Origin of the sequence: Luteibacter sp. CQ10 (assembly GCF_040900725.1) — a bacterium.
Lineage (GTDB): Bacteria > Pseudomonadota > Gammaproteobacteria > Xanthomonadales > Rhodanobacteraceae > Luteibacter.
This window is the reverse complement of sequence record NZ_JAEUYM010000003.1, coordinates 114474-170634: the sequence shown is the minus strand read 5'-3', so window position 1 is coordinate 170634 and position 56161 is coordinate 114474. Positions and strand designations below refer to the sequence as shown.

The 56161-nt window shown below is 67.3% G+C and carries 50 protein-coding genes, 2 tRNA genes and 1 pseudogene (2 of these 53 only partly in view); 19 read left to right on the top strand and 34 right to left on the bottom strand.

Annotated features, from left to right (window positions below; all coding sequences use genetic code 11):
• A protein-coding gene (gene thrS / locus JNG39_RS13705; protein WP_368312166.1) for a threonine--tRNA ligase crosses the window boundary here: on the bottom strand, window positions 1–1563 show its 5' portion. 339 nt of this gene lie to the left of the window's left edge; the window shows 1563 of its 1902 coding nt (coding positions 1–1563); it begins with the start codon at window positions 1561–1563; its stop codon lies off the left edge, out of view.
• 232 nt (window positions 1564–1795) lie between these two features.
• On the opposite strand from thrS, the gene JNG39_RS13700 reads away from it, so the two are divergent.
• Window positions 1796–2806, top strand: coding sequence for an NAD-dependent epimerase (locus tag JNG39_RS13700; protein WP_368312164.1), 1011 nt, complete (start codon window positions 1796–1798; stop codon window positions 2804–2806).
• A 92-nt stretch (window positions 2807–2898) separates the two neighbouring features.
• Here JNG39_RS13700 and recD read toward each other — a convergent pair whose 3' ends face one another.
• The 4 genes from recD to JNG39_RS13680 form a co-directional block, all read right to left on the bottom strand.
• The gene (gene recD, locus JNG39_RS13695) at window positions 2899–4773 is read right to left on the bottom strand and encodes an exodeoxyribonuclease V subunit alpha (RefSeq protein ID WP_368312163.1); all 1875 of its coding nucleotides are present in this window, start codon (window positions 4771–4773) and stop codon (window positions 2899–2901) included.
• The gene (gene recB / locus JNG39_RS13690; RefSeq protein ID WP_368312162.1) at window positions 4770–8417 is read right to left on the bottom strand and encodes an exodeoxyribonuclease V subunit beta; all 3648 of its coding nucleotides are present in this window, start codon (window positions 8415–8417) and stop codon (window positions 4770–4772) included. Before recB ends, recD begins: the two co-directional genes overlap by 4 nt.
• On the bottom strand, window positions 8414–11836 hold the full coding sequence (gene recC, locus JNG39_RS13685; RefSeq protein WP_368312159.1) for an exodeoxyribonuclease V subunit gamma: 3423 nt from the start codon (window positions 11834–11836) through the stop codon (window positions 8414–8416). The genes recB and recC overlap by 4 nt, the downstream gene beginning before the upstream one ends.
• 67 nt (window positions 11837–11903) lie before the next feature.
• Window positions 11904–12326 carry a CopD family protein gene (locus JNG39_RS13680; RefSeq protein ID WP_368312157.1) on the bottom strand — a complete coding sequence of 141 codons (423 nt, stop codon included), beginning with the start codon at window positions 12324–12326 and terminating at the stop codon, window positions 11904–11906.
• A 241-nt stretch (window positions 12327–12567) separates the two neighbouring features.
• Between JNG39_RS13680 and JNG39_RS13675 the strand changes: the two genes are divergently transcribed.
• Window positions 12568–13137 (top strand): hypothetical protein, encoded by a 570-nt coding sequence (locus tag JNG39_RS13675; RefSeq protein WP_368312156.1) that lies wholly within the window; start codon window positions 12568–12570, stop codon window positions 13135–13137.
• A 111-nt stretch (window positions 13138–13248) separates the two neighbouring features.
• Here the strand turns inward: JNG39_RS13675 and JNG39_RS13670 are convergent.
• Together JNG39_RS13670 and uvrB are read right to left on the bottom strand one after the other, a co-directional pair.
• Window positions 13249–13323, bottom strand: a tRNA-Val gene (locus tag JNG39_RS13670).
• 57 nt (window positions 13324–13380) lie between these two features.
• A complete protein-coding gene (uvrB, locus tag JNG39_RS13665) occupies window positions 13381–15405 on the bottom strand; it encodes an excinuclease ABC subunit UvrB (protein WP_368312154.1) in 2025 nt (674 codons plus the stop codon).
• A 130-nt stretch (window positions 15406–15535) separates the two neighbouring features.
• Between uvrB and JNG39_RS13660 the strand changes: the two genes are divergently transcribed.
• The 3 genes from JNG39_RS13660 (at window position 15536) to JNG39_RS13650 (ending at window position 16604) form a co-directional block, all read left to right on the top strand.
• A complete protein-coding gene (locus tag JNG39_RS13660) occupies window positions 15536–16033 on the top strand; it encodes a GspH/FimT family pseudopilin (RefSeq protein ID WP_368312152.1) in 498 nt (165 codons plus the stop codon).
• A gap of 197 nt (window positions 16034–16230) precedes the next feature.
• Window positions 16231–16386, top strand: coding sequence for a hypothetical protein (locus tag JNG39_RS13655; RefSeq protein WP_368312151.1), 156 nt, complete (start codon window positions 16231–16233; stop codon window positions 16384–16386).
• Window positions 16362–16604 carry a hypothetical protein gene (locus JNG39_RS13650; protein WP_368312149.1) on the top strand — a complete coding sequence of 81 codons (243 nt, stop codon included), beginning with the start codon at window positions 16362–16364 and terminating at the stop codon, window positions 16602–16604. Before JNG39_RS13655 ends, JNG39_RS13650 begins: the two co-directional genes overlap by 25 nt.
• A 45-nt stretch (window positions 16605–16649) precedes the next feature.
• Here the strand turns inward: JNG39_RS13650 and JNG39_RS13645 are convergent.
• The 11 genes from JNG39_RS13645 to grxD all read right to left on the bottom strand — a co-directional run bounded on the left by JNG39_RS13645 (window position 16650) and on the right by grxD (window position 27353).
• Window positions 16650–16726: transfer RNA gene (locus tag JNG39_RS13645), tRNA-Asn, on the bottom strand.
• A gap of 55 nt (window positions 16727–16781) precedes the next feature.
• Window positions 16782–17387: a DNA-3-methyladenine glycosylase gene (locus JNG39_RS13640; protein ID WP_368312148.1), complete on the bottom strand. Its 606-nt coding sequence runs from the start codon at window positions 17385–17387 to the stop codon at window positions 16782–16784.
• Window positions 17384–17521, bottom strand: a complete 138-nt coding sequence (locus JNG39_RS13635; protein ID WP_247368483.1) for a hypothetical protein — start codon at window positions 17519–17521, stop codon at window positions 17384–17386. The genes JNG39_RS13640 and JNG39_RS13635 overlap by 4 nt, the downstream gene beginning before the upstream one ends.
• 15 nt (window positions 17522–17536) lie before the next feature.
• Entirely contained in the window at window positions 17537–18187 is a 651-nt protein-coding gene (locus tag JNG39_RS13630) for an SOS response-associated peptidase family protein (protein ID WP_368312146.1), read from the bottom strand.
• An 82-nt stretch (window positions 18188–18269) separates the two neighbouring features.
• Window positions 18270–18425 carry a DUF3309 family protein gene (locus tag JNG39_RS13625; RefSeq protein WP_368312145.1) on the bottom strand — a complete coding sequence of 52 codons (156 nt, stop codon included), beginning with the start codon at window positions 18423–18425 and terminating at the stop codon, window positions 18270–18272.
• A 111-nt stretch (window positions 18426–18536) separates the two neighbouring features.
• Complete coding sequence (ppnN, locus tag JNG39_RS13620) at window positions 18537–19934, bottom strand: nucleotide 5'-monophosphate nucleosidase PpnN (RefSeq protein ID WP_368312144.1); 1398 nt, start codon at window positions 19932–19934, stop codon at window positions 18537–18539.
• Between the two features lie 168 nt (window positions 19935–20102).
• Window positions 20103–23387 carry a carboxypeptidase regulatory-like domain-containing protein gene (locus JNG39_RS13615; protein ID WP_368312142.1) on the bottom strand — a complete coding sequence of 1095 codons (3285 nt, stop codon included), beginning with the start codon at window positions 23385–23387 and terminating at the stop codon, window positions 20103–20105.
• Window positions 23388–23658: 271 nt separating this feature from the next.
• Window positions 23659–25368: a lysophospholipid acyltransferase family protein gene (locus JNG39_RS13610; protein ID WP_368312141.1), complete on the bottom strand. Its 1710-nt coding sequence runs from the start codon at window positions 25366–25368 to the stop codon at window positions 23659–23661.
• A gap of 234 nt (window positions 25369–25602) precedes the next feature.
• Window positions 25603–26199 (bottom strand): YhgN family NAAT transporter, encoded by a 597-nt coding sequence (locus JNG39_RS13605; protein WP_368312826.1) that lies wholly within the window; start codon window positions 26197–26199, stop codon window positions 25603–25605.
• A 60-nt stretch (window positions 26200–26259) separates the two neighbouring features.
• Complete coding sequence (locus JNG39_RS13600) at window positions 26260–27033, bottom strand: SDR family NAD(P)-dependent oxidoreductase (RefSeq protein ID WP_368312139.1); 774 nt, start codon at window positions 27031–27033, stop codon at window positions 26260–26262.
• Window positions 27030–27353 (bottom strand): Grx4 family monothiol glutaredoxin, encoded by a 324-nt coding sequence (gene grxD / locus JNG39_RS13595; protein ID WP_368312138.1) that lies wholly within the window; start codon window positions 27351–27353, stop codon window positions 27030–27032. Before grxD ends, JNG39_RS13600 begins: the two co-directional genes overlap by 4 nt.
• Before the next feature lie 108 nt (window positions 27354–27461).
• Between grxD and JNG39_RS13590 the strand changes: the two genes are divergently transcribed.
• Window positions 27462–28043, top strand: a complete 582-nt coding sequence (locus tag JNG39_RS13590) for a Fe-Mn family superoxide dismutase (RefSeq protein WP_368312137.1) — start codon at window positions 27462–27464, stop codon at window positions 28041–28043.
• A gap of 38 nt (window positions 28044–28081) precedes the next feature.
• On the opposite strand, the gene JNG39_RS13585 is transcribed toward JNG39_RS13590, so the two are convergent.
• From JNG39_RS13585 to purE, 3 genes are all read right to left on the bottom strand, one after another.
• Complete coding sequence (locus JNG39_RS13585; protein ID WP_368312135.1) at window positions 28082–28678, bottom strand: hypothetical protein; 597 nt, start codon at window positions 28676–28678, stop codon at window positions 28082–28084.
• A 146-nt stretch (window positions 28679–28824) separates the two neighbouring features.
• A complete protein-coding gene (locus JNG39_RS13580) occupies window positions 28825–29979 on the bottom strand; it encodes a 5-(carboxyamino)imidazole ribonucleotide synthase (RefSeq protein WP_368312134.1) in 1155 nt (384 codons plus the stop codon).
• Window positions 29976–30485, bottom strand: coding sequence for a 5-(carboxyamino)imidazole ribonucleotide mutase (gene purE, locus JNG39_RS13575; protein ID WP_368312133.1), 510 nt, complete (start codon window positions 30483–30485; stop codon window positions 29976–29978). Before purE ends, JNG39_RS13580 begins: the two co-directional genes overlap by 4 nt.
• A 72-nt stretch (window positions 30486–30557) precedes the next feature.
• On the opposite strand from purE, the gene JNG39_RS13570 reads away from it, so the two are divergent.
• The 4 genes from JNG39_RS13570 to JNG39_RS13555 all read left to right on the top strand — a co-directional run bounded on the left by JNG39_RS13570 (window position 30558) and on the right by JNG39_RS13555 (window position 34567).
• A complete protein-coding gene (locus JNG39_RS13570; RefSeq protein WP_368312131.1) occupies window positions 30558–30848 on the top strand; it encodes a Trm112 family protein in 291 nt (96 codons plus the stop codon).
• Window positions 30849–30926: 78 nt separating this feature from the next.
• Window positions 30927–33176, top strand: a complete 2250-nt coding sequence (locus JNG39_RS13565; protein ID WP_368312130.1) for a DUF1631 domain-containing protein — start codon at window positions 30927–30929, stop codon at window positions 33174–33176.
• Window positions 33177–33191: 15 nt separating this feature from the next.
• Window positions 33192–34058 carry a carboxylating nicotinate-nucleotide diphosphorylase gene (nadC, locus tag JNG39_RS13560; protein ID WP_368312128.1) on the top strand — a complete coding sequence of 289 codons (867 nt, stop codon included), beginning with the start codon at window positions 33192–33194 and terminating at the stop codon, window positions 34056–34058.
• A 113-nt stretch (window positions 34059–34171) separates the two neighbouring features.
• The gene (locus tag JNG39_RS13555) at window positions 34172–34567 is read left to right on the top strand and encodes a DUF3301 domain-containing protein (RefSeq protein WP_368312127.1); all 396 of its coding nucleotides are present in this window, start codon (window positions 34172–34174) and stop codon (window positions 34565–34567) included.
• Window positions 34568–34681: 114 nt separating this feature from the next.
• On the opposite strand, the gene JNG39_RS13550 is transcribed toward JNG39_RS13555, so the two are convergent.
• From JNG39_RS13550 to petA, 5 genes are all read right to left on the bottom strand, one after another.
• A complete protein-coding gene (locus JNG39_RS13550; protein WP_368312126.1) occupies window positions 34682–35143 on the bottom strand; it encodes a ClpXP protease specificity-enhancing factor in 462 nt (153 codons plus the stop codon).
• A gap of 82 nt (window positions 35144–35225) precedes the next feature.
• The gene (locus JNG39_RS13545) at window positions 35226–35870 is read right to left on the bottom strand and encodes a glutathione S-transferase N-terminal domain-containing protein (protein ID WP_368312125.1); all 645 of its coding nucleotides are present in this window, start codon (window positions 35868–35870) and stop codon (window positions 35226–35228) included.
• Window positions 35871–35943: 73 nt separating this feature from the next.
• Window positions 35944–36696 carry a cytochrome c1 gene (locus tag JNG39_RS13540; RefSeq protein WP_368312124.1) on the bottom strand — a complete coding sequence of 251 codons (753 nt, stop codon included), beginning with the start codon at window positions 36694–36696 and terminating at the stop codon, window positions 35944–35946.
• Window positions 36689–37990 (bottom strand): cytochrome bc complex cytochrome b subunit, encoded by a 1302-nt coding sequence (locus JNG39_RS13535; protein WP_247368540.1) that lies wholly within the window; start codon window positions 37988–37990, stop codon window positions 36689–36691. The genes JNG39_RS13540 and JNG39_RS13535 overlap by 8 nt, the downstream gene beginning before the upstream one ends.
• On the bottom strand, window positions 37990–38589 hold the full coding sequence (gene petA, locus JNG39_RS13530) for a ubiquinol-cytochrome c reductase iron-sulfur subunit (RefSeq protein ID WP_144909729.1): 600 nt from the start codon (window positions 38587–38589) through the stop codon (window positions 37990–37992). The genes JNG39_RS13535 and petA overlap by 1 nt, the downstream gene beginning before the upstream one ends.
• Window positions 38590–38824: 235 nt before the next feature.
• Between petA and JNG39_RS13525 the strand changes: the two genes are divergently transcribed.
• The gene (locus tag JNG39_RS13525) at window positions 38825–40003 is read left to right on the top strand and encodes a S1C family serine protease (RefSeq protein WP_368312123.1); all 1179 of its coding nucleotides are present in this window, start codon (window positions 38825–38827) and stop codon (window positions 40001–40003) included.
• A 142-nt stretch (window positions 40004–40145) separates the two neighbouring features.
• Here the strand turns inward: JNG39_RS13525 and JNG39_RS13520 are convergent, their stop codons facing one another.
• A complete protein-coding gene (locus JNG39_RS13520) occupies window positions 40146–41198 on the bottom strand; it encodes a lytic transglycosylase domain-containing protein (protein WP_368312122.1) in 1053 nt (350 codons plus the stop codon).
• Window positions 41199–41357: 159 nt separating this feature from the next.
• Here JNG39_RS13520 and miaB point away from each other — a divergent pair, with 159 nt between their 5' ends.
• The 6 genes and pseudogenes from miaB to JNG39_RS13490 all read left to right on the top strand — a co-directional run.
• A complete protein-coding gene (gene miaB / locus JNG39_RS13515) occupies window positions 41358–42707 on the top strand; it encodes a tRNA (N6-isopentenyl adenosine(37)-C2)-methylthiotransferase MiaB (RefSeq protein ID WP_368312121.1) in 1350 nt (449 codons plus the stop codon).
• 5 nt (window positions 42708–42712) lie between these two features.
• Window positions 42713–43693: a PhoH family protein gene (locus JNG39_RS13510; RefSeq protein WP_368312119.1), complete on the top strand. Its 981-nt coding sequence runs from the start codon at window positions 42713–42715 to the stop codon at window positions 43691–43693.
• A complete protein-coding gene (gene ybeY / locus JNG39_RS13505; RefSeq protein WP_368312117.1) occupies window positions 43690–44151 on the top strand; it encodes an rRNA maturation RNase YbeY in 462 nt (153 codons plus the stop codon). Before JNG39_RS13510 ends, ybeY begins: the two co-directional genes overlap by 4 nt.
• A gap of 177 nt (window positions 44152–44328) precedes the next feature.
• The gene (locus JNG39_RS13500) at window positions 44329–45180 is read left to right on the top strand and encodes an HlyC/CorC family transporter (RefSeq protein WP_368312115.1); all 852 of its coding nucleotides are present in this window, start codon (window positions 44329–44331) and stop codon (window positions 45178–45180) included.
• Between the two features lie 101 nt (window positions 45181–45281).
• Window positions 45282–46487, top strand: a complete 1206-nt coding sequence (locus JNG39_RS13495; RefSeq protein ID WP_368312114.1) for a DUF4105 domain-containing protein — start codon at window positions 45282–45284, stop codon at window positions 46485–46487.
• An 85-nt stretch (window positions 46488–46572) separates the two neighbouring features.
• Window positions 46573–46815: pseudogene (locus JNG39_RS13490) on the top strand (LysR family transcriptional regulator); the annotation flags it as partial.
• Between the two features lie 120 nt (window positions 46816–46935).
• Here JNG39_RS13490 and tssC read toward each other — a convergent pair.
• Window positions 46936–48399, bottom strand: coding sequence for a type VI secretion system contractile sheath large subunit (gene tssC / locus JNG39_RS13485; RefSeq protein WP_368312111.1), 1464 nt, complete (start codon window positions 48397–48399; stop codon window positions 46936–46938).
• A 3-nt stretch (window positions 48400–48402) separates the two neighbouring features.
• On the bottom strand, window positions 48403–48900 hold the full coding sequence (tssB, locus tag JNG39_RS13480; RefSeq protein ID WP_368312110.1) for a type VI secretion system contractile sheath small subunit: 498 nt from the start codon (window positions 48898–48900) through the stop codon (window positions 48403–48405).
• A 457-nt stretch (window positions 48901–49357) separates the two neighbouring features.
• On the opposite strand from tssB, the gene JNG39_RS13475 reads away from it, so the two are divergent.
• Together JNG39_RS13475 and tssA are read left to right on the top strand one after the other, a co-directional pair.
• The gene (locus JNG39_RS13475) at window positions 49358–50335 is read left to right on the top strand and encodes a LysR family transcriptional regulator (protein WP_368312108.1); all 978 of its coding nucleotides are present in this window, start codon (window positions 49358–49360) and stop codon (window positions 50333–50335) included.
• Complete coding sequence (gene tssA, locus JNG39_RS13470) at window positions 50322–51341, top strand: type VI secretion system protein TssA (protein WP_368312105.1); 1020 nt, start codon at window positions 50322–50324, stop codon at window positions 51339–51341. Before JNG39_RS13475 ends, tssA begins: the two co-directional genes overlap by 14 nt.
• 18 nt (window positions 51342–51359) lie before the next feature.
• Here the strand turns inward: tssA and JNG39_RS13465 are convergent, their stop codons facing one another.
• The 5 genes in view from JNG39_RS13465 to tssM are tightly spaced (at most 2 nt apart) and all read right to left on the bottom strand, a layout consistent with a single transcriptional unit that may run on beyond the window.
• Window positions 51360–51668 carry a hypothetical protein gene (locus JNG39_RS13465; RefSeq protein WP_368312103.1) on the bottom strand — a complete coding sequence of 103 codons (309 nt, stop codon included), beginning with the start codon at window positions 51666–51668 and terminating at the stop codon, window positions 51360–51362.
• The gene (locus tag JNG39_RS13460) at window positions 51668–54517 is read right to left on the bottom strand and encodes a bifunctional serine/threonine-protein kinase/formylglycine-generating enzyme family protein (protein WP_368312102.1); all 2850 of its coding nucleotides are present in this window, start codon (window positions 54515–54517) and stop codon (window positions 51668–51670) included. Before JNG39_RS13460 ends, JNG39_RS13465 begins: the two co-directional genes overlap by 1 nt.
• Before the next feature lie 2 nt (window positions 54518–54519).
• Complete coding sequence (locus JNG39_RS13455) at window positions 54520–55245, bottom strand: PP2C family serine/threonine-protein phosphatase (RefSeq protein ID WP_368312101.1); 726 nt, start codon at window positions 55243–55245, stop codon at window positions 54520–54522.
• Complete coding sequence (gene tagF / locus JNG39_RS13450; protein WP_368312100.1) at window positions 55242–55799, bottom strand: type VI secretion system-associated protein TagF; 558 nt, start codon at window positions 55797–55799, stop codon at window positions 55242–55244. The genes JNG39_RS13455 and tagF overlap by 4 nt, the downstream gene beginning before the upstream one ends.
• Window positions 55796–56161: the end of a type VI secretion system membrane subunit TssM gene (gene tssM, locus JNG39_RS13445; protein ID WP_368312097.1), read on the bottom strand. 3168 nt of this gene lie beyond the right edge of the window; the window shows 366 of its 3534 coding nt (coding positions 3169–3534); its start codon lies beyond the right edge, outside the window; the stop codon is at window positions 55796–55798. Before tssM ends, tagF begins: the two co-directional genes overlap by 4 nt.

The window sequence follows — 56161 nt, the reverse complement described above, 5'->3', positions numbered from 1 at the left end:
GATGAAGCGCTCCATCGAGCCGACGATGGCCCGGTGAAGCATGACGGGGTGCTGACGCTGGCTGTTTTCGTCCACGTACTCGGCGCCGAGGCGCTCGGGCATCATGAAATCCACCTGCATCGTGCCGACCTGCCAGGTACGGCCGATCGAATCCTTCATATGATACTCGATCTTGGGGCCGTAGAAGGCACCCTCGCCCGGAAGCTCTTCCCACGTCACCCCGGCCGCGGACAGCGCCTTGCGCAGGGCGTCCTCCGCCTTGTCCCAGACGTCCTCGGCGCCGATGCGCTTTTCGGGGCGCAGGGCGATCTTCATGGCGATGTCCTCGAAACCGAAATCCGAGTACACCTGCATGGCCTGCTGGTGGAAAGCCGCCACCTCCTCCTCGATCTGCGCCGGGGTGCAGAAGATATGGCCGTCGTCCTGGGTGAAGGCGCGCACGCGCATGATGCCGTGCAGCGCGCCCGAGGGTTCGTTGCGATGGCAGCCGCCGAACTCGCCGTAGCGGATCGGCAGGTCGCGGTAGCTGTGCAGGTTGGCGTTGAAGATCTGCACGTGGCCCGGGCAATTCATCGGCTTGAGCGCGTAGGTGCGCTTTTCCGACTCGGTGAAGAACATGTTCTCGTGGTAGTTGTCCCAATGGCCGGACTTCTTCCACAGGCTCACGTCCATGATCTGCGGCCCGCGCACTTCCTGGTAGCCGCTCTTGCGATACACGCCGCGCACGTACTGCTCCACCACCTGCCAGATGGCCCAGCCCTTGGGGTGCCAGAAGACCATCCCCGGGGCTTCTTCCTGCTGGTGGAAGAGGTCGAGCTCCTTGGCGATGCGGCGGTGGTCGCGCTTCTCGGCTTCCTCGAGCTGGACGAGGTAGGCTTTCAGGTCCTTGTCGTTGAGCCACGACGTACCGTAGATGCGGCTGAGCATCTCGTTGTTGGAATCGCCACGCCAATAGGCGCCGGCCACCTTCATCAGCTTGAACGCGCGCAGCTTGCCGGTGTTGGACACATGGGGGCCGCGGCACAGGTCGGTGAACTCGCCCTGGGTATAGAGCGATAGCTCTTCGCCGGCCGGGATCGACTCGATGATCTGCGCCTTGTATTCCTCGCCCAGGTCACGGAAGAAACGGATCGCCTCGTCGCGGCTCTTCACCGAGCGCGTGACGGGAATCTGTTCCTTGACGATCTTCTCCATCTCGGCCTGGATGGCGGCCAGGTCGTCGGGCGTGAAGGGACGCTCGTAGGCGAAGTCGTAATAGAAGCCGTTGTCGATGACCGGACCGATGGTGACCTGCGCGCCGGGGAACAGGCGTTGCACGGCCTGGCCGAGCAGGTGCGCCGTGGAGTGGCGCAGGATGTCCAGGGCCTCGGGGCTCTTCTCCGTGACGATTTCCAGCGAGGCGTCGCGATCGATGGTGAAGCTCGCATCGACCAGCTTGCCGTCCACCTTGCCGGCGAGGGTGGCCTTGGCGAGGCCGGCGCCGATCGAGGCGGCGACGTCCTGCACGGACACGGGATGGTCGAAGGGGCGCTGGCTGCCGTCGGGGAGCGTGATCTGGATCATGGGAACGGATTTCCGGACAAACAAAAAGGGCGCCAGGCGCCCTTCGGATGGAGACGAAGACGTGGCGGTGGAGTCAGGTTGAGCAGGTCGTAGTCCGCATGTCGCACACTCGGCCGGCGTTGCCGCGGGCCACCCTCGTCTCGTGGATACCGGCAAAAACTAGTTCAGCCCTTGCGCCGTGTCAACGGCACGCTCCGTTACAATGGGGTTTCCCCCTCCTCGGGCAAGCCCCATGCGCATCCTGGTCACCGGCAGTGCCGGCTTCGTCGGCGCGGCCCTCACCGAACGCCTGCTGGCACGCGGCGATACGGTGCTGGGCCTCGACAACCACAACGACTACTACGACCCGGCCCTGAAAGAGGCCCGGCTCGCCCGCTTCGCGAGCCACCCCGCCTACACGCACCGGCGTGCCGATCTCGCCGAGCAGGCCGCCGTGGACAAGGCGTTCGCGGACTTCGTGCCCGAGCGCGTGGTCAACCTGGCCGCGCAGGCCGGCGTGCGCTATTCGCTCACCCATCCCCACGCCTACGTGCAGAGCAACCTGGTCGGTTTCGTGAACGTGCTCGAGGCCTGCCGGCGCCACGATGTGGGTCACCTGGTGTATGCGTCGTCCAGCTCGGTCTACGGCGCCAACCGGAAGATGCCCTTCGCCGTGGAAGACGCCGTGGATCATCCCGTGAGCCTCTACGCGGCCACCAAGAAGTCCAACGAGCTGATGGCGCATACGTACAGCCACCTGTTCGGCCTGCCGACCACGGGGCTACGCTTCTTCACGGTGTACGGGCCGTGGGGCCGTCCGGACATGTCGCCGATCCTGTTCGCCAGCCGCATCCTGCGCGGCGAGCCCATCGACGTGTTCAACCACGGACAGCACAGCCGCGACTTCACCTATATCGACGACATCGTCGAGGGCGTGATCCGTACGCTCGACCACCCCGCGCGCCCCGATCCGTCGTACGACCCGACGATGCCGAATCCCGGCACCTCGTCGGCGCCGTATCGCGTCTACAACATCGGCAACGACGAGCCGGTGCAGCTGCTCGATTTCATCGGCTTGCTCGAGAAGCACCTCGGACGCAGCGTCGAGAAGAACCTGCTGCCGATGCAGCCGGGCGACGTGCCGGACACGTGGGCCGACGTGTCGGCGTTGCGGCGCGATGTGGGGTATGCCCCGTCGACGCCGGTGGATGAGGGAGTGCGGCGGTTCGCGGAGTGGTACAAGGGGTTTTACAGGGCCGACTGAGGCGACCTGTATTCGCCGATACGATCGGCTCCCACCCTTCCAGTAGCAACGTTCCCAGCGAGCGGGGGGCCATCCGGCGACGGCGAATACCGTCAGAGCAGGCGGCGGAGCAACCCGGAGGCCCGCTTCGTTTTCCTGCCGATGGCATACGCCACGATGTCGCCTCCCGCCAGCAGCGTGAAATGCGTCCGCGCGCGGGTCACGCCCGTGTAGAGCAACTCCCGCGTCAAGACGGGTGAGGGCTCCGCCGGCAACGCCAGGGCGGTGTGCTCGAATTCGGAGCCCTGCGACTTGTGCACCGTCATCGCGTACACCGTGTCGACGGCGGCCAGTCGGCTGGGCACGACGAAGCGCACGCGCTCGCGACCGTGCTCGTCCATCACGCCGAAAGCCACGCGCAAAGCCATGCCGCCCTGCCCGTCGGGAATCCACAGCGTGACGCCGACGTCGCCGTTCATCAGTCCCAGCGCGTAGTCGTTACGGGTGACCATCACCGGGCGGCCTTCGTACCAGTCGCGCCCCGCATCGACGTAGCCGCGCTCGACCAGCCCCTGCGCGATGCGCTCGTTCTGTCCCACGACGCCGTGATCGCCGTGGCGGGACGCGCAGAGCAACTGGAAGCGCGCATGGGCACGCAATGCCCGGGATCCCCATGCCTCGAAGGAAGCGAAAGGCGCGTCGGCCGCGGGCCGTTCGCGTTCGATCCAGTCGAACCAGGCCCGATACCCCGGCGCCCCGTCCCGTCCTTCGATGGCGAGCGTCGCGATGGCCGCCGCCGAAGGCGCATGCATGGCGATGTCACCCGTGGACGACTCGAACGCGCGCCGGGCCGCCGCCGCGTCGCCACGATGGATCGCCGACGCGAGTTCGCCGATGCCGCTTTCCGCGCCGAAACGGTGGCTGTGCCGCAGCATCACCACGCGCTGGTCGAGAGCTCGGGCGTCCCCGTCGCTCCAGGGCGATACGTCCATGCCGCAGACGGCGGCGAGCCAGCGACAGGTGTCGGCGTCATAGTGACCCGCATCGGCACGGGCGCAGAGATCACCCAGCACGGCACCGGCCTCCACGGACGACAGCTGGTCCTTGTCGCCCAACAGCACCAGGCGCGCCCCGGCGGGCAAGGCGTCGAGCGTCGCGGCCATGAGTTCGAGGTCGATCATCGACGCTTCGTCGATCACGAGCACGTCGAGGTGGAGGGGGTCGTCGCGATCGTGACGGAACGCCCGGCTGTCGGGCCGGCTGCCGAGTAACCGATGCAAGGTGGCGACCTCGGCGGGGATCGCCTGCTTCACCGCCGGATCGACATCCAGTCGCTCGATCTGTCCCGCGATGGAGGCATTGAGACGGGCGGCCGCCTTGCCGGTCGGTGCCGCCAGGCGGATGCGCAGTCGCGGCTCGCCACGACGATGGGCCAGGGTCTGCCAGAGGCCGAGCAGTCGCACCACCGTGGTGGTCTTGCCCGTGCCGGGGCCGCCGGTGATCACGGTGAAGGTACCGCGAGCGGCGACGGCGCAGGCGATCTTCTGCCAATCGGGCGTGTCGCCGCCGCCGGGGAAAAGGCGCGACAGCTCGTCTTTCAGTTCGGCGGGCGTATCGGCCGGCGCCAGGCGGCCGACGATGGCCTCGGCCACGCGAACCTCGTCGCGCCAGAAGCGGCGCAGGTAAAGCAGCCCGCCCTCCAGCACCAGCGGCGCGGCGGGATCGCCCGCCGGACCCGCCACCAGGGGCGACCCCATGAGCCAGTCCGGCGCGTCGACGAGCCAGGGCTCCCTCTGCCCGAGCGCCTCGACATCGATGCAGATATGGCCGTCGCCCAATTCCCGGCTCGCAAGCGCGGCGGCCGCGAGTACGCGCGGCCCCGCCGACGCGTCGAGCGTCGCCAGGAAACGCGCGAAGGCGCGGTCGATCGGGCGCAGGCGCCCTTCGTCAACGGCGGCGTCGAGCCAGGTGTCGATGTCGAGGCTCATGCGCGCCCTCCGTCGAACAGCATGTCGAGCGCATCGATCATCGCTTTCGTCGGTCGCTCCACATGCACCCCGTGACCGTCGCCGTCGACGCCGCGCAGGTAGAGATACACGGAGCCGCCGACATGGCGATCGTAATCGTAATCGCGGCCCAACCGGGAACGAAGCAGGCGATGCAATGCGAGCAGGTAGAGCGCGTATTGCAGCTCGTAGCGGGATCCCAGGATCGAGCGGCGCATCGCCGCAGGTGTATAGGCACGTTCATCGGTACCCAGCCAGTTCGACTTGTAGTCGATCACGTACCAGCGCCCTTCGTGTTCCACGATGAGATCGATGAACCCCTTGAGCATGCCGTTCACGCGATCGGACGACAGGGCCATGCGAGGTTCACCGTCCAGGGTGTGCTCGCGCACGATGCGATCCAGCACCAGGGTATCCACGTGGCGCGCCTCGAAAAGGAATTCGAGCTCGGCACGGTAGCGCGACGGGTCATCCAGCGCGGCCAGCGCGAAAGCGTCTCCGCCGGGCAAGGCCAGCGGCGTGTGAAGCAGGGACTGCAGCCATGCATGGAGTACGTCGATCCAGTGCGTCCAGCCCTGGCGTTCGCAACGGCGCGCGATCATGTCGCGCAGCCGCGCGGGATCGGCGGCGATGGCGGAAAAGCCCTCTTCCGCGATCCATTCGAGCAGGTCGTGCAGGAACGTGCCGGCGTCTGCGCCACGCGGAAAGCCGTGGATCGTCTCGGCACGCAACGGCTCCACCACCGCCTCGGCCTCGTATTCCACGATGACGTCGTCCGCCGCCGTCTCCGGCGCGACCGCCTCGTCGTAGCGCAGCCCGCTGTAGCTGGCGATGCGCCACGGCTCGGCACGCACGGCGACCGGCACGCGTGCCGGCAACGGCCGCGAATCCACCTGCGGCGGAGCGTAGCGATCGTCGGACGGCGCGGGCATGTATTCCACGGCGATCGCCTCGCTATCGCCCGCCATGCGTCGCAGGAGGCCTTCCAGCATGCCGTTGTCGATCTCGGCACCGCCCGCGAGCAGGTGGCCGAACGCCGAACGGTGCACCTGCGGTTTGCGCGCCGCGTTGTAGCAGACCGGCGCGACGCCCATCCAGCACGCGTGGCGCGCACGGGTCATGGCGACGTAGAGAAGGCGAAGGTCTTCCTGCAGCGCCGCCCGCTCGGCGGCTTCTTTCGCCTCGCGAACCGCATCGCCCGCGGCATCGTTGCTGGCGGAGAGCAATTCGATCTGCGAGCCCTCGCCGTCGTGGTAACGATAGCCCTGCCCCGCGCGCAAGCCACCCGCGGCACAGACGAAGGGCAGGAAGACCAGCGGGTATTCGAGCCCCTTGGATTTGTGGATGGTCACCACCTTCACCAGGTCGTCATCGCTCTCCAGGCGCACGATCTGCTCGTCGCCGGTATGGCCGGCACGATCGGCGATGCGCTCCGCGAGATGGCGGATGAGCGCCTGCTCGCCTTCGATGGTCGAGGCCGCCTGCTGCAACAGCTCGGCGAGGTGCAGCAGGTTGGTGAGGCTGCGCTCGCCTCCCTTCGCGCCAAGCAGGCGTCCGGGCAGGTCGAAATCGTGGAGCAGGCGATGCAGCATCGCCAGCACGCCCGACTTCCGCCAGACCTCACGCAAGGCGAAGAATTGCTGGCCACGCCGCTCCCAGTGGCCCTCGTCGGTGTTGAGCCGTTCCAGCTCGCCGTAACCGAGGTCCAGCGTGCGCGTCGCCAGCGCGGCGCGCATCGCCGTGTCGGACGAAGGTTCCGCCACCGCGCGCAACCAAAACGACACGTCGACGGCCTCGACGCTGTCGAGTACCGAATCGCGGTCGGAAAGGAACACGCTGCGCACGTCGCGCGCATCCAGCGCGTCGCGGATTTCCCGTGCCTCGTTGTGGCTGCGCACGAGAATGGCGATGTCGGCGGGCACGAGCGCCTGCAGTCGACCTTCGTCCGTCAGGAATCCACAGCGTCCTTCCTTCGCCGCTTCCAGCAGGCGCACGATGCCGCTCGCGCAGGCCGCGGCCATCTGGTCGCGATAGGCGCGCACGCCGATCGGCGCCTCGTCGTCGAGCAGCCAGAAGCGGAGGGCCGGTTGCGTTTGGCCGTCGAGCACGAAACGCTCCGCCCTGCCCCGCGCCTTCACCGGCACGAATGGCAGGCCGCGATCGGCGAAATGAAACGCGCCGGTCGCGTGCGACTCGGCATGGGAGAACACGGCATTCACCGCCTCGACCATGCCCAGGCTGGAGCGATGGTTGGTATCCAGGCCGTAATGCGGAGCCCGCGTATGCGTGCGCGCAGCGAGGTACGTGTGGATGTCGGCGCCGCGGAAGGCGTAGATCGCCTGCTTGGGATCGCCGATGAGCAGCAGGCCCGTGTCCGGCGCGTTCGCGTAGACCGCCTGGAAGATGCGGTACTGCAGCGGGTCGGTGTCCTGGAATTCGTCGATGAGCGCCAGCGGATATTGCTGCCGGATCGTCGCCGCCAGGGTATCGCCCGCGGTCGACGTCAGCGCAGCATCCAGCCTCAGCAGCAGGTCGTCGAAGCCGATCTGCGCACGGCGGCGCTTTTGCGCGGCGAAACGCTCGCGCACCCACGGGAGCGCCTCGGCGAGGATCGCGTGGCGCACGTCGACCTTGCCCCCCTGCCATTCGCTCCAGTGCTCAAGCGCGGCGAACGCCGGATGCTCCGGGCGCGCCTTGCCCTTGCCCGTGGCCTTGGCCAGGCGCGACAGGCCATAGCGCGCAATGTCGAAGCCGGCCGCGTCGCGCGTCGCCGCCCAACGGCGCATCGCGGCCATGTCGGCGGGCATGCGGTCGGGCTTGTACCAGCCGTTGTGCAGCACCTTGTCGCGCACCGCCTCGACGAGGACCCGCTCGATGCGCTCCGCGTCGGCCAGCCATGACGCGGCGGCGGCGTCGAGGCGACGGCGGTCTTCCTCGTCCCATGCACGACGCCGATCGATGACGTCGCCGATCGCCGCGCCGTCGGCTAGCGGCTCGCCGTTGACGCGCAGCACGGCCTCGCCACCGAACAGCAGCGGCCTGAGGTCCGACAGCAGGGCGTCCGGCGTGGTCCATGCTTCCAGCACCGGCGCCAGCCCGGCCTCGTCGAGCGGATAGAACGCCTGTCGCCAGTAGTCGCGCACGCAGTCGGCCAGCAGTTCGGTCTCGTCCGGCTCCAGGGTCTGCGCGAACGCATGGCCACTACCGAAGGCATGCTGGACCAGCATGCGCTGGCTCCAGCCGTGGATGGTGAAGATCGCCGCCTCGTCCATCCATTGGGCGGCCAGTTCGAGACGGCGCGCGCAGGCGGCATGCGTGTCGGCGGGAAGATCGGCGAGCAATCCGTCGAGGAAGGCGTCGCCTCCGCCTCCCTGGCGGAAGGCCAGCGAAGCTTCCACCAGCCGCGTGCGGATGCGCTCGCGCAATTCCTGCGTGGCGGCCTCGGTGAAGGTCACCACCAGCACCTGCGGCGGCAGCAGCGGTTGCGCCATGCCGTGACCGAGCACCGCGCGCACGTAGAGCGCGGCGATGGTCCAGGTCTTGCCGGTGCCGGCGCTGGCCTCGATGAGGCGCACGCCGTCGAGCGGCATGTCCAGCGGATTCAACGTTTCGACGGCGGCGTTCATGCCGGCTCCACGCGCAGGGCGGACAGGAAATCCCGGTAAGGCGCCAGGTGCTCGGCGAAGCCGGCGCCCGCCAACGCATCGAAATCCTGCCAGGCGCGCGCGAGGTAAGGGTCGCCGTCCACTTCGCCGCGCACGCGGTCGCTCATGCCTTCGTAGGCGGCACGCGCGCGCCGGGAAGCATCGTCGATATCCCCCGCCAGCCACGCGAGCGCCGTTCGTACCGCGACGGGAAGCGGCCGGGCCATGCCTTCGCGCCATTCGTTCAACAGGACGGCGAGCATCGCCCGCGCCTCATGGGCGTCGATCGGCGACATGGCGACGGTCGCATCGGGACCGACGTAGCGCGTTTCCACGCGCAGTCCCGCCGCCTGGGCGACGAGGTGATCGACCCACGGCATCACGAGACGATGCGCGCGCGGCGAGCCGTCGGCATCGAGCACGCCCGACGGCGACGGCAACAGGGCCGCGAGACGCCCCTCGGCATCCGCGCGCAGGTCGGACAGCCAGTCTTCGATGACGATGCCGTCGATATCCAGGCGGATTTCCCGCTTGCCGGCGTCGCGGGGCCAGGCCTTGCGCTCGGCGGCGACGCGGGCGTGCACGGAGGCCGCCACGTCGGTGAGATCGCGCCGCACGGATGCGGCGAAGCCGCCCATGGGCAGCGCACCGGCACGCTGGAGACGCGCGGCGGCGGCGTCGATCGCGAGGCTTGCCTCGCCCTCGTCCCGCCAGGCGGCGCGCAGCAGCGCGTCCGTCATGGCGAAGCGGTCCAGTCCGCCGAGCGCGAACGGCTCCAGTTCCTCGCTGGCGACGTCGGGCGCATCGAAGCGCACACCGAGGCGGGCCTGGAAGAACTCCCGGACGGGATGGCGCAGGAAACGGCGCAGCACGGCAAGCGCGATCGGCCGTTCGACCGACAGAGGCGGAAGCAAGGCGTCCGGGATTCGCTCCCGTCGGCCATGCGCTTCGCGCCATTCGTCGGCGTAGGTGAACAGGCGAGGATCGCCCGCCTGGAAATACGCACGGCCGAACGGCTGCAGGGGGTGCATGACGGTGAGGTCGTCGAGGATGCGCTCGCCTTCTTCCGTGCGCCAACCGGCGTCGAGATAGTCGCGCAACTGGCCCACGAGTACCGACGGCGCGCGCTCGCTGTTGTCGCGCACGCTGCGCCCCACCCAGCCGATGTGCAGCGCATCGCGCGCCGAAAGCAGCGCCTCGAGGAAAAGATAGCGATCGTCCTCGCGACGGGAGCGATCGCCGGGGCGCCACGCGCCCGCGCGGGACATCAGGTCGAAATCCATCGGCGGCCGGGCGCGGGGATAGTCGCCGTCGTTCATGCCCAACAGGCATACCAGACGAAACGGGATGGCACGCATCGGCATCAGCGTGCCGAAACTCACAGCGCCGGCGAGGAACCGCTTGGAAAGGCCACCGTCGTCGATCTGCCCCAGCCAGGCCTCACGCACCACGTCGACGGGCAGAGGCTCGTCGAAACCCGCCCCGGCGCAGGCGGCTTCCCAGGCATCGAGGGCCTCGTGCAGGCGCTGCACGCGCATGCGGTCTTCTGCGTCGGACGGCTCAAAGAAATCGCGCAACAAGGCCCGCAGGCGCGCCGCCCATGCCGCGGGCGAAGCGCGCTCGGCCAGGGCGCGCCAATGGCATCCCAGCCGGTCGAGCAGCTCGACCAGGGGGCCGATCAGATGGGCATCCAGGCCGCCGACCTCGCCATAAGGCTCGATGTCGCCCCAGGCTTCGCCGTTGCCCACCGCATAACCGAGCAGCATGCGCCGGAGCCCGAAGGCCCAGGTGTTCTGCTCCAGGGCCGGCAGGCCGAGCGACGCGCGCTGCGAGGCATCGAGGCCCCAGCGGATACCCGCCCCCTCTACCCAGCGATGCAGCAACGGAAGATCGTCGTCGCCGACTCCGAGGCGCTTGCGCACCGCGGGCACGTCGAGGAGATCGGCCAGTTCACCCGCGCCGAAGCGCGATTCGGTCAGCCCCATCAGCATGTCGAGCGCCATCACCAGCGGCACGCTGCCGCGCGAGGCGCGATCGGCCACGCTGTAGGGCACGTAACGCGGGTCGTCGCGCGGCACGCGGCCGAACACGGCATCGATATGCGGGCCGTAGGTCTCGATGTCGGGCACCATCACGATCACGTCGCGCGGGTGGATCGGATCGCCGGCCCTCACGGAGGCCTCGAAACGCGCCAGCAACTGATCGTGGAGGATCTCCACCTCGCGCTGCGGTGAATGCGCGACGTGGAAAGCGATGGACGTATCGCCGACGGCCCAGGTCGCGGGTTCGGCAGGCAACGGCTCCAGGTCGAGGATCGCCTGCTGCACCTGTCCCAGCAGGTTCGCGCCGGAAGGCTCCACGAAGAGATCGATGCGCTGGTCCCACGCGCTGAACCGCTCCCGGTACGTATCCGGATGATCGAACTCATCGAGCAGACGGATGTAATCGCGCCCTTGCTTGCCCCAGGAGGCGAGCAGGGGGTGCGCATGCAGATGCATGTCTTCGGCCGACGGCATGGACGGCATGCCCGGCTTCGCCTGCTGGCGACGGCGCTCGGCGCGGAGCAGCTCGCGGTCGTCGACGATGTCGGCCCAGTAATGGCGGCAGGGATTCATCACCACCAGCAGCACCTGGGACCAGCGCGACAGTGCCGACAGCGCCTCCAGCGTCTGTCGCGGCAGCGACGACATGCCGAACACCACGATGCGCCTCGGCAGCGTGGCCGGCCGTTCGCCGCCCCGCTCCACCGCCTCGAGGAACCGTGCATGGACCGCGGCACGATGGCTTTCCGCCTCACCCGGCCCCACGTCGGCGAGCAGCCGGCGCCAGAGCGCCGCCTGCCAGCGATCGGCCGGTGCCATGGCGGGCGCGCCGCCCCGCGCGTCGCGAAGGATGTCGTCGCCGAGCGCCCAGTCGTGCAGCCAGTCGGCGCGATAGACCTGGTATTGGTCGTAAAGGTCGGCCAGCCGCTCGGCCAATTGGTGGCATTTGCGCGCGTCGGTGCCGTCGCCGAGGAACGCCGCGAGCGGTTCGAAGGTGGATTCGCGGGCCACGGAAGGCAACAGGCGCATCAGGCGCCAGACCAGTCTCGACTTGTCGAACGGCGACTCCGGCGGCACCGCCTCACGGCCGAGCACGGCCCGATAGGCGTCCCACAGGAAGCGGCCGGGCAACTCGACGTCCACCGCCGCGGCAATGCCGAGACCGCCCTCGTCGACGCCTCGCGCCAGGGCCAGGCGAAACCACTGCGCGATGCCGTTGGACTGCACCAGCACGTGCTCGTCTTCCAGCGGCGACAGGGGTGTACGGCGCAGCCAGCCGGCGAGCACGTCGCGCAGTTCCTCCAGGCGATTGCCGTGGAGGACCATGAGACCCGGGGCGATGGTGTCGGTGGCGCTCAAGGGTTCCCTTTACGCAGGCGATGGACCGCATCGATGGTGCATGAACACGGTCTCGGGAGGTGCGACGTCAGAACGGCTTGGCGACCACGAGGAAGACGATGGCCAGCAGTACCAGCACGGGAAGCTCGTTGAGGAGGCGCAGCGTCTTGCCCGAGGGCAAGGTGCCGCCGGCCATGCTCCGCTTGAGCAGGCGCCCGGTCCAGATGAAATACGCCAGCATCAGCACCACGAGCGCGAGCTTGGCGTGCAGCCAGCCGCCAGCGATGTGGAAATAGAGCCAGAGCACGAGGCCGAAGAGAAACGCCATGCCGAACATGCTGTGGCCGAACTTGTAGAGACGGCGGCCCATGAGGTGCAGGCGGTCCCTGACCGCCACGGGTTCGTTCGCCACCTCGGTCACGTTCACCAGGATGCGCGGGAGGTAGAACACCGTGGCCATCCAGGCGATGACGAACACGATGTGCAGCGACTTGACGATCAGGTAGGCCACCGTGGGGTACTCCGCCGGGAAAGCCGCAGTTTAGCCGGTCACAAGCGCTGCAGGATGCGGCGTTGTGCCCCGGACCGGCAAGGAACGGTGGGCGGCACCGACATACCGGGCCGATGGATTAAGGGAATACTCAAGGCAATACGACAACCGAAAAGGAAGGTTCATGGCCGTGCACGGGAAGAAATGGGGTCAGCCCAAGCGCGGCGTTGTTCCGCCCGGCGAGCCACCCCATGATGGCGGCATGGAATCCCGAATCGCCACCCTCGAAGTCGACATGAAATACGTCCGCCGCGACCTCGACGAGGTGCGCGACGACGTGCGCGTGATCCGCGACCGCGTGGGCTCCATCGAGACGACGCTGGCCGGCATGTCCGCCCGAGCCGAAGCGGGTTTCGAGGCCGTGGACACGCGGTTCGAATCCATGGAGTCGAGGCTCGACGCGAAGTTCGACACCGTGGACGCGAAATTCGAAGCGAAGTTCGAGGCGATGGATGCGAAATTCGACGCCATGGATGCGAAGTTCGATGCCATGGATGCGAAGTTCGATGCCATGGACGCGAAATTCGACGGCTCCGAAAGCCGGTCGGATGCGAAGTTCAAGGGCCTGGACGACAAGTTCGAGGCGAAGTTCGAAGCAATCATGGCGAAACTCGAAAAGCTCGATGCCTTTCCAACGAAGCTGCAGCTTTCCCTATGGTTCGGTGGCGCCATGCTCTTTTTCCTGAGCTGCACGGTCGCCATCATCGCGGTCTTGCTCAGGATGATGGGGCATACCGATCTGGCGAACGTCGTCGAGGCCGTGCGCGGCTGACGCCTGCCGCCGCTTACCCACTCAGGCGCGGGGCAACGAAAGCGGGGCAACAAAAAAGGAGCCGCGGGGCTCCTTTCTTTTTTCTTCAGACCACTCCCCGATCGAGGAAAGTGGTGGGCGGTACAAGGATCGAACTTGTGACCCCTACCATGTCAAGGTAGTGCTCTACCGCTGAGCTAACCGCCCGAAGAGCTGCGCAGTTTAGCGGCAGCCACCCCCTCGTGCAAGGGGGTGACCCCAAAATCAGCGCAAGGCCTTTTCCCGGAGGCGGTGGATCTCGTCACGGAGCTTCCCAGCCTCCTCGAACTCCAGGTTCTGGGCGTGATTGTACATGCGGGCCTCGAGCTTCTTGATCAGGGAGCCGGCCTGCTCGGGGCTGAGCGCGGCGTAATCGGCCGCCTCTTCGGCCACCTTCCGGGTCGTCTCCTTGCCCCTCTTGCCCTTGCCGCGAGAACCCACGTCGGCCCGGGCACCTTCCATGATGTCGGCGATACGCCGGACCACCGTCTTCGGAGTGATGCCGTTGGCGGCGTTGTACTCCATCTGCTTCTCGCGACGACGGGCCGTCTCGTCCATCGCCTCCTTCATCGAGCCGGTGATCTCGTCGGCGTAGAGAATCGCCTTACCGCGCACGTTGCGCGCCGCGCGGCCGATGGTCTGGATCAGTGAGCGCGTGGAACGCAGGAAGCCTTCCTTGTCGGCGTCGAGCACGGCCACCAGCGAGACCTCGGGCATGTCCAGGCCCTCGCGGAGCAGGTTGATGCCCACCAGCACGTCGAACTCGCCGAGGCGCAGGTCGCGGATGATCTCGGTGCGCTCGACGGTGTCGATGTCCGAGTGCAGGTAGCGCACCTTCACCTCGTGTTCGGAGAGGTAGTCGGTGAGGTTTTCGGCCATGCGCTTGGTGAGCGTGGTGACCAGCACGCGGTCGCCCATGGCGACGCGCTTGTGGATCTCACCGAGCAGGTCGTCCACCTGCGTGCGCACGGGGCGCACTTCCACCTCGGGATCGATGAGGCCCGTCGGACGCACCACGAGTTCGACGATGTTGTCGTCGGCCTGTTCCAGTTCGTATTTCGCCGGCGTGGCGGACACGTAGATCGCGCGCGGCTTGCGGCGTTCCCACTCCTCGAAGCGCAGGGGGCGGTTGTCCATGGCGGACGGCAGGCGGAAGCCGAACTCCACGAGGGTTTCCTTGCGCGAGCGATCGCCCTTGTACATGGCGCCCAGCTGCGGCACGGTCACGTGCGACTCGTCGACCACCATCAGGGCATCCGGCGGCAGGTAGTCGAACAACGTGGGCGGCGGCTCGCCGGGACCACGCCGCGTCATATGCCGCGAATAGTTCTCGATGCCCTGGCAGAAACCCACCTCAGCCATCATTTCCAGGTCGAAACGCGTGCGCTGCTCCAGGCGCTGCGCTTCCACCAGCTTGTTGTCGCGATACAGCTGCTCCAACCGCTCGGCCAGCTCGACCTTGATCGTCTCCATCGCGTTCAGCACGCTCTGCCGCGTGGTCGCGTAATGGGTTTTCGGATAGACCGTGTACCGCGGCACCTTGCGCAGCACCTCGCCCGTGAGCGGATCGAACAGCGACAGGTTTTCCACGTCGCCGTCGAAAAGTTCGATGCGCAACGCCTCGCTTTCCGACTCCGCCGGAAACACGTCGATGATTTCGCCGCGCACGCGATACGTACCGCGGCGCAGCTCCATCTCGTTGCGCACGTACTGCAGCTCCGTCAGCTGGCGGATCAGCGCGCGTTGCTCGATATGCTCGCCACGGGAAAGGATGAGGCGGAGGCTCATGTAGTCCTCCGGGTCGCCCAAGCCGTAGATGGCCGACACGGTGGCCACGATCAGCGAGTCCCGCCGCGACAGCAACGCCTTGGTGGCGGCCAGGCGCATCTGCTCGATGTGGTCGTTGATGCTCGAATCCTTCTCGATGAAGGTATCCGAGGCCACCACGTAGGCTTCCGGCTGGTAGTAGTCGTAGTAGCTCACGAAGTACTCCACCGCGTTATGCGGAAAGAACTCCTTGAACTCGCCATAGAGCTGGGCCGCCAGGGTCTTGTTCGGTGCCAGCACGATGGTCGGCTTCTGTACCTGGGCGACCACGTTGGCGATCGTGAAGGTCTTGCCCGATCCGGTAACGCCGAGCAGCGTCTGGGCGGCAAGGCCCGCCTCGAAGCCGTCCACGAGCTTGCGGATGGCATTGGGCTGGTCGCCGGAGGGCTGGTAGGGAGAGACGAGCTGGAAGCGATCGGTCATGGCTGACGATATGCGGGCTCAAAGGCCAAGTTTAAAGCGACGGCGCCTACGGGACGTGACGCAGCGCACCGCTACCCCTGCCCCCGCCTGGACGCCCAGCATTCGGCGTTTTTTCACGGTGTCGTTCCCCATGCCTCCTCGTCCCCACCGAGGTTTCACCCTCGTCGAGCTTCTCATCGTCCTCGTCATCGTGGGCCTCACCGCCGCCCTCGCCGTCCCCGCCCTCACCGACGCCCTGGACCGACGGCGCATCCGCCATGCCGCGGAAGCCTTGCGTGACGACCTCGACCACGCCCGCCTCGAAGCCGTGACCAGCGCCCAGGCGGTAAGGGTCATGGCCCGCCCGGGCATCCGGGGCTGGGCGGGCGGATGGATGGCGCAGCGCGGATACCTGCCTTTGTGGGCCGCCAGCAGTGAACCCCTGGATACACGCCTGCGTAGTGCCCACTCGCGCCCCTCGCTCTCCTTCGGCCCGGATGGCGGAACGGGTGACAACCAGACCATCACCTTCTGCACGGGGGGCAAGCAGGCCTTTGCCCTGAGTGTGGTCATCGCACGGGAGGGCCGGGCCCGTGTCGCGCCCGCCGAACACGACCGCGTCACGTCGTGCGCGGGAAGACGAGGCTGAAGGCCCGGACCGCCCTGCGTCGAGTGACCCGATAGACGTGCCGTGCGTCACTATGGCGTCCACACCCCAGGAGATCGACCGGAATGCCTCCTCGTCCGCCGACCGCCATGATCGCGTGCGCCCTCCTGGGGGCCTGCTCCGCGCCACAGACACCGACGAATCCAGGGCGCTCCACGCCAGCATCCACGACGGCCCCCATGCCGACCGCCAACACGTCGATACCGCCTTACGTGCTCGACGGCACCGAGGCCCGCACGGTGCATGCGCGAAAGCTCGGACGCGATTACCAGGTTTTCGTCAGCCTGCCGGTCGACTATGCCGATCAGTCGTGCTTGGCGGCTTCGAGACCCTGAGTAAGGACAAGACCGACCGCCGCTTCAACGCAAGCGTGGACATGATCGGTGACAATCGCCGTTTCGTGACCGAGCTCCAGTCGAGGCATTACCCGCACTTGCACATCGACCTGCAAACGGTGCCTGGCGAGGACCATCCCACGGTGTTTCCGATGATTATCACGCGCGGCATCCTTTGGGCGCTGCCGGGCAAGCGCTCCGTCGCTCCGACGGAATAACGACAACAAGAAAGGCCGTGCATCGCTGCACGGCCTTTCAGAATCTGGCGCCCGAAGTTGGACTCGAACCAACGACCCCCTGATTAACAGTCAAGTGCTCTAACCGGCTGAGCTATTCGGGCGGGGAGCTGCGTATTTTGTGGATATGGGAGGGGGCTGTCAAGCGTCTGCGATCGCTCAGGACCTGGATACGTGAGGATTCCCCGCGACGTACCACCGCCAGAGCAAATCCGTGCCTTCACGAATTCCGATTCGAGCGGACCCAGGGACGTTTTCCGGCGCGGGCACGCCATCGTCGAGCATCGCGTACCCCTCTCGCGGGCGTACGAGATCGATGCCGTTCTGTTCGCCGGTGATGCCCAAGGCCTGGGCAAGCCGCGCGGGCCCGCTGCACAGTTCGCGGTCCTTCTTCGCCTTCGGCCGCGCGGCGCGCATCCGTTCGATGCCGGCGACCGGCTCCAGCGCGCGGAACAACACGCCTGAACCCTCCCCTTCGTCACCGCAGACGACGTTGGCGCACCAGTGCATGCCGTAGGTGAAGTAGACATACATGTGGCCCGGCGGCCCGAACATGACCGCGTTTCGCGCGGTCTTGCCGCGGAACGTGTGGGCCGCCGGGTCAATGGCGCCCACATAGGCCTCGACCTCGACCACGCGCCCCGCCCGCCCGTCGGCGACGGCCAGCACCTTGTTGAGCAACTCGGGCCCGACGAGGCGCGGGTCGCGCCGGAAGAAGTCGCGAGCGATGATCTCGCCCGGCCAGCGAACCCGCGATGGCGTCATGCGTGCTCCGGCGCTTCGCCGTCGGTGTCCGGATCGGGACCGGGCCGCTTCACCGGCTCGTCGTCCGTCGGAGGCGGGAAGGTGCCGGGCGGCTTTCGCTCGGTATCGGGGACGGGGCGGCGGGCACGCGACATGACGGACTCCGTGGTTCAGACGGGTTGTCCCTCTCCCGCCCAGGCACGCGACGATACCGGCGCGCGGTAGGTCGATGCATAGTACCGAAGCTCGGTCGACGGCGCGTCGTCAAGAACGCCTCGGGCGATCCGCGCATCACCGGCGAGCCAGGCCGACCATGCATGAGGCGGCACGACCACCGGTTCGCGCGTGGTGGTGAGGTGCCGCGCCAGCAGGGTGTACGAGAGTACGCCGTCGCCCGACAGGTTCCACAGTCCCGCCATGCAGACCAGTCGATCCCGCAGGGGCCGTGCAAGCAGGGTGCTCCCTCGCTCGCCTTCCGCTCCCATGACGAAGATCCCCGTGGCGGGAACGAGGCAGCGACGGCTGAGGAAAGCCTCCCGATACGCCGGGCGCTCCGCTACCGTGCGGGCGTCGACGAACGCGGTGCGGTAGGCGAGCCACGGCCTGGCCGACCACGAGGGCAACATGCCCCAACGCTTACCGTGCAGGGATGGATGGCCGTCGACGCAGCAGACCACGGGCGCGTAGGTACCTGGCTCGATGCGGGGAAATACGCCGTAGGCACCGAGCGCGGACCTGGCATCGATGCCCAGGTCGCGCAGCGCGTTCCGTGTGCCACGGGTCACCGCCCAGGGCGGCATGAGTTCGTAACAGGCTTCCATGGCGCGCATCCTGGATCACACGATGCGCAACGGAACGTGCATGCGTCGCAGCCGGGCGAACCCGGCCGCGAACGCGTAGGGATCAGAACACGCCGAGCAGCCAGCACACCAGGACGATGGCGAGGACGACGCCGATACCGCCGCTGGGGCCGTAACCCCACGAACTCGAATAGCCCCAGGTCGGCAGGCCGCCGATGAGCGCGATCACGAGGACGACGAGCAGAATGGTGACGAGCATGGGACTTCCCTCCGTTGGTTGAACGGATCGCATGGTCGCGCGGGAAACCGTTTACAAGGCGTGACGCCGGAGCCAAGCCCCGGCGTCACGTTCAGCGCGCGGATGGCCGCGTCAGGTGCGCACCACGTAGCACGGCTCATAGGCGGTACCGCCGGGGAGCTTCATGCGATGCTGCTCCACGAAGGCCTTCAGCAGGTCGTCGAGGGCGAGCATGACGTCGGCCTCGCCGTCGATCACGAACGGACCGTGCTCGGCGATGGCGCGCACGCCCTCCTCCTTGACGTTGCCCGCGACGATGCCCGAGAACGCGCGGCGCAGGTCCGCCGCCAGTTCGTGGCGCGGACGGCCGCGATGCAACGCCAGCGACGCCATCGCTTCGTGCGTGGGACGGAACGGCTGCTGGAACGGCAGCGGGATGTCCAGCGCCCAGTTGAAGAAGAAGGCGTCCTTGTTGTCGAGGCGGTGATTGCGCACCTTGTCGATGCCCGACACCATCGCATGGGCCACGGCGGCGGGATCGTCGATGATGATGCGGTAATGCTTCGACACGTCGTCGCCCAGGCACAGGCGAAGGAAGCGGTCGATCTGCTCGAAGTACGGCGCCGACTTCTGCGGCCCGGTGAAGATCAGCGGGAACGGAATGCCCTTGTTCTGCGGCAAGAGCAGGATGCCGAGCATGTAGAGGATTTCTTCCGCCGTGCCGACCCCGCCCGGGAACACGATGATGCCGTGGCCGAGGCGCACGAAGGCTTCGAGACGCTTCTCGATGTCCGGCATGATCACCAGGTTGTTGACGATCGGGTTCGGCGACTCGGCCGCGATGATGCCCGGCTCGGTCACGCCGATGTAGCGATTGCCCTTGCGACGCTGCTTGGCATGGGCGATGGTCGCGCCCTTCATCGGGCCTTTCATCGCGCCGGGGCCGCAGCCCGTGCAGATGTCCATGCCGCGAAGGCCGAGCTGGTAGCCCACCCGCTTGGTGTATTCGTACTCGTCGCGCGAGATCGAATGGCCGCCCCAGCACACCACGAGGTTGGGATCGACCTGTGGGCGCAGGATGCGCGAATTGCGCAGGATCTCGAACACGGCGTGGGTGATGCCCACGGTGTCGTCGAGGTCGAAACCGCCGCTCTCCAGTTGCGTGGAGACGTAGACGATGTCGCGCACCACGGCGACGAGCAGCTCGTTGATGCCGCGGATGATGCGGCCGTCGACGAAGGCCTGTTCGGGCGCGTTCTTCAGTTCGATCTTGATGCCGCGATCTTCCTGCAGCACCTGGATGTCGAAATCGGGGTACTGCTCGAAGATCGTGCCCGGATCGTCGGAGAGGTTGCCCGAGGTGAGCACGGCCAGCGCGCAGCGGCGCAGCAGTTGATGCAGCCCGGACCCGCTCGCGTCGCGCAGTCGCGCGACCTCGTTGCGGGAGAGGATGTCGAGGCCGCCTGCCGGCGAAACGCGGGCGCTGACCGTCTTGCCGGAGACCGGCTCCCCGAACTGGATGGCATTCATGGTGTTACGTGTCCTTCTGACCGCGAATTAGCGGCGAACCCCGCCCCGGGATCTGGAGCGGACCGCTAAGGATCACGCGCGGCGATGGCGGGGGTCAAGTCCGGCCCCATGAAAAAAGCCGGCCCCTTTCGGGGCCGGCTTTCGTGCATCGAACGTGAGGGTACGCGCTTAGAACGTGTACTTGACGGTCAGCAGCACCGACCAGCGCTGGGCGAGGTCGTCGTTCTGGTTGACGTAGGTCGGGATCGCCAGCGGCTGGTACGTATTGCCGTTGGAGTACTTGGTGCCGGTGATGTTGTAGATGTACTTGCCGTTCACCTGATCCACGCCCGCGTAGTCCGCCAGGGCACGGCCGCCCGGGAAGGTCACGCGCTTTTCGATGCCCCAGTGCTTGTTGAGCAGGTTGCCGAAGTTGTAGACGTCGAGTTTGACGATGCCGCGGTCCTTGCCGAAGATGCCCGGGATTTCCTGCTGGAAGCTCAGGTCGATCTGGTTGATCCAGCCGGCACGATCGCCGTTGCGCTGGGCCGGCTGGCCTTCGTGCTTCTTCAGGTAGTCGTTGTGGTCGATGTAATCGAAGAACGAGTCCTGCAAGGCCTGGCTGGTACCCGGCGTGAATTCCACGCCGCCACGGGTCGGAATGAACGCCACGTCATTATTGGTGATGCCGTCGCCGTTGGCGTCGTTACCGAACGACCACGTGTACGGGTAGGCCGAGTGGCCATCGTAGAACATGCTCGCGGTGGTGTTGTAGTCACCGAAGAAGGCGTGGCGCCAGGTCAACGCGGCGATCACGCGGCGCGGCACCGAGTAGTTCGAGGTGCTGGCCTTGTCTTCGTTGACGTTGTAGACGTAGTTGTTGTTGAAGTTCGAGCTGGCGACGCTGGAGGTGCCCGGGTTGACTTCGGTCGAACGGCTCCAGGTGAAGCCGGCCATGGCCGACCAGCTGTCGGAGAACTCCTTCTTCAACGTAAAGGCCAAGCTCTCAGCCTTGCCCTTGCTCGTGTTGCCCAGTTCGATGCTTGAGCCGGAGAAGGACTTGTTGGCATTCGCGCGAGCCGTGCCACCGCCCTTGCTCGGATCGCCGAACTTGGTCCAGTACAGGTTGCGGCCGTCGGGACCGACGAGGGTCGGGGCACCGAGGTTGATGTTCTTGAAGTAAATCGCGTCACGCTGGTCGATGTGTTCGTAATCGACGCTGGCGACCAGGCCCCACCACGGCAGTTCCTTGTCGAAGCCAAGGCTCAGCTTCCACGCGGTCGGGATGTTCCAGTCCTTGGTAATGACGTTGACGGTCTGCTGACCGGCGCCGACGGCACCGTCGAACTGATGCGCGGGGTCGGTGCTGAGCGGCGGCAGCGTCGCGGGCGTGTTGCAGGGCGGGCTCTGCGTCGGGCCGCAGACGAACTGCGTCTGGGTCACGCCCGAGTTCGAGAAGATGTTGCCCAGCCACACGGCCGGCTGGTTGGTCACGAACAGGCCGGCACCGCCACGCAGCTGCGTCATGTGTTCGGTGTCGAACATGTAGTTGAACGACATGCGCGGCTGGACCACGCGGTGGCCGTCGATGGTGTACTGGTTGGTCTGGCCGTAACCCGCCGGCGCCGCAGCGGCATAGCGGGCGTTATACAGCGGCTTGTCGTTCATCAGCGGGATGTCGACGCGGAAACCGTACTGCAGCGACAGGTTCGGGGTGACCTGCCAGGTATCCTGCAGGAACACGCCCCACTGCTGCACGCTGTACGCGGCGGCAACATCGTTGAGGCCCAGGCCGGTGGCCGGACGGTTATAGCTGTATTTCCAGTACTTGCCGTTGGCGAAGTTGTCCAGGCCGTTGTTGGCGCCGTTGGCGGCCGGCAGCTCTTCGAACGTGTAGCTGCCGAACGCACCCTGCAGGAACAGGTTGTAGTACTTGTCCTTCTCGTAGTCGAAGCCGCCCTTGACGGTGTGGTCGCCGAGGTACAGGGTGCCCGCCCACGCCGCGGTGAGGGACTTCACGTCGAGCACGTTGGCCTGCGAGGAGAACTCCGTGCCGAACTCGACCGCGCCGCCATTGGCGAAGGTGGTCGGGTAGACGGTCACGTCCGGCATGTCGATGCCGTTGTACGGGCTGCGATCCTGGTGGAACTTCGAGTACGACACGTAGGCGTCGCTGGAGAAGATGTCCGACCAGTCGTCGTAGAAGTGCAGCACGTACGACTTGTTGTCTGCGGCGGTCTTATACCAGCCGCTGGACAGCACGAGCTTGGTGTCCGAACCGGTGATGACCGGCTTGTTTTCCTTCGTCTCGTTGTAGGTGAAGCTGGCACGGTGGCTGTCGGTGATGTTCCAGTCGAGCTTGCCGACGTAGCGCTTGTCCTGCAGGTTGGAATTGCCGCCGCCGACCGAACCGATGTCGCCGAAGCCGAGCTGCGAGGCGACATTGCGCACCTGCTGCAGCTGCGCGTTGGTCAAGCCCTTGACCGGGGTGGCCGCGCCGGAATCCGACGGGCCGTACGGGCTGCCCGAACCGATCTGCTTGCTCTTCTCGTACAGGCCGAAGAAGAACAGCTTGTCCTTGATGATCGGGCCGCTGAACGTGCCGCCGGCGGTGAACTGGCGATCGAAACCGGCGTACTTCTTGTCCAGTTCGTTGTCGCCGATCATGTTCTGGTTCTGGAACGCGTAGTACACCGAACCGTGGAAGTCGTTCGTACCGCTCTTGGTGACGGCGTTGACGTTCGCGCCGAGACCGCGGCGGGTGGCCACGTCGTAGTTGGCGGTCGAGATCTGGTACGACTCGATCGCGTCCTGCGAGATCGGCGTGCCGAGGGTCGGCAGGCCGTTGGCGTTCAGGCCGAACGGATCGTTGGCCGACACCGAGTCGATGGTGATGTTGTTGTAGCGGCTGTTCTGGCCCACGGCCGAGATCTCGCCGCGGGCGCGGTCGGTGATGACCACGCGCGGATCCATGCGCACCACGTTCTGGATCGAGCGACCCGGGGTCGGGATCGACTCGAGCTCCTGGCGCGAGATGTTCGTCGACAGGCCCTTGTTGTCCGGGGTGAAGGTCTGGTTGACCGAGGTGGCCGAGACCGACACGCCTTCGAGGGTCTGCGCGCTGGCGCCGGCGGCGGCCGGGGCGGCGAGGTTCACCGCGGTGACCTGGCCCAGGGCGAGGTAGACGTCCTTCTGCTCGACGACTTCCTGGCCGCCCTTGGTCACGACCACGTCGAACGGACCGCCCACGCGCAGGCCCTGCGCGGCATAACGGCCTTCGGCGTCGGTCTGCACGATCTTGGTGGTGCCCGACGGCTCGTGGACGAGCTTGACGTCGGCGTTCGCCACCGGCTGGCCACTGCCGTCGACGACACGGCCGCTGATGGAGGACGAGGTGTCCTGGGCGAACGCGGGTGCCGCCAGAAGCGAGGCGATCGCGAACGGCAGGAGTTTGGCGCGGATTCGGCTATTCATTAATGGTCGACCCTGTGGCTTGCAACGAAAATTCGGGCCAGACGAACGGATACCCGGCGGATTGCCGGGCTTGCGCATTGCGTCTTGGCGGTGTCCCCAAAAAGTGGCTTTGTCAGCGCTTGGGTGGCAGGGCTCGGTTCCGTGGAGCCCGCGGCGACAATTGTTAAGTCACTTTAACGACATTGTATGACAGTTTTGTAACGTTTTCACGCGACTTCTATAAATACCACTTTTCACGGACTGGCGCCCTTCCCGCGCCAGTCTTTGAAATTCAAGCATTTTTTCCGAGATAGCGGGAACGCTTGGCGGGCTTCAGAGAAGCCAGGTCCAACATCACCAGGCCGTCGATGCAACCGGCGAAGTCGGGATCCTCGTTGAATCCGAGGAATTGCACGCCCTCGGGCTCCACCAGGTCGACGTACTGCCGATAGAGCACCGGCAGGGTCACGCCCAGCGCATCGAGGCGGTGGCGCAGCTTGCCCAGGCCGGTGGCGGCATCGAGCCCTTCCAGTTCCTTGCGAACCAGGTCGATGGTCGACTCGGGAATGACGAAGGGCTGGCGCGCGGTAGCCAGGCCCGGCACGCCGAAGAAGTGTTCGTGCGCGGCCGCAATCCACTGGCGGGCTTCGAGCGGCATGCTGACCGACATGCTGACCGGGCCGAACAGGTAGCGCAGCTCGCGGTGACGCTGAAGGTAGAGGCCGATGCCCTGCCAGAGGTGGTCGAGCGAGCGCGAACGCCAGTAGGCCGGCACGATGAAGCTGCGACCGAGTTCCAGGCCCTGGGACAGGCGGGACTCCAGCGCGGGCGAGTAGTCGAACAGGCTCGACGTGTAGAGCGCGGACATGCCGCGTTCGGCGATCACCCGGCCGCCATGGCCGAAGCGATAGGCGCCCACGATGCGCAGCGCCCTGGCGTCCCACAGCACGAGGTGCTCGTAATAGGGGTCGTACGCGTCGAGGTCACGGCGCTTGCCGGTGCCCTCGCCCACGCGACGGAAGGTCAGCTCGCGCAGGCGGCCGATCTCGCGCAGCGCGGCGCTGTCATCGGAGCCCTGCATGAGCAGGATCTTCTTGCCGTCGGGCAGCTCGGCGAGCAGTTCGGCCTTGTCCAGGTCGGCCACCACGCGCTCGATCGGTTCGGGATGCGCCAGCGGGGTCTGCCCGCCGAACACCAGGCCGCGCTGCCGGGCCACGCGATACACGTGGCGGCGCATCAGCTTGGCGGCCTGCTCCGAGGAGCCGCCGCTGACCTGCTTGAGTTCTTCGGCGTCCACCAGCTTGCCGATGCGGAAGTTCAGGCGCTGCTTGCCCGAGGTGGCCTCGCGCGGAAGCATGGCCGTGCTCAGCGGCTTGGCCAGCATCGATAGCCCATAGAACGCCACCGAGTTGCGCGCCTGGATGTGCACGGGGAGTACCGGCACCCCGGTGCGCATCGCGATGCGGGCGAAACCGTCGGACCACTTGCCGTCGCGCACGCCCGCCGGGCTCACTCGGGAGACTTCGCCGGCCGGAAAGAGGATGAGCACTTCGCCTGCCTCGATCGAACGGAAGATCGCGCGCATGCGCGAGGCGGCGCCCTTGCCGAACACGTCGACGGGAAGCAGCAGGTTACCCAGCTGGGGCACGGCGGCCAGTACGTCGTTGCCCAGGATGCGCACGTCCCGGCGCACCGAGCCGATCAGCTGGATCAAAGCGATGGCGTCTACCATGCCCAGGGGATGGTTGGCGACGACCAGCAACGGGCCTTCGACGGGAATGTTTTCGCGCTCGCGCTCGGTGACACGGCAGCTGACGCCCAGGTAATCGAGCGTCTTCTCGCAGAATTCGAAGCCCAGTGCCGTACCGGCGTGAGCGAGCGTATGGTTGAAGCGGTCTTCGTGGGCCAGCGTCTCCAGCACGCCCGTGATCGGCTTGCGGATCTTCGGGTGCTGGGCCAGCCAGGGCAGACGCTCCATCAGGGTCTGGTCGATGCTCAGCATGATCTAGGCTCCCTTTGACGTCGAACGGTGGTTACCGAACGGGGCCGGTGCGGAGTCGTGTTTTCTCATAGCGCCTTCGAACGTCCTCTATGGCCCCCATCCGGCGGCCTGACTCATGCCCGGAGACGGACCCCAAGTCCGCCCCCGCCCATGCTCGCGGGCAATTATGACAGTTACCCTACCGTCGCGTATGTTCCTACGGCAATGTGCCATGACGGATCCCCCTGTCGGGGGTCAGACGGCGATGTGAAGATAGGCCGACAGGCCGCTGAGGAACATCTGCACCGAAAGCGCGATCAGGAGCATGCCCATCAGGCGTTCCAGCGCCGTCAGCACGCTCTCGCCCAGCCACTTGAACAGGAAGGTGGAGCTGAGCAGGATCACCGAGGTGGCGAGCCAGGCCAGGAACAGCGCGATGCCCCACTCCGCCGTGCGTCCGGGCTGCGAGTTGGTCAGCAGGAGCAGGGCCGCCATGGCCGACGGCCCGGCCACGCCCGGGATGGCCATGGGCACGATGAACGGCTCGCCTTCGCCCGGCTTGCCGAACACGCCGCCTTCCACGGGCGGAAACACCATGCGGATGCCGATCAGGAACAGCACGATGCCGCCGGCGATGCTCACCGACTCCTGGCGAAGCTGGAGCACTTTGAGGATGTACTGGCCGCCGAGCAGGAACGCCACCAGCACGCCCAGCGCGATCAGCAGCTCGCGCACCATCACCTTGCGGCGGCGCTGCGGGGGCACGTCCTTCAGCAGGGCCAGGAACAGCGGGATGTTGCCCAGCGGATCCATGATGAGGAACAGCAGGATGCCCGCGGACAACGTCGTCATCTGCGTTTCCATGAAAGAACTCCTTGAGCGGCGCCGCCGTTCGCCCGGCGGCGCGATGGATCAGTGGGCGTGGCGAAGATCGAGCACGGTGCCGCGCGCATCGGCGCCGGCGGCGGAGAGAAGGTAGACGATGGCTTCGGCCGATGCCGTGGGCAGCGGGCGTTCGAGCGTGTTCTCGCCGTAATACGCGGCGCGGCGCAGGGCCGTGCGCATGGGCGGCGGCAACAGGGCGTGCACGCGCAGCGTGCCGCGGCCGTTTTCCGCGTGCAGAACGGCGGCCATGCGTTCGACGCCCGCCTTGGATACGCCGTAGCCACCCCAGTGGGCGCGCGACACGAGGTCCGGGTCGTCGAACACGAACACCACGGCACCGTCGCCCGTGCGCTCCAGCAGCGGCATGCAGGCCTGGGTGAGCGCGAACGGCGCGGAGACGTTGACCTGCATCGCGCGCAGCCAGTCGTCGGGCTTGTGCATGGCGATGGGGGTCAGTTCGTTGAAGTGCGCCGCGGCGTGCACGACGCCATCGAGGCGTCCCAGTTCATTTTCGATGCCGTCGGCCAGCGCCGCGTAGTCGGCGGGCGTGGCGCTCTCGAGGTCGAGGGGATGGATGACCGGCTGGGGACCGCCGAGTGCCACGAGCTCGTCGTAGAGTTTTTCCAGCGGGCGCACCTTGCGGCCGGTGATGACCACGGTAGCCCCGGCGCGCACGGCCGCCCGCGCGGTTTCGCCGCCCAGGCCGCCGGTGGCGCCCGTGACCACGACGACGCGACCGGCCAGCCCGCCGGGCTGCGGCGCCCAGCCGGCGGGCAGCCGCGCCGAAGGCAGCGCGCTCACGACTCGGCCCCCGCCACGTCGGCCGCCATGCGCTTGAGTTCACCCGCCGCATGCAGGTCTTCGACGATGTCGCAACCGCCGATGAATTCTCCTAGCAGGAACAGCTGCGGAAACGTCGGCCAGTTGGAGTAGTGCGGCAGGCCCGCGCGGATGCGCGGGTCGGCCAGCACGTTCACCGGATGGAACGTGGCGCCGGCCGCCTCGAGCGCCTTCGCCGCCCGGTCGGAGAATCCGCAGGTGGGGTACTCCGGCGTGCCTTTCATGAAAAGCACGATCGGATGGGCCCCCACGATGGCCTTGATCTCGTCTACGACGTCCATAGGTCGGGTTTCATCATTAGAATGCTGACAGTTGCATAGTGTAGCAGCGCGGCGGCCAAGCCCCCGCTGCCCCTTTTCTTCCCCCAGCCACCGCTAAGGAGTCCGCCAATGGCGTTCGAACTTCCCCCGCTTCCCTACGAGAAGAATGCCCTGGAGCCGCACATCTCGGCCGAGACCCTCGAGTTCCACTACGGCAAGCACCACCAGACCTACGTGACGAACCTCAACAACCTCGTCAAGGGCACCGAGTTCGAGGGCAAGAGCCTGGAGGACATCGTCAAGACCTCCTCCGGCGGCATCTTCAACAACGCCGCGCAGACCTGGAACCACACCTTCTACTGGCATTCGATGCGTCCGGCCTCGCAGCAGGCCGAACCGCCGGCCAAGCTCGCCGACGCGCTGACCAAGGCCTTCGGCTCCGTCGACAAGTTCAAGGAGGAATTCAACAAGCAGGCCGCCGGCAACTTCGGTTCGGGCTGGACCTGGCTGGTGCAGCGCCCCGACGGCTCGCTGGCCATCGTCAACACGTCCAACGCGGCCACGCCGATCACCGGCAGCGACAAGCCGCTGTTCACCGCCGACGTGTGGGAACACGCCTACTACATCGACTACCGCAACGCCCGCCCGAAGTATCTCGAGAACTTCTGGTCGGTCGTGAACTGGGACTTCGCGGCCAAGAACCTGGCCTGATGCATCGCGAAAAGGCCGGGATCACCCCGGCCTTTTCTTCAACCGACCACCGGCTCGATCCACGATGCGGGTATCGGGCCGATGAAAGTGATTTCCCTCGTACTGCCGATGGCCGCATGCAACGCGAAGTGGTTGGCGCGATCGACCGTTTCCGCGTCGATCAGCAGGTGCGGCATGAAAGGCACCTTGCGCGCGCCCGGCACCGCCCTGGCCCATTCCACCCGCTGCATCGAGCGCATGTCGATCCGATAGATCGTTCCCCTGCCCGTATACCCACCGCACGAACGATCCGGGTCGGTGGAAACGAAAGGGCCTTTGGTCGGCGAGTTGATGATGTGGCGATGAAGCGCGGCAGCGTCGCGGCGGGCATCGAGCGACCCCGCATCGAGTTGCGCCAGCAATCCCGCCTTCGGCAAGAGGTGCGCGCCAAGGGAAGACTGCGCGAGGGTCTTGGTCCCCGCGTATACCCTGACGAGCTCCCTGAGGTCCTCCACGCGCATGGACCTGTACCAGGGAACGAAGCCTTCCCTCTTGATCTGCTCGACCGAGCGACCGTCCGCGCGATAGACGCACGGCAGCTGGTTTTCCGCGTTGGCGCTGTAGGTAGCGCTACGCAAGGGTAATGGGAACGTCATCGTCGAATCCTTTCGAAAGCCACTCGCGATGGAGCGGCAGCTAGAACAGTAGTGAACGCCGACCTGTCACGCCGGCGCTCTCGCCATTCTAGGAACGACGGCCGCGGCCGGGTATCGGAGCGCGGCCTAGGGCGTGCACCCGATCGTCAGCCGAGCACCTTCAACGCCGGGGCAACCTGTTCCTGCCGCCCGAGCCGCTCACCGACGTCGGCCAGTCGCATCCGCAACGTGCCGGCGTCCGGTGCGCAGATCGTGGCATGTCCCACCTTGCGGCCGGGACGCGGCTCCTTGCCGTAGTCGTGCCAATGGCCGTCGACGACGGAGAGAACCGGTGCGGGATCGGGCATCTCGCCGATCCAGTTGAGCATGGCGCTAGGGCCGCGCACGCCGGTGTCGCCCAGCGGCATGCCCAGAACGGCACGCACGTGATTCTCGAACTGGCTGGTGTGGGCACCTTCGATCGTCCAGTGACCGGAGTTGTGCACCCGTGGGGCCATTTCGTTGCCCAGCAGCCTGCCGCCCTGGACGAACAGTTCGAGGGCGAACACGCCCACGTAATCCATGGCCTCGGCGATTTTCTTCGCGTGGGCCCTGGCCGCGGCCTCGAGTTCGTCGGTGCAGCCCGGCAACGGCGCGAGGCTGAGCGACAGCACGCCGTCGACGTGCCAGTTGCGGGTGAGCGGCCAACTGCGGAACTCGCCGTCGCGGCCGCGCACGGCCACCACGGACACCTCGTAATCGAACGGCACGAAGGCTTCGAGAATCAGCCCGACGCGGGAAGCGGCCTCCCCTAGCGCCGCCCACGCGGCATCGATGTCGGCTTCGGTCTTCAGGCGGAACTGGCCCTTGCCGTCGTAACCCAGCCGGCGGGTTTTCAGCACCGCGGGCAGGCCGATGCGGCCGACCGCGCGCTGGAGATCGTCGCGCGTGTCCACCGGTTCGAACTCGGGAGTGGCAAGGCCGCACTCGCCGAAAAGCGTCTTCTCGCTGAGGCGATCCTGGGCGATCGCCAGGGCGCGAGGATTCGGGAAGACATCCACCAGACCGGCGAGGCGCTCGGCCGTGGCGGCGGGCACGTTCTCGAAATCGAAGGTGACCACGTCGACGCGGCGGGCGAACCCGGCCAGCGCGGCGTCGTCGTTCCAGTCGGCTACCACCAGTTCGGTCACCTGGCCGGCGCAGGCGTCGGCCACGTTGTCGACCACGAGGGCGCGCACGCCCAGCGGCGCGGCGGACAAGGCGAGCATCCGGGCGAGCTGGCCGCCGCCGAGGATGCCGAGGCAGGGAAGCTTGCGATTCACGCGCGGGGATCCGGGTTGTCGAGTACGGTCTGGGTCTGTTCGGCACGGAAGGCGTCGAGCGCGGCCGCGATGGCCGGATCGTGCAATGACAGCACCGAGGCGGCCAACAGGGCCGCGTTGGTGGCGCCCGCCCGCCCGATGGCGAGGGTGCCCACCGGGATGCCGGCGGGCATCTGCGCGATCGAAAGCAGGGAATCCATGCCATTGAGGGCCTTGGACTGCACCGGCACGCCGAACACCGGCAGGGACGTCTTGGCGGCGATCATGCCCGGCAGGTGGGCCGCGCCGCCGGCACCGGCGATGATCACCTGGATGCCACGATCGCGGGCCGTGGCGGCGTAATCGAAGAGCAGGTCGGGCGTGCGATGGGCCGAGACCACCCGCACCTCGTGGACCACGCCGAGGCGGGCCAGCATGGAGGAGGCGTGCTCCATCGTTTCCCAGTCCGAACGCGATCCCATCACCACGCCGACGCGGGGAGCGGTCGCCTCGTTGCCTTCAGTCATGGCCGGAGCATCCAAAAGTCGCTATTGTACGGGCATTCCCGTTTTGCAGGTTGGCCCTCGAGGCCACGCTCCATGGACAAGCGCCTCATCGACATCCTCTGCTGCCCCGTCAGCAAACGCCCCGTGCGCCCGCTCACCGCCGGTGAGCGCGACAGCCTCAACGCCGCCATCCGCGCCGGCGGAGTGGACACCGTGGCGGGCGAAAAAGTGGCCGAACCCCTCGCCGAGGGCCTCATCACCACCGACGGCCAGGTGGTCTACCGGGTCGACGACGGCATCCCCGTCATGCTCCCCGAAGCGGGTATCGGCACCACCCAATTGAGCGGCTTTACGCCGGATACGGGTCGCGCGCAGAATCCGTGACAGCGGTCACGCTACGATAATCTGGCTCCCCCACAATGCCAGTCGGGGCGGGGGCCTGTTTGAATCCAGAGATGCGCGATGACTAACGCGAGCGAGCCGTCCAACGTGGTCGACCTGAGCCAGCGGCTCGACCCGCGCAGCGACCGCGTGGGCGCGCTCCTGGTCAGCGTGCGCGGCCTGGCCACCAAGCGCCTGCATGCCCTGGCCAGCAACATGTTCGAGAACATCGACGACGCGCTTTTCGATCTCGCCGAAAAGGCCGAGAACAATGCCGCGCAGACGCAGTTCTTCGACGGCATGCGCGAAGTGCGCAAGAAGCGCGCGATCGTCGAGCGCACCTTCCTCGGCCAGGTCGCCCGCGACCTGGCCGACTTCTCCGCCGGCCGCGCCCGCGCGCCCGACGCCGAAGCGGGAGCACGCCCGCTCGCCAACATCGAGCTGAGCCTCGTCGGCGAGAACGAACTGGAAGAATCCCTCGCCATCACCAGCATGGTGGGCAAGAACGAGCAGCGCCTCGCACGTGCGTTGTTCGCCGTGAACCAGCGCCTTTCGGTGATCTGCGGCGGCACCCGCATGGACGACGCGAGCAATCCGGTCGGCCCGTCGTCGCTCGCCGCGGCCTTCCGCCAGGCGATGCGCGAACTGCTGGTCGAGGTCAAGGTCAAGCTCATCATCTACAAGCTGTTCGATCGTTACGTGCTCGCCGGTATCGACGAGCTCTACGACGACATCAACAACGAACTGGCGGCGGCCGGCGTGCTGCCGCAGTTGCGCCACGAGATTCCCACGCGCCGCAGCGATGCGCCCGCCCCCACCGGTCCCGTCGGCACGACCGCGCCCACGCAGGCCTCGGCCGCTCCCGTCGCACCGGTGACCGATGCGGCGGCCGCCGAGTTCATGCAGTCGCTGCACGCCTTGTTCAGCGCGCGGCGCGCGCCTGCCCCGGCCGTGGCGCAGGTGGGGCCGTTACCCAGCGCCACCGAGCTGCTAGGCGCGCTTACCCTGCTGCAGAGCCAGATCGCGGTGTTGCCCAGCGCCAGCGCGCCGCTCGAAACCCAGGCCGACGTCACCCGTGACGTGGCCCAGCTCAAGGCGCAGCTGCTCGCCCAGATCGGCCAGCTGCGCGGTCAGCAGACCGCCCACGTCGCAGGCATGGACGAAGACACCATCGACCTGGTGGGCATGCTCTTCGAATTCATCCTCGAGGATCACAACCTGCCGGCCGAAATGCAGGTGCTGCTCGCACGCCTGCAGATTCCCTATCTCAAGGTGGCGCTGCTCGACCGCCGGATGTTCGCGCACAAGTCGCACCCGGCACGCCAGCTGCTCGACGCGCTCGCCGACGCGGCCAAGGGCTGGTCGACCGACGCCGATCGTGACGGCCGCCTTTTCGACAAGGTGAAGTCGATCGTCGAGCGCCTGCTGCACGACTTCGACGACGACGTGGCGATCTTCAACCGCCTCGCCGCCGAGCTGCAGGAATTCCTCGACGTCAGCCGCAAGCGTGCCGAACTGGCCGAACAGCGCGTGGCCGAATCCACCCGCGGACGCGAAAAGCTCGAGCAGGCGCGCCGCCGCGCCGCCCAGGAAATCGTCGGTCGCGTCGACGGCGCAGCGCTGCCGCCGCTCATCTACGGCGTGCTGACCCGCGCCTGGGCCAACTACGTCGTGCTCACCCTGCTGCGCCAGGGTGACGAATCGCACGAGTTCAAGGAATCCCTGCGATTCATCGACGACTTCGTCGCCAGCGCGCAGCCCGCCCACGATGCGGAAAGCCGTCGCGCCTTGCGCACGCTGCTGCCCGGCATCGAGCGCTCGTTGCGCCGCGGCCTCGCGTCCGTGGCTTTCCAGGAAGCCGATACCGAGCAACTGCTCGGCCAGCTCCTGGCTTATTACCGGTCGCAGCTGGGCGAAGTCCCGGCCACGCCCGACGTCGCCAGCGGCGACGTGCCGCTTCCGCAGGCCATCCAGGCCATCGAGGAGCCGGCACCGATCGAACCCGACGACGAATCCGAGACGCTGGCCGACGAGGCCTTCGACGAGGCCTTCCTCGCGATGGTGCGTGAGCTCAAGGTAGGCCACTGGCTCGAATTCGTCGCCGAGGACGGCACGAGCGATCGCGCCAAGCTGTCGTGGATCAGCCCGATCAGCGGCCGCTACCTGTTCGTGAACCGTCGGGGCCTCAAGGTGGCCGACCACAGCCAGGCGGCGCTCGCTCAGGCGTTCGCGCAGGGCTCCGCGCGCGTGCTCGATTCCACCCTGCTCTTCGACCGCGCCATGGATGCGATCGTGGAAAAGCTCCGCACCGATGCGCCCGACGCCGGCTGACCCTTCCGATTCCCGATGAACGAATCCCAGACGCGACCCCTCGCCGACGCGGTGCCATCCGCTGCCGAGATCTTCATCGACGTACAGCGCGCTTTCGCGGAAGACATCGGCCCGGGTGACGCCACCGCCGACATGCTCGATCCGGACGCCCGAGCCACCGCCACCCTCACCTGTCGTGAAGACGCGGTGCTCAGCGGCGCGCCCTGGTTCGATGCCTGCTTTCGCACCCTCGACCCGGACGTGCGCATCGAGTGGTCGGCCCGCGACGGCGACCGCATCGCGGCCAGCTCGGTCGTCTGCCATCTCGCCGGCAAGGCGCGGGCCCTGGTCACCGCGGAACGCTCGGCACTGAACTTCCTCCAGTTGCTCTCGTCCACCGCCACGACCACCGCGCGCTACGTCGATGCGATCGCCGGCACCGGCACGCGACTGCTCGACACCCGCAAGACGCTGCCCGGCCTGCGTCGGGCACAGAAATACGCCGTGCGTTGCGGCGGTGGCATGAACCATCGCATCGGCCTGTTCGACGCGATGATGCTCAAGGAAAACCACATCATCGCCGCCGGCGGCATCGCGCAGGCCGTAGCCGCGGCGCGGGCGATCCACCCTGGCCTGCCGCTCATCGTCGAGGTGGAAAACCTCGACGAACTGGGCCAGGCCATCGAGGCCGGCGCCGATCGGGCACTCATCGACAACTTCAGCCTGCCGATGATGCGCGAGGCGGTGACCCTCGCGGCGGGACGGCTTCCGCTGGAAGTGTCCGGCAACGTGGAGATCGATACGATCCGGGCGATCGCGGAGACCGGGGTGGATTTCATTTCCAGCGGGGCGCTGACGAAGCATGTGCGCGCCGTCGATCTGTCGCTCCGGCTCGATCTGTAGGGCCGCGTTTTCACCGACCACCTTTCGCCGATACGATCGACTCCCGCCCTTTCGGTAGCCGGCTCTCACGGGAGGGGCTTGTCCTTGGCGAACATCGGCCACACACTCGGGGCATGTCCTCCTTCACCGACCTGTTCTGGCTTTTCGCGGCCGCCGCCGGTATCGGCGTCTGGTACAAGCTGACCCGCGCCCGTGAAATCGCGGTGCGCGCCGCGATGGGGCTATGCAAGCGCCATGGGCTGCAACTGCTCGACCAATCGGTGGGCCTGCGTGCCATCCGCCTGCAAGGCGTCGATGGGGGCCGGAGGCTGGAGCGCTGCTACGCGTTCGACGTGAGCGACGACGGCATGTCGCGTCACGCGGCGCGGCTGTGGATGGCGGGTAACGAAATCGCCAGCTTTTCCCTGCCGTTGTCGGGGTCGCCGGAGCTGGAGACGGTGGTCGCGACCGATCCGGGGATTTACGGCGGCAACGTGGTGTCGTTGGCGGACCGGCGGCGCTTGCAGTAAGGGCGGGACAGGCCCGAGGCGATAACCACACGCATCGCCGTGGGCACCGGCGAGCGGCGATTGGCCGGGCTGAACCGCATGAACCGACGACGGCGAAGAAGCCGATGGTCGTCGTTACTTGACCACTCGCAAATGCGGCGCCCCGCGCTTGGGGCGGCTGTCGTCGTCCCCGCCGGTCGCCGGCGCCTCCGCCGAGCCTTCCACGACCTCGAGCCCGTCGGCCGCCGGAGCGGATTCTTCGTTCTCGTCGGCCGGGAACATCATTCCCTGGCCGTTTTCCTGCGCATAAAGCGCCAGCACGGCCGACACGGGGATGACGATCGACTGGCTCACGCCGGAAAAGCGCGCCTGGAAGGCGATCCGGTCGTTGCCCAGGTCGAGGTTGGCCACCGCGCGCATGGCGAGGTTGAGTACGACCTGGCCGTTCTTGATCACGTGGGCCGGCACCTTCACGCCCGGCTGGCCGGCATCGACGAGCACATAGGGGGTGAGGCCGTTGTCGCTGATCCAGTCGTAGATCGCGCGCAGGAGATAGGGCCGATTGGAAGTCATGCCCGAGCTTTCGTTGGTATCCATGGAAAACCGTCCTCGTCGTTCCCGCCGGTCGCCCCGGCAGGGCAAGGTCAGGGCACAGTTTAAGGGATACGCGCTTGCAGGGCTAACCCGGCGTGAAATCGTAGTCGGGACGCATCGCCCGCTCTTCCGCCGTGAGGCTTCGGGCGAAGCCCTGGCTGTGAAAGAGGCGCTCGCCGTAATCGACGATGGGCTTGCCGTCCTTACCCAGGTCCACGCCCAGGTAGGGCAGGCGCCAGACCACGGGAGCCACGAGGCAGTCGATCAGGCTCATTTCGGGATTGAGGAAGAACCGCGAGGCCTTGAACAGTTCGACCGAAACGAGCAGGTGCTCGCGCAACCGCCGGCGTGCCGCGGCGACGTCCCGCCCCCCTTCCAGGATGGTCTCGATCTCGGGCAGCCAGTCGTTCTCGATGCGCCAGGTGGCCAGGCGCAGGCGCGCCCGGGACAGCGGATCGATGGGCATGAGTGGCGGGTGCGGATAGCGTTCGTCGAGGTACTCGACGACCACGGCCGTGTCGTACACCGTGAGGTCGCGGTCGACCAGGGTGGGCAGCGTGCCGTAGGGATTGAGTTCCAGGAGGTCGGTGGTGGGCTGGTCGGCCTTGAGGATGATCCGGTCGTAGGCGACGCCTTTGGCCGCCAGCACCAATCGCGTGCGATGGCTGTGGATATCGTCGGCACTGGTATAGAGCGTCAACGCCGTACGCGAACGTGCATGTTGGACCATCTTCGCGATCTCCCTCCCTGCGTGCCGGTATACGAAGGGGGCGACCCTGGGGCCGCCCCGCTAGGGACATCCGTCAGTGACTCTCGTGGACGTCCTTCCAGTACTCGTGCTTCAGAAGGTACAGCAGGAAAGTCAGGCCCGCCAAGAACAGGATCACCCAGACGCCGATCGACTGGCGCTCGAGCGCGGCCGGCTCGGCCGTGTATTCGAGGAACGTGGCCAGATCGCGGGTGGCTCCGCGGAACTCCTCGGGGCTCATGCGGCCGGGCTGGGCGATGCTGAGTTTCTCGACGGCGGCTTCCTCGCCCGGCTTGGCCTCGCCGTGCACGGCCACCTGCAGGCCCTGGAGCTCCCACAGGGGGTTGGGCATGGAGGCGTTCGGGAACACCGTGTTGTTCCAGCCGACCGGACGGCTCGGGTCGAGGTAGAACGAGTTCAGGTAGTTGTAGATGAAGTCGACGCCCTTGGCGCGCGCCTCCAGCGAGAGGTCGGGCGGCGCCTTGCCGAACCAGCCTTTTGCCGATTCTTCGGGCATGTGCGAAATCACCGGTTCGCCGAACTTCGCCCCGGTGAAGTTGAGGTTGTTCATCACCTCGTCTTCGGAGAGGCCCAGGTCGGCGGCCAGGCGCGAATAGCGCACGTACTTCAGCGAGTGGCAGCCCACGCAGTAATTGAAGAAGAGCTTGGCGCCGCGTTGCAGCGAGGCCTTGTCGGCGACGTTGGTGCCCGCCCGCGGCAGCCCCTCGCCTTCTTCGGCGAGCGCGGGAACGGTGGCGGCGGCGAGGCCCAGCGCGAGGGCGAGGCAGGAAAGATAGCGCTTAATCATGCATCGTCACCCGTTCCGGAACCGGCTTGGTCTTCTCGAAGCCAAAGCGCGTGTAGATCCATACGAACACGAAGAAGCCGAAGTAACCCAGCACCATCAATCGGCCGAAGGCGTTTTCCCAGGTGGTGACGTCCACGCCGGGGAACCACTCGGGGATCACCTCGGCGGTCACGCCGGCACCGACCAGGCCGAGGGCCAGGAAGGAGATCACCAGCACCGCGAGGGCGATACGGAAACCGAGGCCGCGGAAGCGCACCGAGCGCACCTCGCCCTTGTCGATCCAGGGCAGCAGGGCCAGCAGCAGGATGGCGCCGAACATGCCGATCACACCCCAGATGGCCGTGCCGAAGAACGACGGGATCATGCGCAGGATCGCGTAGAACGGCGTGAAGTACCACGACGGCTTGATGTGGCTCGGCGTGACGAGGTTGTTGGCGGGCGTGAAGTTGTCGTGTTCGAGGAACCAGCCGCCGAAGGTGGGCGCGAAGAAGATGATGAAGGCGGCGATGGTGATGAAGAAACCGACGCCGAAGAGATCCTTCACCGTGTAGTACGGATGGAACGGGATGGCGTCCTTGGGCTTGTCGGCGGCCCAGCGGTTGCCCTTGGGGCCGTGCTTCACGTCGACGCCGTCGGGGTTGTTCGAACCCACCTCGTGCAGGGCGAAGATGTGCAGCACCACCAGCAGCAGGAGCACCAGCGGCAGCGCGATCACGTGCAGGGCGAAGAAGCGGTTGAGCGTGGCATCGGCGGGCAGGAAGTCGCCCATGATCCACTCGACCAGGGTGCCGCCGATCACCGGGATGGTGCCGAACAGCGAGATGATCACCTTCGCGCCCCAGAACGACATGTTGCCCCAGGGCAGCACGTAGCCCATGAAGGCCTCGGCCATCAGCACGAGGAAGATCAGCATGCCGAGGATCCAGACCAGCTCGCGCGGCTTCTTGAACGAGCCGTACATGATGCCGCGGAACATGTGCAGGAACACCACCACGAAGAACAGCGAAGCGCCCGTGGAGTGCATGTAGCGGATGAGCCAGCCCCATTCCACGTCGCGCATGATGTACTCGACCGAGTTGAAGGCTTCCGCCGCACTCGTCTTGTAGTTCATGGTGAGGAAGATGCCGGTCACGATCTGGTTGACCAGAACCAGCAGCGCCAGCGAGCCGAAGTAGTACCAGAGGTTGAAGTTCTTCGGGGCGTAGTACTCGGTCATGTGCTTGCGGTAGGCAGGCATCATGTTCGGCGCGCGCTCGTTCACCCAGTCGCCGATGCGGGAGAATACGTTAGCCATCAGCCGGCCTCCTGCGGATCGACGCCGATCTGGATGTGGGTGTCGTCGATGAAGTGGTACGGCGGTACCGGGAGGTTCTTCGGGGCGGGCACGCCGCTGAAGACACGGCCGGCGAGGTCGTAGCGCGACTTGTGGCAGGGGCAGTAGAAGCCGCCCTTCCAGTTGGCGTCGAACGGCTCGGGCTTGATGTCGGGGACGAAATCGGGAACGCAGCCCAGGTGGGTGCACAGGCCGATGACCACGAGCCACTCAGGCTTGATGGAACGCGTTTCGTTGGTCGCGTACTTCGGCTGCTGCCCCGCGTCGGACGATTGCGGGTCGAGCAACCGCGAATCGAGGCCCTTGAGCTGGGCCAGCTGGTCCTTGCTGCGGTTGACGACGAAGACGGGAAGGCTGCGCCAGGCGAACGTCACTTTCTGGCCGGCCTCGATGGCACTGATATCGACCGTGACCGGCGCCCCCGCCGCCTTGGCTCTTGCACTCGGCTCCCACGACTTGATGAAGGGGACGACTGCCGCTATCACCCCTGCTCCGCCGACGACAGCCGTCGTTGCGGTCAGGAAGCGACGGCGGCCGTGATCGACGACTTCGTTCGCCATCAGGCTCTCCGGAACTTATGCCATTGAGGATGCGGACCCCACATCGCCGGTTTACTGGAAATCGGCTTCCGCAAATCATGGCAGTGTAACGTCAGCATCCGCGACGTACAATAAACTGAACCTATCCTCGTGCTACATGGAGGAGAGGGCTGCCAAGTCCGCGCCTGGATGCGGAAAATGGGTGACCACCTCGCCGACGGGCAAGGCGACGACGACAGGATCTTGCGCTCTTTCGATGAAACACGCCGCCCGCATGCTCTCCTTCGTCGCCCGTTTCGTCGTGCTCGGCCTCGCCGTCGCCTTCGTCGTCGGCCTGGTCTGGCCGCACACCGGCGCCGTGCTGCGCCAGCGCCTGGGCACGTCGGCCCCAGCCCCCGCGCCCGCGCCCACCGGCGAAGCCGCCCCCGCCTCCTATGCCGACGCCGTCGCCAAGGCCGCGCCGTCGGTGGTCAACATCTACGCCAACAAGCTGGTCACCGAGCAGCCGCGTGAGCTGTATTCCGATCCCGTGCTCCAACGCATCTTCAGCGTGCCCACGGGGCCGGCGCGCACGCGTCGCCAGCAGAACCTCGGCTCGGGCGTGATCGTCAGCGAGGATGGTTACGTATTGACCAACAACCACGTCATCGCCAACGCCGACGATATCCAGCTGCTGCTCTACGACGGGCGCGTGGCCAAGGCCCGCGTCATCGGCTCCGACGACGAAACCGATCTCGCGGTGCTGAAGGTCGACGCGGGCAACCTGCCCGCCATCCGCATGACGGACGCCGAAAGCCGCCCGCGCGTGGGCGACGTGGTGCTCGCCATCGGCAATCCGTTCGGCATCGGGCAGACGGTGACGATGGGCATCGTCAGCGCCATCGGGCGGCAGCTCAACCTGTCGAGCCTGGAGAACTTCATCCAGACCGACGCGGCGATCAACTTTGGCAATTCCGGCGGCGCGCTGGTCAATGCCCATGGCGAACTGGTGGGCATCAACACGTCGCTGATCGGCCAAGCCGTGGGCGCCGAGGGCATCGGCTTCGCCATCCCCGTGCAGAGCGCCCGCGACGTGCTCGACCAGATCATCAAGACCGGCCACGTCGTGCGTGGCTGGATCGGGGCCGACTACGGCGCGGTACCGGTGTCGGCGGACAGCGGGCTGCCCTCGGCGGCGCGCGGTGTCGTGGTCAACGACGTCTCCCCCGGGGGACCGGCGGCCCTGGCCGGCATCCAGCAGCGCGACGTGCTGCTGCGCATCGGCGACGAAGACATCCTCGATCCGTCGGATCTGCGGCGTCACGAGGCCTCGTTGAAGCCCGGCGAGGCGGTGAAGGTGTCGGGGTTGCGCTATGGGGCGCCGTTCACCGTGTCGGTGACGCCGGCGCAGCGGCCGCCGAGTTCGACCTTGCAGGCGTTGCGGAGCAACCCCTGATCCCGCGTCATCGCTTCGCAGGGGTTCGCCGATACGATCGGCTCCCACCCCTTCGGTAGAAACGAAGCGCGCTCGTAGACGCGTCACTACTGAAAGAGTGGGAGCCGATCGTATCGGCGAATCCAGGTCGCGAAGGCGCAGGTCACCCGCCCCGGTCGGCCAGCGGCACATTGACCCGCCGCAAGCTCTCCCCATACCGCTTGCGCAGGATCCCCACCCGCTCCACGTACACCTGGGTCTCGTCGTAGGGCGGCACGCCGTTGTACTTCTGCACGGCCCCCGGCCCCGCGTTGTAGGCGGCCGCGGCCAGCCGCTCGTTGCCGTTGAAATTCCTCAGCAATAGCGCAAGGTAGCGCGCGCCGCCGCGGATGTTCTGCTGCGCGTCGAAGGCGTCCAGCACGCCCATGTCGCGGGCCGTGCCCGGGATCAGCTGCATCAGCCCCTGCGCCCCGGCCACCGACAACGCCCTCGGGTTGAACGCGCTCTCGGCGTGGATCACCGCCCGCAGCAGGGCCTCGTCCACGCCGAACTCCGAGCTGGCGGCGCGGATCACCTCGCCATACGAGGTCAGGTTGAGCGCCACGCTGTTCCAGTCGATCTTCGAGTGGACGTCGCAGGCGACGCAGGTGGCTATATAAGTAAAGAGCATCTTGATGCTCGAGCCCTTCGCCGCGCCGCCGGGGGCCACGTTGGTGTACTCCACGCCGCCGTCGGCGCGGGTGATGCGGTAGACCGCCCCGCGCAACACGCGGGAGCCCTTCACCGGCTCGGGCGCGGGACCCGCCGCGAGGTCCGTCGACGTCGATTCGCGATAGTCCCAGCCTCGCTTGACCGGCGCGGCCGGCAGCGGGGCGCCTTTTTCTGGCGCCCGCACCACGGAGCCGACCACGCCCTCCAGCGAGGCCACCGCCGGCGGCTCCGCCTTCGCGACAGGTGGCGCCGGTGGACGGGACGGGCGCGCCGGCCCGGTATCGCCGATCTTCTTGCAGTTGCGATAACCGGTCGTGGTCCCCGCGAAGACGGTTTCGCCCGAGCTGCCCAGGCAGCGGTACAGCGAGCTGGCCGCGGCCGGGCCGGCCAGGAACGCCAGCAGCAGGACGCAGGCGATCGCGGCCCTTTTCAGGGCCGGCCCGGGCACGGAGAAACGGCGCGAGGGTCGATCCCCGCATTCCCCTGGCGATACAGCGTCGTACATGGCGTCAATTCTGCCCTCACACCCCCTCCCCGCCAAGGGCCCCGAGCGTGACCACCTTCACGCAAGTCATTGATCCGCCGCCGCCATCTGGCAACGGACGGGCGCCAGGAGTAAACTGCGCGGTTCGGTAATCACCCTCGAAACACGGTACCCAGCCCCATGAGCGGCAAGCTTTTCATCAAGACCCACGGCTGCCAGATGAACGAGTACGACTCGGCCAAGATGGCCGACGTGCTGCGCGCCTCGCACGGGCTGGAACTCACCCAGGACGAAACCGAGGCCGACGTCATCCTGGTCAACACCTGCTCGATCCGCGAGAAGGCGCAGGAGAAGGTCTTCAGCCAGCTGGGCAAGTGGCGCGAGCACAAGAAGGGCGGCAAGCCCGTGCTCATCGGCGTGGGCGGCTGCGTGGCCTCGCAGGAGGGCGACGCCATCCTCAAGCGCGCCCCCTTCGTCGACCTCGTGTTCGGCCCGCAGACCCTGCACCGCCTGCCGGAAATGATCGAAGCCAAGCGCGCCAGCGGCAAGCCGCAGGTGGACATCAGCTTCCCCGAGATCGAAAAGTTCGACCGGCTCCCGGAGCCCCGCGCCGAAGGCCCCACCGCCTTCGTCTCGATCATGGAAGGCTGCTCGAAGTACTGCTCCTACTGCGTGGTGCCCTACACCCGCGGTGAGGAAATCAGCCGTCCGTTCGACGACGTGATCGTCGAAGTGGCCCAGCTCGCCGAGCAGGGCGTGCGCGAGGTCAACCTGCTGGGCCAGAACGTCAACGCCTATCGCGGCCCCATGCACGACGGCGACACGGCCGACCTCGCCGTGCTGATCCACGCCATCGCGCAGATCGAGGGCATCGGCCGCATCCGCTTCACCACCTCGCACCCGCTGGAGTTCTCCGACTCGCTGATCGAGGCCTACGCCAACGTGCCGCAGCTGGCCAACTACCTGCACCTGCCCGTGCAGGCCGGTTCCGACCGCATCCTGTCGGCCATGAAGCGCGGCTACACGGCCATCGAGTTCAAGCAGAAGATCCGCAAGCTGCGTGCGGTGCGCCCGGACATCTGCGTCTCGTCGGACTTCATCGTGGGTTTCCCGGGCGAAACCGACGACGACTTCGAAAAAACCATGAAGCTCATCGACGACGTGGGCTTCGACCAGAGCTTCTCGTTCATCTTCTCCTCGCGCCCGGGCACGCCGGCGGCCAACCTGCCCGACGACACCTCCAGCGAGACCAAGCATGCGCGGCTGACCCGCCTGCAGGCCGTGCTCAACGAGAACGCCCGCAAGATCAACGAGGCCATGGTCGGCACCGTGCAGCGCGTGCTGGTCGAAAAGCCCAGCCGCAAGAATCCCAACGAAATGACCGGACGCACCGAAAACATGCGCTACGTCAACTTCCCCGGCCATCCGCGCATGATCGGCCAGTTCATCGACGTGACCATCACCGAGGCGATGAGCAACTCCCTGCGCGGACGCGTTCTTCTCGAAGACGAGGTCGCACTCGTCTCGTGAACGCCATGAGCCAGCTGTCCCAGCATGATTTCGCCCTCGATCCCGAGGACAACGCCCGCCTCGCCAACCTCTGCGGCCCGCTCGACGAGCACATCCGCCAGATCGAGCTGCGCCTGGGCATCGAGATCGACCATCGCGGCAACCTGTTCCGCGTGATCGGCGACGAGCCGTCGGCCCGGGCCGGCGAGCAGGTGCTGCGCGCCCTCTACGCCGCCACGGAAACCGAAACCCTCAACGGCCAGGCGATCAACGTGCGCCTGGCCGAATCCGGCATCGACGCCCTGAACGAACAAGCCGCGGAGTCGGCCCAAGAGGTGGTGATCAAGGTCAAGCGCGGCGTCATCAAGGGCCGCGGCCCCAACCAGGCCCGCTACCTGCACGCCATCACCTCGCACGACATCAACTTCGGCGTGGGCCCGGCGGGCACGGGCAAAACCTATCTGGCCGTGGCCAGCGCCGTGGAGGCCCTCGAAGCCAATCGCGTGCAGCGCGTGCTGCTGGTGCGCCCGGCGGTGGAGGCCGGCGAAAAGCTCGGCTTCCTGCCCGGCGACCTCAGCCAGAAGATCGACCCCTACCTTCGCCCGCTCTACGACGCGCTGTACGAGATGGTCGGCTTCGAGAAGGTGGCCAAGCTCATCGAACGCAACGTCATCGAGATCGCGCCGCTGGCTTACATGCGCGGCCGCACGCTCAACGATTCGTACGTGATTCTCGACGAGGCGCAGAACACCACCGTCGAACAGATGAAGATGTTCCTGACCCGCATCGGCTTCGGCTCGGTGGCGGTGATCACGGGCGACGTCTCCCAGGTCGACCTGCCCCGCAACGTACGCTCGGGCCTGCGCCACGCCATCGAGGTGCTGCGCGGCGTCGACGGCATCAGCTTCACCTTCTTCACCTCGCGCGACGTGGTGCGCCATCCGCTGGTGGCCAAGATCGTGCGCGCGTACGAGGCGTTCGAGCAGAAGCAGGACGACGCCGGATGACCTCGCTCGACGTCGCCGTGGGCTATTCTGCCGGCCGCAAGGGCATGCCGACCTCCGCGAGCTTTCGCCGCTGGGTGGAGGCCGCCCTCAAGGGCGCCAGGCGGCGCAAGGCCACGCAACTGTCCATCCTCATCGTCGGCGAGGAGGAAGGCCTGTCGTTCAACAGGCAATATCGCGGTCGCGATTACGCGACCAACGTGTTGTCCTTTCCCGCCGAGCTGCCACCGGGCGTGAAGGTGCCGCTCATCGGCGACCTGATCATCTGCGCCCCCGTCGTGGCCCGCGAGGCCGCCGAACAGGGCAAGAAGCCCGGCGACCACTGGGCCCACCTCACCGTTCACGGCACCCTGCACCTGCTGGGGTACGACCATATCGACGAGGGCCAGGCCGAGGCGATGGAGGCGCTGGAGACCCGGATCCTGGCGGGCCTGGGCATCGCGGATCCCTACCTGGCTTGAGGCCCGCTCGATTCGCCGATGCGATCACCCCCCTCGGGGGAGGACGTGGCTACCTACGGGGTGGGAGCCGATCGCATCGGCGAATCGCGGCGAAGCCGCGACCCGTGGCCTGAACCGTCATGAGAATTCCAGTAGACTGACCCTTCCGCCCCATCGTGGGCCGAACACCAAAGCGTAATGAACGAGGACCCTGGTAGTACCCACGGCCCGGCCCACCGATCGTGGTGGGATAGACTGGGCCATCTGTTTTCCGGCGAGCCGCGCAACCGCGACGAACTGATCGACGAGCTGCGCACCGCCCAGGTCAACGGCCTGCTTTCCAACGACACCCTGACCATGGTCGAGGGTGCGATCAAGGTCACCGAACTCAGCGTCGACGACGTCATGGTGCCCCGGGCCCAGATCGTCAGCCTCCCCGCCGACGCGCCCCTGGCCGACATCCTCGCCACGGTCGTCGAGTCCGGCCACTCCCGCTTCCCCGTGCACGGCGAAGACAAGGACGAAGTCCTCGGCATCCTGCTGGCGAAAGACCTCCTCAAGACCTTCGGCAAGAGCGACGCCTTCGACCTGCGCGCCCTTTTGCGCCCGGCGGTGCTGATCCCCGAGTCGATGCGCCTGAACGTGCTGCTGGCGGAATTCCGCCTCACGCGCAACCACATGGCGCTGGTGGTCGACGAATACGGTGGCGTGGCCGGCCTCATCACCATCGAAGACGTGCTCGAGCAGATCGTCGGCGAAATCGACGACGAACACGACGACGAGGAAGATCCCGTGCTGGTGCAGCCGCTGGGCGAAGGCGATTTCTCGGTGAGCGCGCTCACCCCGATCGCCGACTTCAACGAGGTGGCCGGCGCGCATTTCTCCGACGAGGAATTCGACACCATCGGCGGCATGATCACCTCCGAATTCGGTCATCTGCCGACGGCCGGCGAGGAGATCGCCGTGGGCGGCTTCCTGTTCCGCGTCACCCACGCGGACGATCGCCGCGTGCAGCAGTTCCACGTCACCCGGGCGAACGGGGAAGCCTGATCGATCGTCCTTGTGGAAGCCGTTACGGCGGCGATCCCGCGGCAGCGGGCCAGTTTGCCACCGCCGCCGAAGCGGCTCCCACAGACATAGCGTACCGCCCGATGCGACTGACCCTGCTCCTGTTGTTGATCTGTTTCGCCCCCCTCGCCCAAGCGGGCATCGTGGACGCGCCGCCGGCCCACCTCGAGATCTCGCTGATGACCTACGGTCCCGGCGACATCTACTGGGAGCGTTTCGGCCACGATGCGCTGGAAGTGCGCGACACCGCCAGCGGCGAAGCCATCGCCTTCAACTACGGCGTGTTCGACTTCGACCAGGACAACTTCATCCTCAATTTCGCGCGCGGCATCATGGCCTACCGCATGGATGCCGAGCCGACCCGGTCCGACGTCGAGTTCTACGCGGGCGAGGGCCGTTACGTGCGCCGCCAGCGGCTCGCGCTCACCGACGCGCAGAAAGACCGCCTGCGCCGTTTCCTCCTCTGGAACGTGCAGCCGGCCAACGCCGGCTACAACTACGACTACTACGTGGACAACTGCACCACGCGCGTGCGCGACGCGCTCGACGATGCGTTGGACGGCGCCTTGCGGCAGCAGCTACGGTCCCGTGCCGGCGGTATGACCTACCGCGAGCAGACGGCACGCCTGATGAGCAACCAGCCCTGGCTGATGCTGGGCATGGACCTCGGCCTGGGCCCCTTCGCCGACCAGCCGATGACCTCATGGAAGGAAGCCTTCCTGCCCATGGTGCTCGAGGAGGAAATCCGCCACGTACGCATCGGCCCGCCCGGCGACGAACATCCCCTCGTGGCCGACGAGGATACCCTCGTGCCGGCACGGCTCGCGCCGCCGCCCGAGGCCGCTCCCGATCTTCGCTGGCCGCTGCTCGGCGTGGGCGTGCTGTGGGCCGTGCCGATGATCCTGCCGGTCTTCACCCGCCGACGCGGCCTGCGCACGCTGGCCGCCGTCGCATCCACCGTCTTCGTCGTGTTCGCCGGTCTCGCCGGCCTGCTCATGGCGGCCCTATGGAGCCTCACGTTGCATCGCTCGGCATGGGGCAACTTCAACCTGCTCGCCTACCAGCCACTGGCCCTCCTGCTTCTGCCCGCCATCTGGCGCCTGCGCCATGCGGGACGTCCGATGGGTCGCTTCGCCCCGCGCGTCACCGCCATCTCGTTCGCCGCGTGCGTCGTCGCCCTGGCGTTGCACCTGTGGCCGGACTTCCCCCAGCGAAACCTGCCCTGGTTGCTCCTGGCGCTGCCCTGCTGGACCGCGTTGCTGGCCTGTTTCTGCCGGCGGCACGACTGACGAAAGCCGCCAGGACGTCGGCCCGGCAACCATACGTGTAGGCGCCTCGCCGTGAGGCAGGTCGGATCACGCCCGATTGTCATCGATGGCCACGCGCCGAAGAATGCGCCTTTTCGGCACGCATGGCCCGACGATGAGCTTCAAGCCAAGCGAACTGCCCCTGCTGGTATCGCTGGATGTCCTGCTCGAGGAGCGCAACGTCACGCGCGCCGCGGCACGGCTCCACGTGAGCCAGCCCGCCCTGTCCGGGCAACTGGCGCGACTGCGCCGCCTGTTCAAGGATCCGCTGCTGGTGCCGTCCGAAACCGGGCGCGGCATGGTCGCGACGCCCAAGGCCGAGGAGATCGCCGAATCGCTTCGCGACGCGCTCTCGAGGCTCGATGCCATCAGCTACGCCGATGCCGCGTTCGATCCCGGCGTCGATGCCGCCACGTTTCGGATCCGCGGCTCATGCTGCGCCATCGACGTCTTCACCCCGGCCCTGTTCGGCGCCATCGAACGCCACGGCAACAAGGCCTTGCGCGCGGCCTTCCACTTCCTCGACGACGACACGCGCGTCGGCGAGGGGCTTGCGGGCCTTGCTTTCCTCGCTGGAATTCACCGGATCGCCGTCGACGTACTGGAGGATCCAGTCGCTCAGCCAGCGCTCGAGCTGTTGCCGCGAGCCGAACGAACCGACCTTGTCGCGAACGATGCACTTGAGGTAATGCGCGAAGCGCGAGCAGGCGAACATGTAGGGAAGCCGTGCGCTCAGCGCGGCATTGGCCGTGGCGTCCGCATCGTCGTATTCCTCGGGCCGGGCCAGCGACTGCGCGCCGATGAACGCGGCCATGCCCGAATGCTTCCGGTGCACCAGCGGCATCAATCCCATCCTGTCCAGTTCGGCCGAACGGCGGTCCGTGATGGCGATTTCCGTCGGACATTTCATATCCACGCCGCCGTCGTCGGTGGGGAACGTATGCGCCGGCAAGTCGTCGACCGCCCCGCCCGATTCCACGCCACGGATGCGCGTGCACCAGCCATGGGTCGCGAACGAACGGTTGATGTTCACACCCAGGGCATAGGCGGCGTTCTGCCAGGTATAACGTGACGAATCGCCGGCGGCCGTGTCTTCCTCGAAGTCGAATCCGTCCACGGGATCGGTTTTCGCGCCATACGGCAGGCGGGCGAGCGTGCGCGGCATCACGAGGGCCACGTATTTGGCGTCTTCGCTGTCGCGCAACGCACGCCAGCCGGCGTAATCGGGGGTGGAGAAGATCTTGGCCAGGTCACGCGGGTTCGCCAGTTCGTTCCAGCCTTCCATGCCGAGCAGCCCCGGCGCGGCGGCGGCGATGAAGGGAGCGTGCGCGGTGGCGGCGATCTGTGCCATGCCACGCAGCAGTTCCACGTCCTGCGGCCCGTGGTCGAAGTAGTAGTCGCCGATCAGGCAGCCGTAGGGTTCGCCACCGAGCTGGCCGTATTCCTCTTCGTAGATTTTCTTGAAGATCGGGCTCTGGTCCCACGCGGCGCCCTTGTAGCGCTTCAGCGTGCGGCCCAGCTCGGCCTTGGAGAGGTTCATCACCCGGATCTTCAGCTCGGCACCCGTGTCGGTCTGGCTCACCAGGTGATACAGGCCGCGCCACGTACCCTCCAGTTGCTGGAATGACGGGTGGTGGAGTACGAGGTTGATCTGCTCGGTCAGCTTCCGGTCGATCTCGGCGATGCAGGCCTTGATCGTCTCCGCGACGTCATCGGACACGATGTCGCCGCGCTCGAGTACCTGCTCGGCGAGCGTGCGCACGGCCGATTCCACTTCATCCCGCGCCCGGTCGTTCCGTGGGCGAAATTCCCGGGCGAGCAAGGCGGCGAAATCGCTGGTCGTTTCCCCGGCGGCGGGGACGGCGGCGTCGGCCGTCTGCATGTCGGTCGCCATCGTTCAAACCTCCCCGTCCGTCGTGGGCGACGTCAGGCCGGCCAGCAGCGCCGGATCGCGCAGCGCCTGGGCCAGCAACCGTTCCGCGCCGGCCTTGCCGTCGAGGTAGGTATCGAGGTTGGCCAGCCGCGTGCGGGCCTCGAGGAGCCGGGCCAGCGGAGCCACCTTGCGCGCCACCGCTTCCGGCGAGAAATCGTCCATGTGACGAAACGACATGTCGACCCGCAACTGGCCTTCGCCGGTCAATGCGTTGGGCACCTCGAACGCCACGGACGGCGCGATCGACTCCATGCGGTCGTTGAAATGGTCGACGTCGAACTCCACCGCCTTGCGCTCGTCGATCGGAGGCAGTTCGCCGGCGGCGGCGCCGGAAAGATCGGCCATCACGCCCATGGTGAAGGGGATGGACACCTTCTTCCGTGCGCCGTTCAGCTCGACGTCGTATTCGATCTGTACCCGGGGTGCACGATGGCGTGCGATGAGTTTCTGACTGCTATCCATGGCAGGTTCCTTGGCGTTCCGTAGGGGTTGGTCGACGCGAGGTGTCAGTGGCCGGTGGGCCGTGCATCGATCATCGATGACGCATCGCCGGCAGGGGAAATCGTTCATCGATATGGCAGTGATAAGGCACGGCGATGGGATCGACGCCGATTGCTTGCCTGTTCCTGCTCCCGCAGCCACCACATCGACGGCGCATGACTGGCATCACAATCCCGGCGATCGATCGCGCCGAATACTCTTTCGGGTGATTGACCCCCGGGGCGCGGTGCGCGCAGATAGACGTTCAACCGTGAACGCGCCGCCTGGACGACGGCTTTTCCATGGGTGCGACGCATGTCGTGCACCACGTCACGAAAACGGCGTTCGATTGAACGCAACGGCGGGTTCGTACAGGAAAGCGAACGCGCGTGTTTCAGCCAACCGCGTTTCCCCGCGCGGTGGGCATGGCCGGCCGTCGATGAACATCAAGCCCAGCGATCTCCCCCTGTTGGTGTCGCTCGACATGTTGCTCGAAGAGCGCAACGTGACGCGCGCCGCATCCAGGCTGCACGTGAGCCAACCCGCCCTGTCCGCGCAGCTCGCGCGGCTGCGCAGGCTATTCAACGATCCCCTGCTCGTCCCCTCGGAAACGGGGCGCGGCATGGTGGCGACCCCCAAGGCGGAGGACATGGCCGCCGCCCTCCGCGGCGCCCTGACCCAACTGGGCGCGCTGGGCGATTCGGTCGATATCTTCGACCCGGCGAGCGATGCCGCCACCTTCCGCGTGAGCGGCTCGTTCAGTGCCGTGGGCACGTTCGCGCGACCGCTCATCCAGGCGATCCACGCGCACCGCAACCGTAGCCTGCGCGTGGCGTTCGACACGCTCACCGAAGACCAGGACGTGCTTCCCCGTTTCGAGAGCGGTGACATCGACCTGCTGCTCGTGCCCGCAGAACAGGTGCCGCCGTCGCTGAAGACACGCCAGCTCATGGCCGACCGGCTCGTACTGGTACAGCGCAGGGGCCACCCTCGCGGCGATGGCCCGGTCACCGTCGAGCAGTTCTGCCGCCTGGGCCACATGGTGGCCTCTCCGCTGGGTCGCCTGGACCGGCTGATGGACCGGCGCCTGAAGGAGCTCGATCTGTCGCGCGACGTGCTGGTGTCCGCGCCGCACGGCGACGCCATCGGCGGTACCCTCGCCAGCACCGACCTGGTCTGCATCCTTCCCGAGAGCATGGTGGAAGCGGTGGGTGCCGACGTGCAGGCGCACGCCATCCCGTTCGACCTGCCCGACGTATCGCTGTCCATGGCCTGGCACAGCCGCCTGGACAAGCATCCGGCGCATCGCTGGCTGCGCGAGCAGATGGTCGCCATCAGCCGCGGACTGCATCGCGCCCGACACGACGACGATTTCCGCCCGACCGCATCGAGAGTGCCTTCCAGTGGATACAACTGAACACCTGCTCGCACCGCTGGCCGACGACGCGCCCTGCGGCCCCAACCTGGAATACGACGCCGACTTCCTGAAGCTCGACGCCCTCGCCGCGCCCCGCCCCGAGCGTGCCGTCGGCGACGCGGTCAAACAGGCCGAAGAGCCGGAGTGGCGCGAGGTCCTGGCCCAGGCCGACGCCCTGGCCACGCGCACGCGCGACGTGCGCATCGCCATCCACCTCGCCATGGCGTGGATGAAGACCGCCGGGGTGCCGGCCTGGTCCCGGGGCATCGGCCTGGTCCGCGACCTGCTCGAACGGTATTGGGACGACGTGCATCCGCGGCTGGAAGACGGCGACCCCGTCGAGCGCATCAACGCGCTGGCGGCGATTTCCGCCGCCGACGGCATGTTCGGTTACCTGCGCCATGTGCCGGTGTTGCGCGCCGAACGCGTGGGCAGCTTTTGCCTGCGCGACGTGCGCGCGATGAACGGCAGCCTTCGCGGCAACGACGACGCCGTGGTTCGCGCCGATGCCTCACCCGAAGCGATCGAGGCGGTGATGCAGAACGTCGACGACGCGAGCCTGCTCGAGGTCGATACCGCGGTGGCCGGCGCCATCGACCATCTCGATGCGATCGGCCGCCTGTTCGACGAACGCACGCCGGGCATGGGCCCCGACTTCGAGGCCTTGCGCCGGGAGCTTCGCGAACTGCACGGGTTCCTGCATGCGCAGGTGACGGTACGCATGCCACAGGCGGCGCAGGCCGAACCGGAGGCCGTCGTCGACGATACCGCCCCCGAGGCACTCCACGCCCCGGGGCGCGGCCCCATTCGCGGCACCGACGACGTGTGCCGCATGCTCGACGAGATCTGTGCCTGGTACGCGCAGCACGAACCGTCCAGCCCGGTAAGGCCGATGTTGCGTCGTGCGCGTGGACTGGTCGGGCTCGGCTTCGGTGAATTGCTGCGCGCGATCGCACCGGGTGGGTATTCGGAGTTCCAGCAACTGGCGGGGGATGGCGCGGAATAGCCGCCCCTCCCCTATGGCCTAACGCACCTGCCGAAACCACCACACCAGGCCACACCCCAACGCCGCCACCGACACCACGACCAGCGTGGCGACGACCCACGGCCCTATCGACGCGCGCGGCTTCACGCGACGACGCACCGGTGCCACGATCGGCCGCATGCCGGTCGCCGGGCGGCGCAGCGTATGCAAGGCCGCCCCGCGGGTCCGCACCGCCGCGTCGAGCAGTTCACGGCGGCGACGGCGATATTCCCCGGTGTCGATGCGTGCGCTGCTATGGGCATCGTTCAACGCCATCAGGTCGCGGTTCAACGCATGGGTCCAGTCCATCAACGGATCTCCCTCACCAGGCGGAAGCCGATGTCACGGTCGGGCGAGCCGTCGGTGACTTTCACCGTGGTCACCGAACACGCGTCGGGACCGCTGCGATAACTGCCACCGCGCATCGCCAGCGAGCCGCCCCGGGTCACCCATTCCCAGACGCCGCCGGTCAGGCCCACCACTCCCCACGGGTTCGTCGTCGCCGGGTTGTCACCCAGGTTGGGTGAACGGAGCAACCGCCCCAGGGCCGAAGAGGCATCGCCGCAGTTGTCGTGCTTGCCATCCCAGTCCGTGCCGGCGCGTGCGGCCACCAGCCACTCCTCGTCCGTCGGCAGTCGATAGGTATGGCCGCTCAACTGGGTCAGCCAGGCCGCGTAACGCCGGGCGAAATCGACCGGGATCGACCGCGCGGGGTCGGACGCGTTGAAGCCCTTCGACACGGCGCACGTGCGCGTCGCCTTGCAGAACTGGTCGAGGTTGCCCACCGTGATCGTGGTGCGCGTCATCGCGAACGGCGTGCGTCCATGGGGGATCACCACCATCGCCGGTCCGTACGATCCCACCGCGAAGGTATCGAAGCACTCGCGCGCCGTGCCGGCCAACCCGCGGCGCGCGCAGGCATCGGCCTTTGGCGTGGGCGCGGCCGGCGTCGAACGCAGCTTCTTCACCACGTTTTCCAGCGAACCCTCGGGCAAACCCTTCGACGCGACCATCGCCTCTTCCATGTGCTTCAGGCCGTCCGGATCCTGCGCCTTCACCGCCTCGATGCGCTTGCGCAGGTCGTCCTGGTCGGCCGCCGCGACCTGGGGCGCCTTCGCCGCCGTCATCACGGCCACGGCGAGGTCGTAGCGCGTCTTCGCGCGACGCAGGTCGTCGCGCTCGCCCACCACCTCCAGGCCCGCCGCCACGCGGTCGGCCGCGTCCTTCCAGTGGCCCGACGCACAGGCGGCCCGTGCCGCGTCGAGCACGGCCTGCGCGTAAAGGCCGCCCTCCTCGTCGTTCGCATCCGGCGTGCCGCCCTCGATCTGGCGAAGCTGGCGGAAGTTCTCCGTGGCCTTGTCGAGGTCATTCGCGGCCACGGCCTGGCGCAGCGATTCCAGGCGGGACGCGCGTTCGGCGTTCTTCAGGTCGGGCGTTTCGGTCGACGCGGGCGCGGATGCGGCGGGCGCCGTATCGCCCAGGCGTGCCGCCAGCCGCTGCGATGCGGGATACCACGTGCGCGCGATGGCGAGCTGCTTCGCCGCCGTTTCCTTGTCGCCGGACTTCAACGTGTCGCCGATCGCCATGTCGAACTTCAGTTCGAGTTCGGGGTTGGCGAGCAGGCGACTGGTCGGATCGATCTGCCGGATGCGACCGAGCACCGCCGGCACGTCGTCGGCGCCGTCGCCGAACAGGCGCCCGGCAAGGATGGCCCGGCTCAGCGCGGTATCGAGGCGGTTGAGCTGGTCGTCGCGCTCGTGCGCCACTTCCTCGCGACGCCGGTCGAGCTTCGGCGCGAACGTCTTCAGTTCGGCGCGCAGCCGGAACACCCCCTGCGCTCCGGCGTAGTCGAAGCGTCCCCGGGCCGGGTCCCAATGCATGGCGACCTGCCGCACGAGGAAACCGTCGATGGCATCCGCACCATCGACCACGACACGGCGGCGCTCGTCGCCGTCGAGTGCCGCCAGCGCGCCGCGTACCTGGTCCGCGTCACGGAAGCCGTCGGCCTGCCCCGGCGAGAATCGCCGCAGGGTATCGGCGACATGGCGCTGCTCCGCCTGCATCCCGGCGAACCATGCGCCGCCCGCGATCAGTACGGCCAGCACGGCCGCCGAGACCAGCCACGGCGTGGCACGCTCGCGCCAGCGGCGCTTGCGCAGCCCGGCGAGCACGCCGCCGATGTCGGGCGTGCGCCTGGCGGCGGTGAACGCGAGCGCGTCGCACAATGCCTTGTACTGGCGCTTGTCCAGGCCCGGTACGGCGGGTGGCCGTCGACCGTTGGCCAGCGCTTCCTCGGCGTTCTCCTTGTCGAACGGATGGCGTCCCGTCAGCAGCTCGGTCACCACGCAGCCGAATGCGTACACGTCGTCGGCGGGCGTGGGCGGTTCGCCCCGGAGCATTTCGAGGCTGGCATACGCCGGGGTCATCGCACCCAGGCTCGCCGCGTCGAACACGGTGCGATCGTCGTCGTGCGCGTGCCCCAGATTGCCGGCACGCGCGATGCCGAAATCGAACACCTTCGCGACACCGGCGCCCGTGACCATCACGTTGCCCGGCTTGAAATCCGAATGCACCACGCCCGCGTCGTGCGCGCGGCGCAGGGCGTCGCCCATGCCTTCGATCAGCGGCCACGCCTCCGCGAACGGCAGGCCATCGCGGGCACGCGAGCGGATGAGCGCGCGCAGGTCGCTGCCTTCCACGTATTCCATCGTCATGAAGACGTTGGTGCCGTCCTTGTCGAAATCGTAGACGCGCACGATGTGGTCGTTGGCCAGCTGCTGCGCCCGGCGCGACTCGCGCTGCAAGGCCACGAGCGCGTCGGGATGCTTGCGGAATTCGTCGTTGAGCACCTTCACCGCCACGTACGGATCGCGGTCGCGCGCTTCCACCTTGCGCTCGTCGCGGGCGAGATAGACCACGCCCATGCCGCCGCGACCCAGCTCGCGCTCAAGGAAGAAGCGTCCCTTCAGCACATTGCCGACGGCGGGGCTCTCGCCCTGGGCCAGGTCAGCGATGCGATGCCAGCCCTCGCTGGAGCCCTGCGACGACGAATGAGTGCCCGTGCCCGTGCGCTCGCCCGGGTTATGCAGCGGCTTCACCACCGTGCGATCGCCGTCGTCCTGCAAGGGCGCGAGGCGCGTGGGGTCGTTCGGATGCATGCTCATTCCTCCATCTCGTCGAGCCGTACCACCACGGCCGACACGTTGTCCCGGCCCGCGCGTGACAGCGCGCCGCCGACCAGCCCCTGCAACAGCGCCTGCGGCGCGGCGTCCCGCCGGCAACAGGCTTCGATCTCGGCATCGCTCAATTCCTTGTTGATGCCGTCGGAACACAGCACGAAGCACATGCCCGGCCGGCGCGGGCTCACCACCCAGTCGACGTACAGCCGTCCTTCGGCGCCCACCGCGCGGGTCAACACCCCGGGCGCGACCGCCGGTGCGGCCTGCCCGGCGAAACGTGTCACGTCGGTACGGTCACCGTGCACGTGGTCGCGCGTGAGCAATCGCAGGCGTCCGTCTTCGAAGCAGTAGGCGCGGCTGTCGCCGACCCAGCCGCACGCCACCATGTCGCGCGAATGCACCAGCACCACCACCGTGGAGGCGATCGCGTCCACGCGGCGTTCGCGCGCGGCCTGGCGCAACAGGCGATTGATATCCAGCAACTCGTCCTCGATCGCCTCGATCAGGTCGCTGAGATCGGCGCGCGCGGACAGCGCGCCGAGCCGTTGCGCGATCAGGCCGCTCGCGTAGTCGCCGGCGGCGTGGCCGCCGAGCCCGTCGGCCACCATCCACAGGCCGATCCGGTCGGCGACGAGGATCGCGTCCTCGTTGTGCCGGCGTACGTGGCCGGTGTCGGTACGACCGGCGGAAACATAAGGGAAGCTCATGCGATGTCCTCGGAGCGGCACAGGTGGCGAAGACCCTCCGGCACGTCCGCCACCGCCAGGCCTCGGGAAGGGTCGGCGTCGCGCCAGAACACCGCGCTCGTGCCATCGCCCGACGCCGTGCGCAACGAAGGCGCGTCGGCCACGCGTGGCACGGGCAGCGATGCCACGGCGTCGTCCACGTCGTGCACGCTCGCACCCGCGCCCGCCAGATGCAGCGCCACCTCGGCCGCGGCGAACCATGCCGCTTCGGCGACGCCGTGGGACAGCGGCGCGGCGACGGTCAACGGAAACACCCGCCCGACACGATCGTGCGACGGCCCCACCACGCCGACCCACGATGCGTCGCCGCACAGGCCCGCGGCGATCGCGAAACGCCACGGCCGCGTGGCGAGAAAGGCCTCGGGCCACGCGTCGCCGAGTCGCGACGCGTTCGCGATCAGCGATGCGCGGCAGGCCGCGTCCCAGGGTTCGACGAACGCGGCGGGCAAGCGCCGCTGCACGAAGTCGCCCGCGGCGGGCAACTTGCCATACCAGCCCGCGACGAGCGTCCTCATGCGGGGCACCGGAAGCGACGCACGCTGGTATCGCCGAATGGATTGCGCAGGCTCGCCGCCTCGATGTCGATCGCGGCGCGCACGGTACCGAAGTCGAATCCCGCGCCGAAGCGCGTTTCCGTACGACGTTGCAGCGAGGCGGCGTCCAGTGCGTGGAACAGGCCCCACTCCCCCGGATACTCGAGTACCGGCAACGCCTTGCCATCGGTATCCCATGCGCTGATCCGGGTCAGGCCCGGTTTCGGACCCGGCCAGTGCATCGGCATGGGCGCGGAGGCGTCGCCCGCTTTGTACTCGAACGACTGGCCGTCGACTTCCACGGTCAGCCGGCCGATGCCGGACGGTGGCGCGCCGATCGACAG

What these genes read in the sequence shown, in the direction of transcription:
- nadC (WP_368312128.1), top strand. Translation starts at nt 33,192, where the DNA reads ATGAACGAATCCCAGACGCGACCCCTCGCCGACGCGGTGCCATCCGCT.
- JNG39_RS13590 (WP_368312137.1), top strand. Translation starts at nt 27,462, where the DNA reads ATGGCGTTCGAACTTCCCCCGCTTCCCTACGAGAAGAATGCCCTGGAG.
- JNG39_RS13540 (WP_368312124.1), bottom strand. Translation starts at nt 36,696, where the DNA reads ATGATTAAGCGCTATCTTTCCTGCCTCGCCCTCGCGCTGGGCCTCGCC.
- tssC (WP_368312111.1), bottom strand. Translation starts at nt 48,399, where the DNA reads ATGGCGACCGACATGCAGACGGCCGACGCCGCCGTCCCCGCCGCCGGG.
- JNG39_RS13675 (WP_368312156.1), top strand. Translation starts at nt 12,568, where the DNA reads ATGGAATCCCGAATCGCCACCCTCGAAGTCGACATGAAATACGTCCGC.
- tssB (WP_368312110.1), bottom strand. Translation starts at nt 48,900, where the DNA reads ATGGATAGCAGTCAGAAACTCATCGCACGCCATCGTGCACCCCGGGTA.
- tagF (WP_368312100.1), bottom strand. Translation starts at nt 55,799, where the DNA reads ATGAGGACGCTCGTCGCGGGCTGGTATGGCAAGTTGCCCGCCGCGGGC.
- grxD (WP_368312138.1), bottom strand. Translation starts at nt 27,353, where the DNA reads ATGGACGTCGTAGACGAGATCAAGGCCATCGTGGGGGCCCATCCGATC.
- JNG39_RS13625 (WP_368312145.1), bottom strand. Translation starts at nt 18,425, where the DNA reads ATGCTCGTCACCATTCTGCTCGTCGTCCTCGTGATCGCGCTCATCGGC.
- JNG39_RS13640 (WP_368312148.1), bottom strand. Translation starts at nt 17,387, where the DNA reads ATGACGCCATCGCGGGTTCGCTGGCCGGGCGAGATCATCGCTCGCGAC.
- JNG39_RS13615 (WP_368312142.1), bottom strand. Translation starts at nt 23,387, where the DNA reads ATGAATAGCCGAATCCGCGCCAAACTCCTGCCGTTCGCGATCGCCTCG.
- recB (WP_368312162.1), bottom strand. Translation starts at nt 8,417, where the DNA reads ATGAACGCCGCCGTCGAAACGTTGAATCCGCTGGACATGCCGCTCGAC.
- recD (WP_368312163.1), bottom strand. Translation starts at nt 4,773, where the DNA reads ATGAGCCTCGACATCGACACCTGGCTCGACGCCGCCGTTGACGAAGGG.
- purE (WP_368312133.1), bottom strand. Translation starts at nt 30,485, where the DNA reads ATGACTGAAGGCAACGAGGCGACCGCTCCCCGCGTCGGCGTGGTGATG.
- JNG39_RS13605 (WP_368312826.1), bottom strand. Translation starts at nt 26,199, where the DNA reads ATGACGACGTTGTCCGCGGGCATCCTGCTGTTCCTCATCATGGATCCG.
- JNG39_RS13510 (WP_368312119.1), top strand. Translation starts at nt 42,713, where the DNA reads ATGAGCCAGCTGTCCCAGCATGATTTCGCCCTCGATCCCGAGGACAAC.
- JNG39_RS13465 (WP_368312103.1), bottom strand. Translation starts at nt 51,668, where the DNA reads ATGGACTGGACCCATGCGTTGAACCGCGACCTGATGGCGTTGAACGAT.
- uvrB (WP_368312154.1), bottom strand. Translation starts at nt 15,405, where the DNA reads ATGACCGATCGCTTCCAGCTCGTCTCTCCCTACCAGCCCTCCGGCGAC.
- JNG39_RS13455 (WP_368312101.1), bottom strand. Translation starts at nt 55,245, where the DNA reads ATGAGCTTCCCTTATGTTTCCGCCGGTCGTACCGACACCGGCCACGTA.
- JNG39_RS13555 (WP_368312127.1), top strand. Translation starts at nt 34,172, where the DNA reads ATGTCCTCCTTCACCGACCTGTTCTGGCTTTTCGCGGCCGCCGCCGGT.
- JNG39_RS13545 (WP_368312125.1), bottom strand. Translation starts at nt 35,870, where the DNA reads ATGGTCCAACATGCACGTTCGCGTACGGCGTTGACGCTCTATACCAGT.
- JNG39_RS13570 (WP_368312131.1), top strand. Translation starts at nt 30,558, where the DNA reads ATGGACAAGCGCCTCATCGACATCCTCTGCTGCCCCGTCAGCAAACGC.
- JNG39_RS13460 (WP_368312102.1), bottom strand. Translation starts at nt 54,517, where the DNA reads ATGCATCCGAACGACCCCACGCGCCTCGCGCCCTTGCAGGACGACGGC.
- JNG39_RS13565 (WP_368312130.1), top strand. Translation starts at nt 30,927, where the DNA reads ATGACTAACGCGAGCGAGCCGTCCAACGTGGTCGACCTGAGCCAGCGG.
- ybeY (WP_368312117.1), top strand. Translation starts at nt 43,690, where the DNA reads ATGACCTCGCTCGACGTCGCCGTGGGCTATTCTGCCGGCCGCAAGGGC.
- JNG39_RS13535 (WP_247368540.1), bottom strand. Translation starts at nt 37,990, where the DNA reads ATGGCTAACGTATTCTCCCGCATCGGCGACTGGGTGAACGAGCGCGCG.
- JNG39_RS13630 (WP_368312146.1), bottom strand. Translation starts at nt 18,187, where the DNA reads ATGGAAGCCTGTTACGAACTCATGCCGCCCTGGGCGGTGACCCGTGGC.
- JNG39_RS13500 (WP_368312115.1), top strand. Translation starts at nt 44,329, where the DNA reads ATGAACGAGGACCCTGGTAGTACCCACGGCCCGGCCCACCGATCGTGG.
- JNG39_RS13550 (WP_368312126.1), bottom strand. Translation starts at nt 35,143, where the DNA reads ATGGATACCAACGAAAGCTCGGGCATGACTTCCAATCGGCCCTATCTC.
- petA (WP_144909729.1), bottom strand. Translation starts at nt 38,589, where the DNA reads ATGGCGAACGAAGTCGTCGATCACGGCCGCCGTCGCTTCCTGACCGCA.
- JNG39_RS13520 (WP_368312122.1), bottom strand. Translation starts at nt 41,198, where the DNA reads ATGTACGACGCTGTATCGCCAGGGGAATGCGGGGATCGACCCTCGCGC.
- JNG39_RS13495 (WP_368312114.1), top strand. Translation starts at nt 45,282, where the DNA reads ATGCGACTGACCCTGCTCCTGTTGTTGATCTGTTTCGCCCCCCTCGCC.
- ppnN (WP_368312144.1), bottom strand. Translation starts at nt 19,934, where the DNA reads ATGAATGCCATCCAGTTCGGGGAGCCGGTCTCCGGCAAGACGGTCAGC.
- JNG39_RS13610 (WP_368312141.1), bottom strand. Translation starts at nt 25,368, where the DNA reads ATGCTGAGCATCGACCAGACCCTGATGGAGCGTCTGCCCTGGCTGGCC.
- JNG39_RS13660 (WP_368312152.1), top strand. Translation starts at nt 15,536, where the DNA reads ATGCCTCCTCGTCCCCACCGAGGTTTCACCCTCGTCGAGCTTCTCATC.
- JNG39_RS13475 (WP_368312108.1), top strand. Translation starts at nt 49,358, where the DNA reads ATGAACATCAAGCCCAGCGATCTCCCCCTGTTGGTGTCGCTCGACATG.
- JNG39_RS13585 (WP_368312135.1), bottom strand. Translation starts at nt 28,678, where the DNA reads ATGACGTTCCCATTACCCTTGCGTAGCGCTACCTACAGCGCCAACGCG.
- JNG39_RS13700 (WP_368312164.1), top strand. Translation starts at nt 1,796, where the DNA reads ATGCGCATCCTGGTCACCGGCAGTGCCGGCTTCGTCGGCGCGGCCCTC.
- JNG39_RS13655 (WP_368312151.1), top strand. Translation starts at nt 16,231, where the DNA reads ATGCCGACCGCCAACACGTCGATACCGCCTTACGTGCTCGACGGCACC.
- JNG39_RS13525 (WP_368312123.1), top strand. Translation starts at nt 38,825, where the DNA reads ATGAAACACGCCGCCCGCATGCTCTCCTTCGTCGCCCGTTTCGTCGTG.
- miaB (WP_368312121.1), top strand. Translation starts at nt 41,358, where the DNA reads ATGAGCGGCAAGCTTTTCATCAAGACCCACGGCTGCCAGATGAACGAG.
- JNG39_RS13635 (WP_247368483.1), bottom strand. Translation starts at nt 17,521, where the DNA reads ATGTCGCGTGCCCGCCGCCCCGTCCCCGATACCGAGCGAAAGCCGCCC.